Below are 57,671 nucleotides of genomic sequence, written 5' to 3' on the forward strand. Positions count from 1 at the left end.
GCGCTCCACCGCGCCACGAGAGAAGATAATTCGGCAAGATTCCGGCATTAAGCGCACATATCCTTCGAGTGGTTGGGCGGGGGAACGGCTGGCGCTATCGGGGCTGTGTTCGGTAATCGTGTAGGCAAAAGTTGAGGGAACCCATGCCGAAGCATGAAGTTTTCCTGCGACAATGGCGTGCTGAACTTCTTCCAGTGTTGCCGCCCAACGCCGTGCCGCTTGCTCCAATGTGTAATACTCCCGTTCCGGAAATGGCATACCAGCCTCCCGATTTTGCTTGCTAAATTATGCTTTTATATGCCTCTTGAATTATGTACAGTAATATACTAGGAAGCGTCAACTGCATTGACAACCTACGAGGGAATTTCGCGTGGCGAAGACAATACACGGCGGTAAACGCAAAGGTGCCGGAAGGCCAAAAGGTAAAGGACCACACGGCGAAGCAACGAAGCCGATCCGCATACCGCTCAGCCTGATGGGGGATGTGTGTAGGTTTGTGCAAAACCGTGGCTACAAGGTGCCGCTCTATTCATCGCGTGTCCCGGCTGGCATCCCGACGCCGCTGGAGGATCATCTGGATGATACGATTGATCTCAACGAGCTGATGATCAAGAACCCGGATTGTACCTACCTTGTCCGCGTGACGGGTGACTCGATGATTGATGCAGGCATCCGCGAGGATGATGTGCTGGTGGTGGATTTAGGCAAAACGCCAGAGCATCGCGATATTGTGATCGTATCGGTGGACGGGGAACTGACCGTGAAGCGGCTCTATCGCCAAAATGGTGACATCATGCTGGTGCCGGAGAATCCCGACTATGAGCCGCGCCTGATTAAAGAAGGCGAAGAACTCAAGGTGCATGGGGTGGTAACATTCATCATCCACCCGGCGTCATAAGTCCAAGCCCAGCCCTACCTCAGCCCTAAGCGACACCTAGGCAAGCCCCACGCCAGCCCACCCATCGTTCGTGCAGCTTCGTGTTTGAACAGTTCAAACAACGGAGGCACACCATGAACGATTCACGATCCCCCATCTCACGCTTTGAAGAACTCATGCACATGACGGAGCAGGCACTGCTCCGCATGGATCTGGATGAACTGATCCATTACCGAAAGCTCGCCAATAGAGAGTTTCACCTCTCCCTGACTGCGATTCGGGCACTCACCACAGCCATCACCAAAAAATTGGAAGCGCAAGGCAATGACAATGCCAGCGACGCATAGGTTCCCCATGACATCCATCGAATGGTACAGGGTGTATCACGGTATGCCGGAAGACGCCAAACTCAAGGTGATTGCCAAGCGCAGCCAACAGCTGATGACGCATGTTGTGACGGTGTGGCTATGCGTGCTGGATGCCGCCTCGCGCCACAAAACACGCGGCACGGTGGAAGTGGATTCCGAGCAGATCGCGGTGGTGCAGGACATTGACCAGAAGATCGTGGAGCGGATTCTGCAAACCTTCCGCGAAAAGGGCATGATCAACGAGCAGAACCGCGTCACCAGCTGGGAAACGCGCCAGTATCTCAGCGACAAGGAACGCGCCCAGAAATACCGCGACGGGAAAAAGCAGGACGTCACGGAGAATCACGAAGCGTCACACGGCGTCACGGAGCATCACGCCGAATCACCAAAAAACGTGAAATCCGCACCAGATACAGAGAACAGAAAGCAGATTACAGATTCAGAGGACAGAACTTCAGATTCCAGAACAGATGCAGAGAAAGACGCAGATAAAAAAACAAATTCAGATAAAAAAATCAGAGCGAGAGCAGAAAAGAGAGAGCGCGAGAGAGAAAAACAGACAACCGGTGGATTAAAAAACCAGAGTGGGCAGATCCTAGAGCAGATGCTCGACATCTGGAACGCAGAAGTGCAGAGCAAGCTCACACCGGGGCAGAATGCAAAGCTAACGCCAAAGCGCAAAGAGCAGATGACCATGCGGTGGCTGGAAGATTTCCAGCAAGACATCAGAGCATGGCGCTACTACTGCGAGATCATAGGCGCTTCAGAGTTTTGCCTCGGCAAGATTGCAGGCAAGAACTGGACGATTGATCTCAGCTGGGCAGTGGAATCCAGCGATCATGTGGCCAAGATTCTGGAAGGCGGCTTCTCCGGCGGCAAGCACCCGGCACCGCCACCGGCCTGCAATGATCCGCTGTTGCAATCAGGCTGGGATCATGTGCTGGCCTGCTTCACCGACAAATTCGGTAAGGCAGCCTGCAAAAGCTGGCTATCCAGCACCGCCGTGCGCGGCGCGGAAGTCCGGGGCGATGGCGCCTGCGTAATCATCATTTGCCCGAACCGCTTTGTGCGCGAATGGCTCACCACGCACTACCTGCCGCACCTGAAACTCTGGTGGGCGGAGCATAGCTATCAATCACACCGGATTACGGACGTGGCGCTGGTCACGCGGGAGGTGCAGCCATGAAACAGTGGACAGCGATTGACGTAGTGAAGCGTTTTGAAAGCGCGGTGTACACGCTGAAGCGCCTGCCGCCGGTGCGGGTGATGGGCTACAAAACACAGTGGCCAGCCGTCATGCTCACGGAGGCGGAGAAACTTCAGGCCGATAAGCTGCCGCTTCGCCTCGGACCACCTTCCGCGCAGGCGATTGCCGAGATGGAAGAAACCATCCAGTGGATTTTCTTCCTCGATGATGAAATCGACCGCCGCCTGATTTGGCTGCGTGCCGCCAGAGTGCCGTGGAAACCGATTGCCAAGCGTTTGGGCTACTGCCGTACCACGCTGCATTATCGCTATCGTGTGGCGGTTTATATGATCACCGTGCGCCTGAATTCAGCGCAGGGAGGGCTTCCCCGTGTTTGAACATCTTAACACTAAACACAGTGAACAATTTTCTGTATGTTACATGGAAAGATCGCGAGAGGTGCGTCGGAGCACTTCCTTTAGCAAAGCGGTCTCTTCTCCAGTGATGTGTTTACGCATGGGGGGATGAGATGATCACAGATCTCTCTCCTTATCGGCAGTACGTTGATCAGTTCGATCTCACCGAGGAGGAAAAGCTCGAATTAGTGAATGCCGTGTGGATGCTCGTGGATAATATCTACGATTATCATCTTGGTATTAACCAGCTGCTTTCATTGGATAAAAAAGGCAAAAGCACGGTTGATTGCGAAGTGCCACCTGTTATCGTTGACGATGTAACCTTTTCTAATCCCTAAGAAATGGAGGCATCGCATGAAAAAGAAGGTCACGAACAAAGCCGTCATTTACTGCCGCGTATCATCGCCCGACCAAGTGAAAAATGGCCACGGATTAACCTCGCAAGAAGGCCGCTGCCGTGAATTTGCGAAATATCGCAATCTCGAAGTGGTGGAGGTTTTTCATGAAGAAGGCATCTCCGGAAGCCTGATTGATCGACCGGCCATGAAGCGAATGTTGGCTTATTTGCGCCAACACAAAAATCAGCAAATCATAGTGCTGATCGATGATATTAGCCGCCTCGCAAGGAGTTTGAGAGCGCATATCGAACTACGCATGGAAATCCAACATGCCGGTGGTGTTCTGCAGTCGCCCTCCATCGAATTCGGGGAGGATTCCGACAGTCAGTTGGTGGAGAACCTGCTGGCCAGCGTATCGCAACACCACCGCCAGAAAAATGCGGAACAGGTTTATAACCGGATGCGTGCGCGGATGCTCGCCGGTTATTGGATTATGCGGGTGCCAAAAGGTTATAAAATGGAAAAGCGCTCCGATGGAAAGGTCATGGTGCGCGATGAACCAGTAGCCTCGCTGATCCAGAATGGGCTGGAAGGGTTCGCGTATGATCGGTTTAGCTCTGTGGTAGAACTTCAGGCTTTTTTTGAAAGCCAGCCAGAGTTCCCGAAAGACCGCAAAGGCGGAGTACATATACAGCGCGTGATCGATATGCTGAATCAGCAGTTGTATTCGGGCTATTATGAATATGCGCGGTGGAATATCGGATTGTTGAGAGGGCGGCACGATCCAATCATCAGCTTTGATATTTACAATCGCATACAGGATAAGCTGCAAGGCCGCATGAAAGCGCCAGCGCGAAGGGACATTAACGAGGATTTCCCATTGCGCGGATTCGTACTATGCGATTGCTGCAATACGCCACTGAAGGGCTGCTGGTCGATTGGTCGCGGAGGAAGGTATCCTTACTATCTCTGCCACACCAAAGGCTGCGAACTCTATGGCAAGTCCATCAAACGGGATGATCTCGAAGGAGACTTTGAGGCATTGCTCAAAGATATTACGCCTTCACCCGTCATGGTGAAGCTGGTCGAGGATGTAGTAGAACACGCCAAGGACATTAAGCTCGGCAGCTATGAAGAGATCCGCGCAGGCCTTATGAAAGATCGAAAGCTGGTGGATCACAAGATTCAGCAATTCTTGGATCGCATCGTGACAACTGATAGCGCTATTCTGGTTGCCACCTACGAGAAACAGGTCAAGCAACTGGAGAATCAGAAGGCCGTAATCGACGAGCGTTTGGAAAATTGTGGGGTGGTGGATGAGAGCTTCGAGAAGGTGAATAGAACCGCTCTCGAATTTTTAGCAAACCCGCACAGATTCTGGCGTATGGCCGATTTGACGGGCAAAAGAATCGTTCTCAAGGCCGCTTTTGCCAAACAGATCGCCTACAATAAGGGAGAGGGATATAGAACCGCCGCTCTCTCGCTCCCATTCTCGGTTTTACGGGATTTTGCTGACCCTAAGTCAGGTTTGGTGGAGCCAAGGGGAATCGAACCCCTGACCTCTTGCATGCCATGCAAGCGCTCTACCAACTGAGCTATGGCCCCTAAAACTTATTTTTGGTGGCATAACGGTAGCATAAAATTTCTAATAGGCAAGAGCCTTTAGGCTTTAGCCAAAAAATAAGAGGCAGCAACCCGAAGATCACTGCCCCTATGAAGAAATGGAAAATGCATTTATCATATTAATGACATTTTTATGACATGTCAAGGGCAATGTCATATAATCGTCAAATAATCTGATTTTACGTTGTTTTATAAAGGAAATAAGGCGCAAGGAATAAGCTATTAAGTCGGTCGCTTAATTCCTGATCCTCTTGAAAAATGTCTAAAATCCTACACGAATACATCCCCCTCCTCATCATCGGCCTGTTATAAATCGCAAACATCATTATGACCTTTGCCTGGTATAGGCTTCAGCCTGATTGCCTCAGGCGCGTTTTTTATTGTTTATAAAGGATAGATGAGAGAAACCATAGATAAGAGAGAAGCGCCTACCACTTAATTAAAACAGCACCCCAGGTTATCCCCCCACCCAAAGCGGTGAATACTACGATATCGCCTGGTTTGATGGTATTTTGTTTAAGGGCACTATCCAGTGCCAGCGGAATAGAAGCGGCTGACGTGTTTGCGTGCTTATCTACCGTAATGATGACCTGCTCAGCCTTAAGACCAAGCTTTCTACCTATGCCATCAATAATCCGCACATTGGCTTGATGGGGAACTAGGTAATCAATATCAGCGACCGTCAACTGATTGGCTTGAAGTAAAGACTCAATCGCTGAAGACATTTTTTCGACCGCATGTTTAAAAACTTCCTTACCCGACATAGAGATAGTACCCATGTTGCCTTTAGCGATACCACCATCGGTAAACAAGATATCTTTAAGGGAACCATCAGAGTAAAGTTTCGTTGCTAGAATACCGCGCTCTTCGTTGGTTTCCGCTGCCAGCACAACCGCCCCAGCACCATCACCAAATAACACGCAGGTAGACCGGTCATTCCAATCTAAAATTTTAGACATCGACTCCGCGCCGATCACCAGGATCTTTTCAGCCTGTTGCAAACGGATAAAATTATCAGCGACCGCCAGCGCATACACAAAACCACTGCACACGGCCTGCACATCAAAGGCAGCACCTTTGGTCATGCCAAGCATCGCCTGCACCTGGGTTGCAACCGAAGGGAAGATATTATCAGGGGTCGTGGTTGCCAGCACAATCATATCAATATCGTTGGCCGACAGATTCGCAGCCTCCAGTGCCCTAAGCGCTGCCTGGTAAGCCATCGTCGTCGTGGTTTCACCTTCGCCTGCGACATAACGCTGTTTAATACCGGTGCGAGTGACAATCCATTCGTCATTGGTATCAATACGCTTGGCCAGATCGTCATTGGTAACAAGATTAGGCGGCACATAAGCACCTGAACCTATGATGCGTGATAGACGTTTTGACATATCATTCTTCCTAAGCTATTCGCCCGTAGCTGTTGTTTTTTGGGTAATCATTTCCACAATACGCTCATTAATTTGATTGGCCACTAATTCGATAGCCACCATAATCGCATTGGCAAATGAGATTTCATCAGCACCACCGTGACTCTTCACGGAAATTCCATTAATCCCCAGGAACATCGCGCCGTTATAACGGCGCGGATCGATTTTCCGATACATTTTTTTAAGGGATGGATAAGCCAGCAATCCACCGATACGTGAAACCATATTACGCCTGAAGGCTTCTTTTACAAACCCTCCGACCACATTGGCAGTCCCTTCTGCCGTTTTAAGGGCAACATTGCCTGTAAACCCATCGGTAACAATCACATCGACCGTTCCTTTGGCAATGGCATCGCCTTCGATGTAGCCATAAAAATTAATGGGGATATCGGTTTCTTTTAACATCCGATAGGCTGATTTAACTTCCTCATTGCCCTTTAGCTCTTCCGAACCAATATTGAGGAGACCAACAGTGGGGTCTTTTTTACCTAAGACTACCTGGGCAAAGGCTTCACCCATAATGGCAAACTGAAATAAATTCTCAGCGCTGCATTCCGCATTCGCACCCAAATCAAGGATCACCGAACTGCCTCTAAAATTAGGCATAAGAGCGGCAATCGCCGGACGATCAATTCCGTGCAGGGTATGAAACACAAATTTCGACATCGCCATAAGGCTTCCGGTGTTACCGGCAGAAACCACACAAGCAGCTTCTCCAGCTTTCACCGCATCAATAGCGAGGCGCATACTGGAATTTCGTCCTGAACGCAACGCAACAGACGGCTTTTCGCCGGCAGAAACCACGTCGTCAGTATGATGGATTTTAGAAAGAGGCTCCAGAGCGGGGAACTGTTCTAGAACAGGCTTTATCTCATGCTCTTTCCCAAAGAAGATATAACGCACATTGGGAAAATGGCAACGAACCTCGTTTGCCCCGGCAATGATAGAATACGGCGCATGATCACCGCCCATGGCATCCAGGGCGATTGTCATACTGATATCGTTGAAATGCGGCTCCATGGAGAACCTTAAATCTACGCGGCTTGACCGCCTGTGTCAGCTGAATCATCTTCAACTTTAGCAGCTTTAGGCTCAACAATACGGCGGCCTTTATAGAAACCATCAACAGACATACGATGTGGAAGCTGAAATTCACCTGTTTCTTTGTTTTCAACAACGGTGACGCCTTTCAGTGCATGGTGCGAACGACGATTATTACGACGGGATGTTGAGGTCTTCTTCTTGGGGACTGCCATGGTAACTACCTATCTTTTAACTTAATAAACTATAACTTAAACAAATACGATGAGACGCTTTGACAATTATGGTTACACACGGTAACATAGGGGCACAAAAGCCGTTCTCTCGGGGTTGTCCCGTGTTATAACGGAAAAACTCGGATAAATCCAGCTAAATTTGTTATCATTATGTTCAACTGCCGTTCTTTTCTTCTGATAGTGCTCCTTTTTACTGCATCCAGTCTATGTGGATGCCTCACCACCACGACCAATCGTGGTTATACCCTCGATGAAGAAGCCTTAAAACAGCTGAGCATCGGCACAACCACCAAGGAAGAAGTCCTTAAAACCATGGGTTCCCCTTCTACCTATAACGATTATGGCGATGAGACCTGGTATTATGTCAGCAAAGAGCAACAATCCGTTGCCTTCTTAAAACCTAAAATTACCAAAGAATCGGTCATTGCTATCCACTTCAATAACGATGGCACCCTGACAGACGTCAAGCATTATTCCGAAAAAGACATGAAGGACATTGTCGCGGTGCAGGAGCATACGCCCACCTATGGTAAGGATCTTTCGATTATCCAACAATTCCTGGGTAATATCGGGCGCTATAACTCAAGAGCCATTGATTATTCTAAAGAATAACCACCTATCACGTTGCTAACAATAAGAGCCTTATGAAGAATGAGGATGATGTTCAAATCCATCGCGGCTAAGCGCCATGTTTTTCCCGTCACGATCGATGAGACTAACGTGGGAACCAGCGGTTATTTCACCAATACAGGTAAGGGCGATTTTTAAGTGGCTACTGAGCGAGTCAAGACGGTTGGCCATATCCGGCGGTATCGTAAACAGCAATTCATAATCATCGCCAAACGTCATAAGTGACAAACGCTCGGTTCCTGGAATCTCGATTACAGGGATTTTTTCATGATGAACCATAGCCCCAACGTTTGAGGCCTTACATAAACGCTTCAAATCCAGAATCACCCCATCAGAAATATCCATAGAGGCCGAGGCCAAACCCAATAAAGACTGGCCTAACTTCAACCGAGGTTCCGGTTGTTGAAAACGGTTAAGCGCCTGCTCCTTTATTGTTTTATCAAGGGAAAGATTGTCCCCTTTTAAAAGCATAAGCCCCAGAGAAGCCACACCCAATTCGCCTGAAACATAAATCAAATCGCCAGGCCTTGCTGTTAAACGCGTTAGCGCCATCCCTTCTGCTACCTCACCCAGAGCAGTTAGGCTGAGTACTAATGAGCCCGAATGGATCACCGTATCACCGCCAATCAATCCTATTTTAAAATAAGAACAATCTTCTGCAAACCCGTGGGTAAATGTTGAAACCCATGATTCATCACAGCCGGGTGATAAAATCATCGATAATAAAACAGATTTAGGCACAGCACCTTTGGCCGCTAAATCCGATAAATTGGTTCGTATCAGCCGTTTGGCAATCAGGGCCGGCTCCATATCTGGCAAGAAATGCACCCCTTCTACCATCGCGTCTTGGGTTATGACGAGCTCTTTACCATGATGCGGATGATAATACGCCGCATCATCCTGTAAAGACAAACTACCGGGCATAAACACAGATAACGGCTTTAGAAACCGCTCGATAATATCATTTTCGCGCATAAAACGCGCTCACTGGTTGCTAAATTTTATCCCGAGCACCCGATTTATACATGGCATCCAGCACTGCATTCACCAGACGGCACTCAACCTCACTAAAATAATGATGAGTAACTTCAACGTATTCGTCAATAACAACCTTAGGGGGAACCTCAGTATAATACATTTCGTAGGTACCAACCCTTAATATAGAAAGGATAACAGGATCGAGTGTATCCACATCCCATTCCTTAGCAAGATGGTTCGTAATCAGTTTATCAAGAGTTTCCAGATGCTCAATCGTACCTGCCAGCGTTTTTTTAAGAAACCGGCGATCGGGGATAAGATGCAGTTGCGACTTATCCTTTTGTGCATCCGCTTCAATTTGATAGTGACTCAATAATAATTCAGTCAATGACGCCGCATCATGCAGCTCTTCCCCAAAAGGCAACGAAAACACCCCCTGTGCAGCGGCCAAGCGTGCTAAATGACGACGATAAAGCGACACTTTTTGTGATGTCATCCCGTGAGTATTATCTGGTTGCTGCATATTAAATAGCGCTCCAATGAGCTTTAAGCTTCATCATTTCAATGCATGCCCTGGCTGCTTTACCGCCATAATTCCGTAAGGAAGGATCAGCCCTGTTGGCTGCCTGTTCCATATTTTCAGCCGTAATCACACCAAAACCAAGTGGCAATTTATGGGTTAAAACCAAGTGGTTGATACCAGCAGTGACACTCTGGCACACCACATCATAATGGCTGGTCTCGCCACGAATGACACAACCCAAGGCTATATAGCCATCATACGATTCATGTTGAAGGGAAAAACTAATGGCGGCTGGAATTTCAAGGGTTCCAGGAACATTGACTGTGTCATAATCCATGCCCAGGTTATGCAGCTCATGACAAGCTCCTTGAACCAATTGTGAGGCTAGATCTTCATAAAACTGCGCTACTACCAGTAATACTCGTGCCATATCGTTTACCATTGAAAAGAGCTTAAAACCGGGCGTATTGTAATAGAATTTATGTGTTAAGGAAAGTGTTATTTCCTTTTTTTCACCTTCCCAGGTTTATGCAAAGAGGTTGAACGTTAGGCAGTCACGGTGCAGGAGCTCTGCATTTTTTCAATAGCTCTTGCCTCAATCTGGCGTACCCGCTCGCGGGAAATACCAAAATGCTGGCTTAAATCTTCCAGCGTTGCTGGATTTTCCTTGAGCCACCGCTGCTTAATCACATGCTGCTCACGCTCATTGAGTTTGCCAAAAGCATTGGCTAAAAGCCCCTTTTTAATACGAAGATCTTGCTTTTCAGCCACCACCTGTTCATGGGAATCTTCACCAGATGCCAGGTAATCAATGGCTTCGCCGCCCTCTTCACCATCAGCCCCATAAATAGGGTCATTGAGGGATTCATCGGCATAGGTCAGACGTAGATTCATCTCTTTAACATCTTGTTCGGATACCGATAAATTATGGGCAATCTCTTTGATGTGCTCATCCGATAACGCTTTGTTATCCAGCAATTTGAGCTGATTCTTCATTTTACGCAGGTTAAAGAACAATTTTTTTTGGGCTGATGCGCTGCTTATTTTAACGAGCGACCATGAACGTAAAACATATTCCTGGATGGAAGCTTTAATCCACCACATGGCATACGTAGCCAAACGAAACCCTTTTTCCGGGTCAAACCGCTTCACCGCTTGCATCAGGCCGATATTGCCTTCGGAGATCATCTCCATAACGGGCAAACCATATCCCCTGAAACCAAAGGCAATTTTTACAACAAGCTTAAGATGGCTGGTCACCAACTGGTGAGCTGCATTAACATCGCCTGAATCTGAAAAGCGCTTTGCCAACATGTATTCTTCTTCTGCGCTAAGTACAGGAAAACGTTTTACCTCATCCAGGTAAAGTGATAAACCATCCGACTGAATAACAGGCAATGACAACTGGGCCATACGGACAACTCCTTTTCCACCTCATGTTTAGATATTATACTACGTTTTAAAGGTGGATCTTAAGATTACTTAATATCATAAAAAGCGCCAGAAGTCAAGATTTTGAACTGAGCATTGGCTTATTTGCGACCCCAGGTTGCAACAGCCCCTAAAACAGCCGCCTAAGGATTCATTCCCTTCTAATTACTTACTAATAGCTTCCCCCCCCCCCTGCGGTGTTGATCGTAAAACCAAAAGCAGTTATAAGAAACTCAGGACTCTACTTCTAACGGGTACAACAATGGGAAGCACGTCAATGTCAGAAAAATATGTTGTTATCTTAGATAGATCGTTTGATCAGAAAGAAGATTTTGAAATAGAGGATAAAAATCTAATTCAAGTCGAGGTACAGCTTCCTACTCAGGAAATTATTAAAAATAAGGCATATAAGGTAATTCTTAAATTATCTAATGAGGCCAAATTGGGATTAGGAAAAGAATTAATTCGTTCCGCACTTGTAGAAAAAAGAAAAGAAGAATTTATTCATGTCAGATCAATTGAATCAGGTCTAGCAACCGAATATCTAGGCATCTATCTTCACTCACAAAGCTGTGAACTGCTATTCACAACTACTGACTTAGGAACTGTTCAAGACGTTATCGATAACTTAGACGAGGATGAAAATAAATTCAAATAATTAAGGAAATAATACGATAAAAAAATTCGCAGAGATTTTCATAACGCCCACAGGAAAAATCCATTTATACGCAACCAAAGAAAAAAGGAAATCCATGACCACATTATCCAAACTATATACCATTAGCACGCTCTGTGCTTTTACCGTGTTTATCAGTACCAACGAATCATATGCCTCACTTGTGCAAAGTGAAGCTGAGGATATTCAGCTTGCCAGCAGCATGAATGCTTCTATTCCATTGGATGGATTTAAAAATATTATAGATATGGTGCAAGATATCCGTAAACGTACCAGTAAACAGGAGGCCCCTCCAGGATCAGCGCTGCATATTCATTATTTGCCAAGGCTGTAACGGCAGACTCACCATCTTGAAACCAGTCAATGCCATAAGCATGCTTCTCCAGGGCTTTTTTAAGCGACGAACCTAAAATCTGATCATCTTCTACGAGTAAGATACGCATCGTGTTCACGCCCTTCCAAAAGGCTCCCCTCGCCAAAGGAACCCTATCACGTTAAGTGGGTTTAACTGGGTATAGTATGTATTAAATTCTGGATGTCTACGGGTAACTGGCTGTCAAAGGTTAGTTTTTCCTGTGTAACAGGATGGATAAACTCTATTTGTTTAGCATGCAGCGCCTGACGGGGGAATTCTTTTACCGCCATCTGTGCAGCAGGCGAAAGATTACGCAACGATTTTAACAGGGGCTTTTCATAGAGATGATCTCCCACCAGACTATGGCCTCGATAGCTAAGATGTACCCTGATTTGATGGGTACGCCCTGTGGATAATCGGCATTCAACAATCGAAAAATTGCCTCCAGCCAGGCTCTCAAGTACGCGGTAATTGGTAATGGCTTCTTTGCCCCCTTGCGATACCACCCTCATTTTAGTGCGATGCTGAGGGTGCATCGTAATCTGCGTATTAATAGTGGCAAAAGGAGGGTTAGGTACTCCCCAACAAACCGCTACATACACCCTACTTAACGAGCGATCTGCCAATTGTTCCGATAAAAATTGGTGAGCATGGTCGTTCTTGGCAACCAGCATCAAGCCAGTGGTATCTTTATCCAGGCGATGGACAATCCCAGGCCGGATAACCCCGCCTACGCCTGACAAATTGTCACCGCAATGGGATATCAACGCATTCACCAAGGTATGATGATCGTGCATGTTAACCGGATGAACCGATAAGCCAGCCTGTTTATTAACCACAATCAGATCATCATCTTCATAAACGATATCAAGGGGAATCGTGGGGTTGGCGACCAGATCAGTCGGCTGGGGCGCGGGAATACCCATGCAGATTTTATCACCTTCTTTAACCCGGTAAGAATCATCTTTGCAGATCGCATCATTGACCGCAATATGCCCTTCTTCCAGCAATCGCTGCACCCTGGTGCGCGACAGAGTGGGTGAAACTGAGGCCAGATATTTATCCAGCCTTGTTGAAACCCATTCGGCTTCAACTGTGAATGCTTCCATGGAAGCACTCAATTGTTCTTGGTCTTGCAATGATTTATCTAACTGTGATACCATACCCAAAACCTTTTATTATACAGATTTATGACACAACAGCCACACGAACAACAACCGGTAGACCGCTTCTTTAAAGGGCTGATCTATACCATGGGTATAGTGTTGATTATGGGATCTATTTTCCTATGCGCGGTAGTATACCAGCAGATCAACAAAAAACCAAGCATTTCAAAATCTTATTTAAACGAGGCCACCGGAGTAACCGACTGGGAACATTGCAGCGCAAACCAGATAGATCTGCCCATTGAGGGTCAAATTGAAAGGGTAGACATAATCCCCCCCTTACATGATATTATCCGTTAAACAGGGTGGGAAAAGGTCCTTGGTGGTTGTTGATTATTGCAAAAACCATGTTTTAAAGACAATGCACATTGTCCAAAAACATTAATTTTAAGTTGAGTGGGTGTTGATATGGCACAAAATGAACGTTTGTTTTCAGATGAATTTAACGACACGATGGTGGTTGATCAACCGCAATCAACAAGGATCAAAAATCCTCTGGATAAAGTAGTAGAGAAACGTCGTGAGAGCTCTAAATCTAAAGCTGCAACTCCTATTATTGCGGCTCATGATGATGAACTCAGCAAATACGACCAGGAATTCTTTAATGGAGCAAGCCCCTCTGTTTTAACGCTTGAACAAAAAATTGGCCGCTTACTTTCGCAAACGCGCCAGCAAAAAGGCTCTACCCTTGAGGAGGTCTCCGAGGCTCTTAAAATTCGTAGCCGCTATCTGCAAGCCATGGAAGAAGGCCGTATTGCCGATATTCCTGCTGATGTCTATGTGAAGGGCTATCTAAAGAGTTATTCCAAACATCTGGGCATTAACAATAATCCGCTTTTTGAAAATTTCAAACTTGGCAAACATAATGTGCCTACCGAAGATTGGCAAACGCCGGTGTCGCAACCTGGTAACCATTTTAAAGCTAAATGGTGGGTTATTTTAATTTCGGTTGCGCTGGCATTGATCATTTATGGTTTCTGGCATAAATCCAGAGCCGATCAAAGCTTACAAGTAAAACCGTCTATCGTAAGCAATTCACGCATGTCATCCCTTGGCGCCTTCATTAAAGGCCCAACCGATAAAGGCAGCAAAATCGTGGTTTTGGCCACCTCTTCCACCATCTTAAAAATCACCCCGGCCGATCAAGCCTATCCCAGCATTCACCAACTTAAAGAAGGCGATGCGCTTTTTGTGCCGGGCAATAAAGACGGAATTTTTATTTCTGCCAACAACCCAGGCTCCGTAGAAGTTTTTCTGGATGGGAAAACCTACCGTTTTCTAGGAACACTGGAAGAAATCCGTTCGGACAAGCCGATTGTTGTTCGGTAGCAGATGAGCGATTGCTCTTGCAAACCGATCAGAATGATCCTGTATTGATGCCCAGTTTTTAGACAACACCCTCCTTCGCTCGTACGACTTAAAACGGCCTAAAAATTGAAAATGGTAGTATTTTTCGACAAATAGTTCGCCACGCACTCCGTCATACTCAGCTTTTTTTGGAGTATGAGACGTAAGCTAGAGGCAATGGCTATTCATTGCACTACCCACGCAATATCTCATCCAAACCTACCCCAATATCGTCACATGCCCCATTTTACGCCCTGCTTTTGCTTCGGTCTTTCCATAGATATGGATTTTGGCGCGGGGGTTGAGCATATAATATTGCCAATCATCAATCCCCTTCCCAATGAGATTAATCATTTTCGCCGGTGTATGAAGTGCGGCATCGCCCAACGGTAACCCGCAGATAGCACGAACATGCTGCTCAAATTGAGATGTAATACACGCATCAATGGTAAAATGGCCCGAATTATGTGGACGTGGTGCCAGTTCATTAACCAAAAGCTGGTGGTTAAGATCCACAAATAACTCAACAGCCAGAGTTCCCACCAGATCAAGGGACTCGGCCAACTTAATGGCAATCTGTTGTGCGTTTTTCTCTATCTCTGTTTCTATGCTGGCAGGAACCGATGTTTCTACTAGAATACCATTCTCATGACGGTTTTCTGCTATAGGAAAATAACGGATTTCTTTATGCACGTTACGGCAAACAATCACCGATACTTCCTTGATAAAAGGCACCCATGCTTCAACGATGCCATGATAATGCTGGTAGGTTGCCCATACCGACTCAAGCGAAGTCTCCTGGGTAATCCGTACCTGTCCTTTGCCATCATAACCAAACTCGGCCGTTTTATAGATACAAGGAAAACCCAATTCACCTACAGCCGCGACTAAATCATCAAAAGAATTCACTTCCCTGAAATCTGCCGTTTGAATACCTTGTTTTCGAATGAATTGTTTTCGCGCACACGATTCTGCGTCACATACAACACCTGGCTCGAAGGATGGATAGCACGATAACCGGACATCATATCAAGAATTTGAACCGGGATATTTTCAAATTCAAACGTCACCACATCAACACTTTGAACATAGTGTTGAATGGCTTCACTATCGGTATATTCCGCAACGGTGGTTTTAACACTGACATGGGATGCTGGGGAATCTTTTTGATCCGTCAAAATATGCACCCTATATCCTAATTCGGCAGCAGCAAGGCCCATCATTCGGCCTAACTGACCACCACCAACAATACCAATAATTGAACCAGGAACTAACGACATAGATGCTTATTCATGTTAAATGTAATCATATTGCTGCTGCTTAAGAAAGTGGTGACTCAGGAACTGATTCGGTTTGCTCACGGCGAAATTTTTCAACTGATTCCGCAATGCCGGTATTTGATAAACCCAAAATAGAAGCGGCTAACAAACCAGCATTGGTTGCACCAGCTTTGCCAATAGCAAGTGTTCCCACTGGAACCCCACCAGGCATCTGCACAATCGATAATAAACTGTCCAACCCTTTCAAATGTTTGCTTTCCACTGGCACGCCAAGCACAGGGAGTGATGTCATCGACGCCACCATCCCAGGAAGATGCGCCGCACCTCCTGCTCCAGCAATAATCACTTTTATGCCTCTTGCTTTGGCACCTTTGGCAAATTCAATCAATCGATCGGGTGTACGATGGGCTGAGACTACTTTTACCTCATGAGGGATCGCTAATTTCTTTAACATGTCGTGAGCCGATTCCATTACGTCCCAGTCGCTCTTGCTTCCCATGACGATACTAACCAATGGTTGTTCTGAAGTAGCCATTTAAACCTCTTTTATATAAAGGACATTTTATACTCTAAAATCCTTAACGTTTCAAGATTCCAATAACCTTTCGATTCATAGCGTATATGGGTTGATTGATTTGGGGAAAACACGTTTTATGGTTGACTCGGCCGTTATCCTTGTGTTTACTTTTAGTACTTATGATGCTAAAATGCTTCCCCGCGATAGATATAGGTCGTTTGCCGGGGGTTGGGTGATTTAATTATTAGGTTGTTATGGCTATTGGGAAACACATCATACGGTTACTCCTATTAATCACCGCTTTCAGCCTTCCGCTCCATTTATTTGCTGGAACTGCTTGTGCCGATGAACGCAAAGCTGAGCTTATCGTGGATGCAACTAATGGAAAAATCCTTTACCAAAAATACGCAGGCGAAACCAGATATCCCGCCTCCTTGACCAAAATGATGACCCTCTACTTAGTGTTTGATGCACTTAAAACCGGAAAACTCGCGATGGGACAAATGCTTGCTGTTTCCGAAAAAGCAGCGGAGATATCGCCCCTTAAATTAGGTCTGAAAGCCGGCTCCAGAGTGTCGGTAGAAGATGTTGTCTTAGGCATGATTGTATTATCCGCCAATGATGCAGCCGTTGTGGCTGCTGAAGCGCTTGGTGGCAGCGAATGGCAATTTGCAAAACAGATGACCTTGACTGCGCGCAAACTCGGCATGAACAATACCGTTTTCAAAAATGCCTCAGGCCTTCCTGATGATGAACAAATTACCACCGCCTATGACCTTGCCATTCTGGCAATGGCCATTCAACGCAATCATCCCGAATATTATCCTCTGTTTTCGCGCACTGGGTTTATTTTTAAAGGTCGGCGAATCAAGGGGCATAATCGCGTTCTGCAACATTATCGGGGAGCCGAGGGATTAAAAACAGGGTTTATCCGCGCCTCAGGTTATAACTTGGTTACCACCGCCAGACGTAATGGTTTTTCATTGATTGGCGTAGTCATGGGTGGCGACAGCATCCAAAGCCGTGATGATAAAATGATTGTTTTGATGAACCAGGGGTTTAATACCTTATACGCGAACAAACATTCCGATAATCCCACCTATTCAGCACATAATTTTGGTGCCCCCCAGCCCATCGATAGAAACAACGTTACCCTACAAACTGGCAAAGATGCGGTTCCTTCAGATGATAAATCTGATGCAGACGCCAATTCAGCCGATCCAGAAAAAAAAAGCAAGATAGCCTCCCAGAGCAAAATTGAAAAAACAAGTTATAAAAAGAAAACCACCATTCACAAAAAAAAATCGGTGAAGAAAAAACATAAAAAACGCAAAGCAACCAAACAGACCAAACCTGCAGCAGCAAAACAAAAATCAGTTTCCAACAGTAAAGCACCAAAAACCACGCCAGATAGCCATTAATAGGCATAAACAATGACACACAAATCGCTCATTATTGGGATTACCAGTGCCTCAGGTAGCCTTTACGGAATAAGGCTTCTTGAAGTTCTTAAACAATGTGGGATAGAAACACATTTGGTCATGAGCAAAGCTTCAGTGATTACGCTTGCAACCGAAACAGACTTCACCCCTGCCGATATCCAACAACTTGCCACCCATTCATACCAGGCCCATGACATTGGGGCAGCCATTGCCAGCGGTTCTTTTCCTTGCTCAGGGATGATTATTGCTCCTTGCTCTATTCGTACCATGTCCGAGATAGCAACGGGGGTGACTTCCTCACTTTTAACCAGAGCAGCGGATGTAACGCTTAAAGAGGCCCGTAAATTAGTCTTAATGGTGAGGGAGACTCCTCTTCATGTTGGTCATTTAAGGACCATGACTCATTTAGCAGAAATAGGGGCTATTATTGCTCCTTCAGTGCCTGCTTTTTATAATCGTCCACAAACGCTTGATGATATTATTAATCACTCCGTTGGCCGCATTTTAGATTTATTTAATATCGACTCCCAGATGGTGAAACGCTGGGGCGGAAAGTGAATTTCATTAAAAGCCAAAACTAGGGTTGTAGAAATGTAAATTATAGGTTATAATGCCACCTCGGTGAGGTAACCTATGGAAGAAGATAAGCTGTTGAAAGAGCTAGACGAACTTAAACGCGAACATCGCGAGCTGGATCAATTAATCCAAACGCTGGATAAAGACCCACAGCGTTGCCTTTTCACCATTCAGCGTCACAAAAAACGTAAATTGACACTCAAAGATCAAATCGCCTATCTTGAATGTTTCCTGTATCCTGATTTAATCGCCTGAAGTGCCCCTCTCTTTTCCGCTTGTTTTTGCCTTTACAGCACTTGCAGTTTTCTGTTAATTAACATACTCTAGCCCCTGTTCTTTTTTAGATGTTTGGGGTTTTATAGACATGTCCGTCCTTACTAAAAGGTTTCCTGCCGATTTACTTACCTGTTTGTTCCTTACCGGCTTATGTTCTGGTGCGTTAATCCTTACTGGGTGTGCCAGCCAAGAGCCAGCCGAAGTAGTCTATGGCCAGAATAGTTATTCTAAGCCAACGGTTAAAAAAGCCAAAACCACCCCGTCTTCATCTTCCAGACGCTCATCAGTTCATGCTGCCAATATTGCCGCTGATGCAAATGAATCCACCCACATTGTCCAAGCGGGTGAAACCCTGGCATCCATTGCCCGTAATTATAACGTAAACTGGCATGAGCTTGCTAAATTCAACCACATGACGGAACCTTATACCGTTTTTGCAGGACAAAAAATTGCCCTTACTCCGTCATCCCTGCAAGCCAATACGGAGCCTACCTCTTTTACTATCCCGTCTGAACAAAAAACAGAGAAAGTGGATGTATCAGCACCTTTTTCACCGACGGAAGATGAACCATTATTACCCAGTTCTGATCGATTTACTGATAACGATAAAGTCACCACCCTTCCCATACCACCGGTAACGATTCCATCTACGGCTCAACACCCTAGCCAACCAGCAACCCCATCCGTTGATAATTTACCGGCTGATCTACCAGCCAAAGCAACACCGAATCTTCCCCTCAACAATGTAGAGTCTGAACCGACTACGTTGCCTAACAGTCCATCATCCAAACCAACACCAATCCCTGCTTTAAAACCTCAAGCCAAAATCACCAAACCCGAATCAAAGCAAGACGCCAAGGTTGAGCTTGCTTCCAGCTCGGTATCCCCCGATGACGTAGAGAAGTCTTCAGAGAAGCGAAATGCGCATAGTGGCTGGTTTGGTGCCGGCACGCCTAGCTTTTCGTGGCCCCTAAAAGGTAAAGTCCTTTCCCATTTTGGCGTTAAAGAGTCGGGTGAAAAAATGGATGGCATCACCATTAGCGCTAAAGAAGGAACCGATATCCTGGCCTCAGCCCCTGGTAAAGTTATTTATGTTGGCAATGGCATTAAAGGTTACGGCAACTTGTTGATGATTAAGCACAAAAGCGACTACATCACCACTTATGCCCACGCTGACCAGATTTTTGTCAGCGAAGGAGAGAAAGTGAGTGAAGGACAGGCCGTTGCTAATGTCGGCACCACGGGCAATATCAGCAAACCACAACTCTACTTCGCCATCCGCAAAGAAACAAAGGCCGTTGATCCAGAAGCTTTGTTGCCGTAAGCCGATAAAAAGCATCACCTTTAGCGAAGATACTACGATTAAACATTTAATGCTATTTCGCTTTCCCAGTAGACTTAACCTCAACACGCGGGGTTTGTGGATGGGATTGCCCTCCAGCTTGCTGCGATTCACTCATTTTTGCATCTCTTAAGGTCTTTATTTGTTTTCTTACTTCTGGTTTTTCTAATTGTTTTCTGATGTCTTTTACATCTTTATCCATCATCTTAAGTATGGTCTCGTCACCAACTTTAAATTCTACAGAAACACTTCCTTTCATGCCCTTCAGATTTTTTCTAAGATCCTTAAGTCCCTTGCCTACTTCTTTTCCATTTTCTTCAATGCTAAACTTCTTTGCCGTCTTAGCCTCTTTTTCTTCATTCTTTTTTTCAATCGCCTCGACTCCCTTAACTATCGCCGTTGAAAGTGCTTTCACGACAAGGTTAGTCCCGGCTTCTTTTGCTGTATGTTTAACGTCTTTAAAGGTTTGGCTATCGCTTATCTTGCCGCCCGTTTTATAGGCCGTGTATGCAGCTGTTGCTATAACGCCAGCGGCGAGCACACCAATCGCTACAGGCCCCAATAAGACGCCAGCTGCTACCGTTGCCACAACCGTTAACGCCATTCCCTTACCCATGGCACCGAGCGCTGTCTTTCCTGCGCTTGCCGTATCTTTTACACCTTGTGCAAGCTTCTCTTCGTGATTGCCTAATAATTCCCCAACTTTTTCACTGGCTTTTGGTTTAGCTGGCTCTTGTTCCTTTTGCTTATCTTTATCTATTAATTCTTGCTTTTTATCTGCCAATTCTGTCTTCGCAAAATCAGACCATTTGGCGTTCTTATTGCCCCCCTCCTTCTCCCTTTCAGTTTTAGCCGCATCAAGGAATCGCTTAACATCTTTTTCTTTAAAGTGTTCCTGTAATTCCTTGGCAGACAAACTATTCATCTTTTCATTCGACATCTTCTTTAATGCTGCATCAACAGCCTTGTTTTGCAAACCTACGTCTGATGGCCCTTCTACATAGTTGATTAATTGTTGTTTTCTAGCGTCCTCTGGTTGAATTTTGTCATTGCCAACGGCATTCTTACCTGCATCAGCAACAATGTTAGCATTTAGGATCTCTCTCTTACTTTGCTTTTTTTCTGTGTCAGGCAACAGCAATGAATCTAATTCCTGCGGTGTATAGTTTTTGATTTTTTGTTGCCGGTCAGGGTCATTTTTAAGTTCATCCACTTTCTGTTTGGCTTCGTCACCGTTAAATCCTAAGGCTTTTGCTTTGGTGTCGTTTTGTTTCAATTCGTCTCGTTTAGCTTTTAACATGTCATTTTTAGATTCTGCCGACTCTTTTTCAAGTGGCTTATTATCTAAGAAAAACTTTTTAACCGCGGATTCATCCAGATTTTTTATATCCTCGTCACTTAATTCTTTAACCTTTCTATCTGCACTTTTATTTTTTAAACCAACGGAAGATTTGTGGTTACCTTCTAAGGCACTGGTTAATGTCGCTTCTAGATCGGTATTTCCTACGATAGGAGTTCCATTTCTTTCTCTATTTTCTGCACCATTCTTCACATCATACGCTTTAACCTTTTCTTCTCCAGCCTGCTTGGACCCATTGTTATTTTCTAATTTTGCCGACTGTTCTGCAACCTTCTCAGCAGAAAAATAAACATCTTTATCCTTACCTTTTTCCTGAACGGTAATCTTCATGCCACCATCTTTATAAAATTCCGCGGATTGAATCGTTATATCTTTCTCTTTACACACGTCTTCGAGATGACCATAAACCTTTGCCTGGCGGTCATTACGGTCTTCTTCAAATCTATCTCCAATTCTTTTCTCAACATCCCTTATAAAATTAGAATAACCCACCGGCTTTGCATCCGATCTTTTCAAATTTTCTAAATCTTTCTTAAGATATTCTTCGATCTCTTTGTCAGACATCCCTTTATCCGCTAAAGAAGGAATAGATTTTTCTATCGTATTACGACTAACCTCGGGTAGCTGTTCTTTACTAGAACTATTGTCTTGATTAGTATATTCTTTTCTAGAAGTAGTGTATTCATTAGAAGTAAAGTATTCCAAAGTCTCTTTTAAATAACTATCAATATCAATTGTTTTTTTGGACATAACACATCTTTTTCTATCAGCATCATGAACAATGATAATAAATCATATTTAATTTTAAATTAAACAAAACAACAAAAAAAGAGAATAAGTGTTTCTATTATTTACATTGTATAGGCCATTATGACTTCGCAGCCCCCAACAAATCAACCATTCTCTTCTCGTTAATATATCCCAAAAGAAACGTTATCTATTTTATCGACAACATAGTAAATATTAAACAAATACATACATCAAATTATATATTAACATATAAATATGTGAATTTTCGCTTCTAAATCACATACAAGGTCATATAGTTCATGAAAAAACAGAAATATTAACAACAAGTTGTTGACAAAATAAATATATTTTATATTTTCAAAATAGTATAAAACTATAAATGGTAGATAACTATGTCAAAAAAAACGCCTACATCATATTGACCTTGTAGAACAAGATAAAGACAATGCATTTAAATGGAAAACAAAAAAAGGTAAAGAAAAGCTGCCTTTAAAAACAGGTAATGCCCGTTTATTAGCTAAATACACCACCAGCTTTTCATTTCTTGGTGAGGAATCCTACGGTGATTACAAGCGCGAACATAAGAATAAAATTCGTTCAAATCTTTACTTAAGAATGAATCACGTTGTCAGACACCCACTTGATACTTATGATAATTGGAAAAATGTTGGAAGCGCAACCCTTGCTCCCCTTTTCTATGCTTTAAAATCAACCAGCCATCTAATAGCGGGCACAGGGGAAGTCCTGGTGGGAAGCATTATGATTGTCGGAGGACTAGCTATTCCCGTTGTTAGCATTCCTTCTACACTTGTAGCACCTCTTTTTTCAGAAGATGGATTAGGTACTGTTAAAGTCGGCTTAACGGCGACGGTTGCAGGCCCGCTTATTCTAGGTGGAGCTGGAAGCATTGTTGTTGGCAGGGGATTGATTTATAATGGAGGCCTCTTGCTACGCGATGCAACGAAGACCGGTGCCGCATTAGTGTTGACCTTACCAAGCGTTCCCTTAGCCGCCACTAAAATGATATTAATTGGAGAGAAAAACACCCCTGAGAAAAAAGGGCGCCGTGGATTATTTCAAGTAACGCGCGATCTTGTACGAGGAAATCATACTCCAAACGTGAACAATCCGGCTGAAACACATCCTGATGAGCCATTTTATTATTTTCTTCCCCCACAAACCAACCCTGGTTTGAATCAGAACGATCGTAGACACGTTCATAATCCAGCACCTGTAGTTTTTCCTGCAAACATTCGTACCCCAGTTCATAATCCAGCACCAGTAGCTGTTCCTGCATACAATCACTCCTCCAATGAAAATCAAATACCAGGAGTCAATGTGTCCGCGAATAACCAGCCTGGTTACCGTGAAAGAATACAGCCTTCAAAGAAGGAATCTCCTCGTAATACTCGTAATAATGCTATTGTTCAAGCACTTTTTAAGGCTAAGGAAGCAGGAGTAACGGAAGATGATATTATCGATTTTGTTGGAAGAAATAGCATAGTGAGCGAGATAACTATTGAAGATCCAATAACCAGTGAAATTATGAAAGACCCCGTTGTAGCCCCAGATAATCAGATGTTTGACAGAGAAAGTTTAAGGGATTACGTGAAACAAAACAACGGAGTATATAGAGGAATTTCGGATAGAACTATGCGGCAAGTATTGGATGTGGATAACCTTCCTAAAGCTTACGAAATGGCTAAGATTATTGAAGGCGCCACTAAGGCAGCAACAAAAGAACTTGGAAATCCATCTCATACACAGAACCTGGTTTCATTATCTTAAGCATTTTCATTTTGAGTTCAGAATTTTGTACTGAGATTAGAATAGCATTATATTAGATTATGACAGACTTGGTGGACATTCGTCCACCAAGTCTGTCAATATTATCCCGCCCGCAATCGCCTCAACACTCTCACCGATAACAGCGCCAGATAAAGCGCCATGAATGCAATACCCATCGTAAACAAAGGCTTTAGGAAGGCGGTATCGATGGCTATGCCACCTTTACGGATAACGCTGGCAGGCTGGTGTAATGTGTTCCAGAATTCCACCGAAAATTTAATGACGGGAATATTCACAAAACCGATTAATACCAGCATGGCCGTAAGGCGCTCATAGGCTTCTTTACTGCGCAGCGCACTCACCAGGAATAAATAGCCAATATACAAAAAGAACAACACCAAAACCGAGGTAAGCCTGGCATCCCACACCCACCAGGTCCCCCACATAGGTTTGCCCCATAATGAACCAGTCACCAGGCACATAAAGGTGAAGGCTGCCCCAAGTGGTGCTGATTCTTCGGCAATAAGAGGCATCACCGGATTGCGCCATACTAAATAAGCGCCACTTGCACCTGCCATAATCGAATAAATCATCATGGCCATCCAGGCCGCCGGAACATGGATATACATAATCCTAACCGTATCGCCTTGTTGATAATCGGCAGGGGATGCTAATAGCGACCAATAAAGCCCCAAACCTAACGTGATCACACAGACACAGATCGATAGTTTCATCATCCATGGCATCCATGTACGCAATGATTTAGGTTTTAACCAACGATGTAACATTTCATTTAGTCCTTATCGAATATCACGCCGTCATGCAGGAGTGACTGCGGGTCAAACAGTTGTTTAATACCTTTCATGGCTTGAATATGCACCTGCGGAACCCATGATGACAACATGCGCTTTTTATGGCGACCAATGCCATGTTCTGCACTCAGGCTGGCCCCGAGTTTTTTTTCTTTCATCGATGTTAAAATAGCAAACACCAGATCTTCCAGCTGTTGCTTCTCTAAAGCAGATAAATCCTGCTTGGATGACATATTACGCGCATGGACGTGCAGGTTATAATCACCTGCATGACCAAAAATAACAGGCACCAGCTGGGAATGAATCGCCGTGATCTTCGTTGAAAATTCTTTGACAAACCCATCGATATCTTCCACTGAAATATCAAAAGTAATGCCAGGATAGTGCTTGGCTGCATCCGAAATACGATGTCGGCACGACCACAACGCTTCTGCTTTTTCTAAATTCTCCGCCAGCAATACCTGTTCAAGGTTGATAAAAGAATGATCCGCCTCTAAGGTTAGTATCAGCATTTCCTGAAGATTCATATACGGGCTGGACGTAGAACATTCAAAGAGAAGATACCAGGGATAGCTTTGATCAAACAAGGCCAGATCGCCGTGATCTTTGATATAAGACTCAAAACCCAATTGAAATGCCTGCCGATTAATCAATTCGAAGGCCGTTAAACTATCACCCATGCCCGATTTTAATTGCTTGAATATCTGTGGTAAAGGCTCAATCTCCGTTAAACCTACCAAGCTGGTATAGGTTTGTGCGCGCGGATTAAATAACCTAAACGTCACTTCGGTAATAACACCTAAAGTTCCTTCACTTCCGACAAAAAGATCCTTGATATCATAGCCGCAATTATCTTTAGGAACCGTATTCCCTAGTTCAAGGATAGTACCATCCATTAAAACCACTTTCAGCTTTAAGAGTAATTGCCTTGCCCCTCCGTAATGCAAAAAATTAATTCCACCTGCATTGGTCGCAACAGCACCTCCAAGTTGTGCACTTTGTTCCGATCCATAGGAAAGGGGGAAATAACGCCCTTTTCTTGCTACTTCATCTTTAAAAGTTGATAACACCATCCCTGCCTGTGCAGTGGCATACCCGTCTTTCAGTTGAATCATTTGATTTAAACGCGAGAGGTTTAACACAATTTGCGTATCACTGGCCGTGGGGATAGAACCACCAGCAAGCCCTGTCAATCCGCCCTGGGGCATTATCTCCAGTTGGTGCTGATGGCAATAAGATAGAATTGCTGAAACGGCTTCCGTCGTAGAGGGCATTAACACTAAGGGCGTCTTGCCTATTTCATTTCCACGCTCAGGGATGCAAAATTTTTTGATATCGTCGTGTGCCGCAATAGTCCGACAATGATCAATCTCGGATAATGCTTGAATATGATCGATCGCTAACATGTTAATCACGTTCTAAAAATGATTGAAATGAAACAGAAAATAGGTGGCAAAACCTAAAAATCCTGCAAACCCCACACAGTCTGTTACGGTTGTTAAAAACACGCCCGAAGCAATAGCAGGATCAAGACCCAATTTTACCAGGGAAATAGGAATCAATACGCCAGAAAATCCAGCAAAAATTAAATTCAGCGTGATGGCCAAACCAAAGACAAGGCTATACGTCCAGTTGTGGAACCATAATCCCACCAACACACCACTCACTAACGCAAATAATATTCCATTGATAAACCCCACCATAAATTCTTTGAAAAGAACGCGCATAGCATTGGCAGAGGTTATATCTTTAGTCGCAATGGCCCTTACAACAACCGTAAGGGTTTGTGTTCCTGCATTACCGCCCATGGAGGCAATAATAGGCATCAGCACCGCCAGGGCAACCACTTTTTCAATCGATCCCTGGAATAAACTAATCACATAAGAAGCCAGAATGGCCGTGAGAAAATTAACGAACAGCCATAAAAAACGCTTACGCGATGTTTCTAATAAACTCGCATGGATGTCGTCCTGGCCAACCCCTCCGAGTAAGAAAATATCCTCTTCAGCTTCTTCCTCAATAACGGACACGACATCTTCAAGGGAAATGATACCCTTTAAATGCCCTTGTTCATCGACTACCGGCGCTGATACCAACCCGTATTGACGAAAAATATAAGCCACTTCCTCCTGATCCATTTCCGGGCGGATCAATTTAAGATCGATATCCATGATATCTTTGATCACAGTTGCCCGCTGTTTTCGAATCAATCTGCTGACCAGGATTGACCCTACCGGCCGATGCTGCGGATCCACCAAAAAGACATGATGAAAATCATTCGGCAGCTTCTTTTTAGAACGCAGATAATCAATGGTTTGCCCTACTGTCCAATATTCAGGAACAGAAACCAGGTTTTTCTGCAAAAGACGGCCGGCACTATCGTCTGGATATTCAAGCGCCTCTTCAATCGCTGCGCGGGTTTTTTCTGGAAGTTCTGGTAAGATTGCATGCCGATGCTCTTCATCGATATCTTCAATAAAATCAAAAGCATCTTCTATGCTTAATTGTTTTATAATTCTAGCTGCTCGCTCAATACCCAGCATCTCGATGACTTCATCGCGAACACCACTTTCTAACTCAACGAGGATTAGCGGTGAAAAATTATCACCAAGCAACTCCACAAACGAGGCTCGCTTGTCGTAACTCATTAAGTTGATACTGTCAGCAATATCGGCAGGATGGACAGGTTCTAATAATTCGAGAAGTTTTTTTTCATCATGCTGGTCAATAGCATCAACAACGGCACGCATACGTCCACGGTCAAGACCATACTCATGGTCTTCAGGAATGGCAGTTTCCTGCTCCTTTAATATGTACTCGTTTTCGGCCATAACAAGGGCCCTCATCTAGCATATTTTTTGACCTTAGTCGTTGATCATACGAGTTTAACGAGTAATACACCAAGAAGCAACGCAAAAAGGCCTCATCATAAAAAAACCCGCATGCGTAACATGCGGGTTTTTTAGATATTTTCAACACTTCATTATTATTTTCTGTTTCCAAATAAACGAAGCAGTTGGATAAATAAATTAAGGAAATCCAGATAAAGGCTAAAAGCTCCGGCAATAGATGCTCTGGCAACCATCGTCCGGTCTCCAGAGACCTGGTAGTGAATCTGTTTTAATTTTTGCGTATCATAAGCCGTTAAGCCAATGACCAGAAATACCACCACATACGAAACAGCATACGAAATAGCAGGGCTTTTAAGGAAGATATTCACAACGCTCACTAAGATGGCAGCAAACATTCCCATGACCAAAAAGCTACCCCATGAGGTAAGATCTTTTTTGGTAGTATAACCGTATAAACTCATACCTCCAAAAATAGACGCCGTCATAAAAAACGTACTGGCAATACTGACCGCCGTATACACCATAAAGATATAAGCCGTCGAGATCCCCATAAGCGCAGCAAAACTATACAGTCCAATAGCGGCAGCTTTAGGCGACATCGTATAGACTTTTGCACCGAACACCATCGCCAAGACAACAGGCGCAAACATAATCACATAAATAACCGGAGTTCCATAAAACATTTGGAAAATCTGGGTGTTAGTACCAACGAAATAAGCAATCAATCCAGTAATAGCCAACGCAGTCGCCATGTGATTATAGACACTCATCATAAACGCACGCAAGCTATCATTATAACTCACCGGCTTGGCGTTAATACCACTGGAAACGCGGGTAAAATCATTCATAAAACCTCTCTTAATGTTTAAAACAGGGCGTATTCTTTTCAAGTATATTCCAATCCCAAAAACGACACAATGAAAATCGTTTCATCTTTAGGTTCATGCGCCTTAATTAACGGCTTCAACAGCTGTAATTTCGGGGACATAGTATTTTAGCATATTTTCAATCCCTTGCTTCAACGTGGCCGTAGAGCTTGGGCATCCAGAGCATGCTCCATGAAGTTCAAGATAGACAATACCTGTTTCTTCATTAAAGCGCTTAAAGGTAATATCCCCGCCATCCTGGGCAACCGCTGGACGCACACGGGTTTCAAGTAATTCTTTGATTTGTTTGGTAAGTTCGGTATCTTCAAATTCATCACCATCATCAGCAAGCCCACCACAACACCCACCGCCATGATGGTGATGATGAGTCGAACGTGCAGGTGATGCGTCTGCATGACTAAGTACAGGTTTGCCCGCTAAAAAATGGTCCATAATCGTAGTCAGTATTTCAACTTTCAACGTGCTCCAATCTGCATCTTGAATTTTTGTCACCGATACAAAATCAGATCCCAGGAAGACCGACTTGACTCGACCAATTTCAAATAAAGATGCAGCCAGCGGCGAGCGCGATTTAGCTTCCTCTTCCGAACTGATGCTAACAGGCCCCTGGTCGCCCATGACCTCAACGCCGGGCATAAATTTTAATGTTTCTGGATTCGGTGTGGATTCGGTTTGGATAAACATAAACGTACCTTGATTATATCTCTCTAAAGTATGCCATATTCCCGACTAAATTACTAGGTTTATTCATCCTTTTCGTTAAAAATTAACGTCTACTCACCACCACCAGGATTGAAAAAAGCCTGCGACCTGTTTCAAAGTCGATGTCAAGGGTTGAAGAAAGGATTTTAACTAACATTTCAGCGCCTTCATTATGAAGGCTTCTGCGCCCCATATCAATGGCCTGCACCTTTGAAGGATCGGCCGTCGCCACCGCCTGTTGATAATTTTCACAGATAATGCTGTAATCCTTAATCATCTTACGCAAACTAGATACCGGTATTTTAACATCAGCAACCGATGCACCGCCAAGATGCTCTCTAATATTCAGGATCCACTTATTATCCTGCAACGATAAGTACCCTTCGAAGGGGCCAACCGAAGCGCTCAGATCGATTTGGTTATGCAACATAAAATCTGCGATTGCTTTTTCCTGATCATGTTGCTGCAATGGGCTTGCGGCTTTAAGCTCAGGCGAAAGGTAAAAGGCAATAATATGATTGCTTCCCTCCACAATGACTCCTTAAGATGAAGCCAAATGTTGGCATGATGGGTGCAATTTGCCCGCATCAAATTCAATCATCTCAAACGTTGCTACCCCTGCTTTATGATATGGGTCTTCCAACACCATGGTTTCAAGAAACTCGCGCGATGCAGCCCGAGCAACAAAGGCCCCTCCCACTGGTGGAATCTGCCTACCGGCCATTAATATCGTTCCTGCCTGTATTTGCTTATCAATATACTCCCTGTGCGCATCACGGTGAATATCTACTTCTGCCAGAGGCTTGATATAATGAATAAGAACAATAAACATACGGGTCTCCTGATTAAAATTTGATCTTAACATATACCCAAATAGGATGCTCTGCCTACATTTTTTTTTAGATTGACGATCAATGACGATCGCTTACGTCATCACTAACCCCCATTTCAAACACAGAATTTATTACACAACGCCTTGAATAACAAAATAATTTCTGATAACTTACTTACAATATTTCATATAATTATCAAAAACAATCTATTATGAAGCTTCGTGATTCCTCTTCCGATAGTGATGGCATTTTTGAATTTGAACCAGATGTTGATTTCATTGAATATAATAAACCTGATTTTGACTATTTCTCCATTAAAAAATCGATTCTTTTAAACGATATTCCTAGCCTAAAAGAGCTACTTTCAAGAATTGACGTTGCCACGTCAACCAACCAAATTTTAGAATTTGCCCTTGATCAAACACAAAATCTAGACTTATTTAGGATCATGATTGACCATGGGGCCGATATTAATCAGGGCTTCGCTTATGCTATTGTCCATAAGTGTAATGAATCTGTCCTAACATTTTTTGTTGATCAGGGAGCCGACATCAACGGCACGATCGGAATCTCTGGAGAGACACCACTTCACAAAGCCATTCAACATGACACCTCACCTAACGTTATCCGCTACCTTTTACGAAAAGGTGCCGATCCATTATTAAAAAGCATCCATAACTGCTCTCCAGTTGATCTTATTTTTTTAGGTCTCAACATTGATAAAGAAATCATATGTGCCTTACTGGAGCACCCAGACGTCTTTTTAAATCATTATCTTAATTATTCAATTCAGCTCAACAACACGCAGATCTCGCTTGAAGCCTGGGTAGAATTAGAAGGAGGACCATTATTAAAAGCAAAATTTCGCTATGCACAGCGCAAAAGCAATCAAATCCAGTGCTATGATCGCAATCGCAATATTGTTGCTTTACTACCTCCCTCACGCACATTTCCTCATTGGCTAGAAACCTATATTCGGAATTTTCAACTTATCTTTTCGCGGCGTTTTGCTATGGCACGCCTTAGAGAAATAGAATTACTTCCTACCCCATCATCACCGAGTCAATTTGTTTTTAATGAAAGCGACTTTGCCCCCACTCTCTCTCCTTTCATCAAACGTCTATTGGCACACATAGCCACTGCCCCCTATTACATGAAGCACGCAACTCTTGATCCTGTTGGTTATAATAAAATGATGCGCTCGGGTGCATTACGCCCCTTTCATCGTCTTCAAAATGCCTATGACACCACACCATACGGGCTTATAGGCGATCTAGCCATTTGCCACAACTCACATTATTTTGTCTTTGGTGGCCTCGGAATAAATCCCGACACGATTCTGGCACACAGCTATTTTAACGACAGTGAAGCTGGCTCCGTTCTTTTTTCTCTTGATAACATGGATGAGATTACCCGTGAATTTTTGGTTGTCAAAAGTACAGGTTGGGGATCTGCACGGGGAGAGGACAGGATGATTCCATTAAGTAAGGAAGCATCGGTGCATGTTACCTATGATAATCAATTCCATCCCCAAAAAGGGCATCATACCAAAGAAAGTAAACAGACCTATACTTACTTTGAAAAGGAATCACACCCCCACCTTACTTATACATTATCTATCAAGGATGAAGTAACCACAGGCCTCCGCTATAAGGATTTTCTTGCCAGTCTCTATCGAAAACATCTTAAAATGTTGCCTTTGGAGCAACAAAAATATTTGCTCTCACCGTTCATTAACGCAGGTGATAACCTCCCAGAAATAAGGAAAACCATCGAATCCTTCATTCAGCACTATCACATACTTGAGGCCTCTATCGCCAGTACGTTACCGCTTGATGTGGCGTATGTAGACCAAATTAAAATGCCTGGAAAAACTCAACCAGTTATTTCACTTGTAGCGTTAAGGCAAGCCATTATCGCCGGCGATACCCATCGTGTTCACCGTTTCTTTGAAATCTATCCAGAGATAAAAAGTTACCCGTGGGTTGTTGAGGGAGTCATACGATTAGCAACCCGCTATAACCATGTTGAAATGTTGGATTATGCCAATCACTTAATGATGCCGCCCCCCTCGGTGAATATCCTTTCCAAAAAGGAGATTGCTATTATTGAAGATATCATTCATTTTCAAGCTCTCATCCTTGAAACAGAACCCACATCAAACCTATTGTCGGTTCATTACAAAGATCATTTGCTAACACTTGAATTTAACATGTCACATCATGGTTCCAGCCGTGGTCGGCATGTCCATGCGGCAGCTACCCTCCAACTTTTTAGAGCATTGGGAAACCAAAGCATTGTCAATTCAACCGATTACAGACATCTAAACTCACTCCCCGATCCTTTCTATATTACCCTCAACGGCAAAGCCAACGAGAGCAATATCTATCAACATCACCCTGCCTATTCGAATCTTACTTCCGTACTCAATGCACTCATAAAATATGAACTTATCACCTTGCTTACTTCGGCACACAATCTTGAATATTATCTCAAGTACGGACAATTGAATAATCCTACGGGATATGGAGCCAGTTCGGTCAAAGTTGGTTTACTCAATCATCGTCTTGAAACCATGGATATAAGCGTTTGTTGTGAGGATTCTTCCTCTTGCATTTTAGTTCAAGCCATTGTGCAGGATAAGGATGACTCATCCCCTGCTTTGTTCCCGCACTTAGTATGGATTAAACACCACATTCAGTCCGTATTAGCCATACACGATCATCCGTCCTGGAGCATCGACGAAACAAATGGCATATTAACCATCCCTCTGTCTGCAAGCGCATTAGCTAACCAACTAAGAAGTCGAAAAATTAATTATCAAGGTGTCATACCGACCGATGCCAAAGGGAATATTTTATTCGCCGAAAGGATGAACCAAGGGCTCAAAACAGCAGGCGGCCATAATTCAAATAATTACCATCCGGAACTGGGTGCACTGATTGAGCTTAAAAGTGAATTTTCACTCATCCTTAAAAACCCGGATAATCTTTGTAAATTTCAACGAATCGCCACCGTCGGCCCCTTTTCCCACAAAGATATTGCGGTATTTCATATTAGCACGCGCTGGTTACAGCCGATTGGAGCCGCGAAACGATCTCCGGTTGGTTTTAAAGTTGATCCCGATGAATTTGTCCCATTTTCAGAAAGATGCCTCTCGCATGTTGCGATGATTGGACGGGAGTTTTCACATGAAATGACACTAGAGGCCTTTATTCGCTACGAACAAAGGTTATTACAGGCAAGCTTGGATAAGCATGAAAACTTACGCGGCATCACAGTCGATATCGAAAGCAAATGCAGTACTGGTCAACATTCTGCCTATGGAACGCCTGTCAAGATTCCGGGTAGCCACTTTGGAAACATCACATTTCATCTCCCTAAAGAGCGTACCCATGCAACCCGCGTAACACTCCAAGAGCTATTTTCCAAACACGTTTATACCATTATAAACGCAGGACAAATGGTGAAGATTCATCACGTTAACCCTCTTTTGATTGTCGATATCCTCGAAACCCATTTACACCGCAATGTTGTTAGTTCCAGCGCATTAACAACACATTCTGTACCCAAATCCAATAAAGATACCAATCAAAACCACGTGATTTAGCTTACATCTCCTACTCGAATGACTATCGAATCCCCATGGTCAGGTTGCAGTACAGCCGTACCATCAGCATAAAAATCGACCACCCGGCCTTCAATAGCCGTATTTCCTCTATTCACCCGCCTCATCTGCCCCTTTCCTTCCATATAAGGCAACCATACCTCTTGAAGGGTCGTTTCTGTATTTTCACACCATCTATGATAATCCCTATCCCATGCCCTAAGCAGACTTTCTAATACCACTTCCCTCGTGGTTTTATCGTTTAGATGGTCATTGATTGATGTTGCTGGATAAAGCGTTTGCTGAGGAGAATGATCAATATTTATACCAATCCCCACAATAACAGCGGGCTTAGCCGATCTTGCATTCAGTAGTGACTCTGCCAGGATACCCGCAACTTTTCGGCCATAAAGGAGCACATCATTAGGCCATTTGATAGTGATCGCTTGCGTATCATCTATAATCTCTAAAAGGCTCTTGCGAATTATCCCCGCAGCAAATGCGTTTAAACTCGAAAGGTCTTTGAGATGATCAGGAGGTTCTATCAACAGCGATGCAAACAAATTTCCTGCTGCTGACTGCCACTGGCGATTAAGTCGACCACGACCCTGGGTTTGGGTTTTGGCCATTAGTACCGTGCCATGTCCGACTTTGTGTGCTAAAAATAAACGCCTTAACTCAAGGTTCGTACTATCGATGGTTTCAAGATCAATAATGCGAAATCCTATCAACCCATTACCTTCTAAGAATTATGAAAATAATGTATGGATAGCATGCCGAGCCACCACAACTAACGGCATAGGCAGCACAAAGTAAAACAGATTAATCAGCGCACTTGCCATCACAACGCCATTGAGGATATAAGGTGCCGTTTTGGCCATACGCCCCTCACCTTCATCAAAATACATCACCTTAATAACACGAATATAATAGAAAGCTCCAATAACGCTTGATAGGGCACCGATAAGAACCAGAGGATAAAGCCCGGCATCAACCGCCGCACGGAAAATATAAAATTTTGCAAAGAAACCTGCTAAGGGTGGTATCCCAGCCATCGACAATAAGAAAATGGTAATTAAGGCCGCTCTCAACGGATGCGATTTACCCAGCCCTGTCCATTCGGTAAAATCTTCTGAATATCCATAATCATCGGTGCCATGGATCTCCTTTTTGCGCATCATGAGGACACAACCAAAGATTCCTAGCGTCATCACAACGTAAAGGGTGAGATACACCAACACCGCTTGTGCACCTTTATCCGAAGAGGAAGCCACGCCCATCAAAGCATACCCCACGTGACCGACCGAACTAAACGCAAGCAGTCGTTTAATATTGGTTTGGCGTATGGCAGCAAGGGCTCCTACCAACATAGATGCCGCACTCACAAATACGATAATCTGCTGCCACTGATCTGTCATGCTGCCAAATGGGCCTAATATAAACCGCAACAAAAAACCGAACATAGCGACTTTAGGCACGGCGGCAAAGAACAAGGTAACAATGGTCGGAGAACCTTGATACACATCAGGTGTCCACATATGGAAAGGCACTGCGGATATTTTGAAGAAAATGGCGATCAATACCAGGATAATACCAACCATCACGCCAAGCGGCCTCAACGCTGCCGGCGAAGAATAAAGCGCCTCCAACTCTGTAAAGCTGGTCGTACCAGAAAATCCATAAATCATCGAAATGCCAAAAAGCAACAATCCAGAAGCCAGGGCTCCAAGAACAAAATATTTTAAACCTGCTTCCGTTGAATTGATGGTATCTTTACGTATCGCTGCCATGATATACAAGCATAAGCTCTGCAACTCAAGCCCTACATAAAACATCAGCATGTCATTTGCTGAAACCATAATCATCATGCCAGCTACCGACAACACCATCAATACCGGAAGTTCAGCTCGATATTCCGGTAAGCGCCGATCATGGCCAAGCGACATCACTAAAACAAATGCAGCCGCCCCTATTACCAATAACTTAATAAATTTGGTATAATGATCATTAAAGATCATGCCATGAAATGTCTGCGAAAGCGTATCAGGCATTTGGAAAAGCACAAAGGATGCAACTAACAATAACCCAATAGAACACTGGGTCACAAAACTAAAACTGTTTTTGTTAGAAAAAAGGCTGAATAATAACGTAACGATGGCACCGACGATTAATACCAATTCGGGAAAGACAGAAACAATCTGGCTAAACACATGCTGCATCATACTAATTCCTCTTCAAGGATGGTTGACCAGGCGCTGCTGGAACAGATGCTTGCGCAGTCTGTGGGGCTTCAACGGCATCGTGGACTTGCTGGATAACATAATTAACCGATGCATGCAATGGCTCAAGGATCGGTTTTGGATAAATACCAAAAACAATGGCCATGGCAGCTAAGGTAACCAGGTAACCATATTCACGACAATCAAGATCAGAAATATCTTTAAGATCATCATGCTTCATTTTGCCAAATACCACGCGAGCATATAACCATAACATATAAGCCGCTCCCAGAATCACTCCCGTACCGATCAAAAATGTATTGATCGGGCTGACTTTAAACACACCAGCCATCACCAGCACTTCACCAACAAATCCGCTAGTAGAAGGCAATCCAATCGATGCCATCGTAAATACCATAAACATCAGTGCATAGGCAGGCATACGCTCTACTAACCCACCGAAGCGAGCGATCTCACGTGTGTGCATACGGTCATACACAACACCAACAATCAAGAACAGTGCGGCAGAAACGATACCGTGGCTTAACATTTGGAATACAGCACCCTCAATCGCCTGCTGGGTCAGGGCAAAAATACCAATCGTCACAAATCCCATATGCGCAATCGACGAATAGGCAATAAGCTTTTTCATATCCGTCTGCATCAGCGCAACTAAGGATGTATAAATCACCGCAATAATACTTAAGCCATTAATGTACGGAGCTAAGGCCACACTGGCTGCCGGCAACAACGGTAACGACAACCGGATAAATCCGTAACCACCGAGCTTCAAAAGAACACCAGCTAAGATTACCGATCCAGCCGTAGGAGCTTGAACGTGCGCATCAGGTAACCAGGTATGGAATGGCACCATCGGCACTTTAACCGCAAAGGAAGCAAAGAATGCCAGCCATAGCCATATCTGTACATCTTTAGAAAATTGAGGAACCAGCCCCATCAATTCAACGATATCCGTTGTTCCCGTTTTCAAATAAATATAAACAAGAGCCACTAATAATAATAAAGATCCGGCGAGGGTATAAAGGAAAAACTTATAGGCCGCATAAACACGATTTTTACTCCCCCAAATACCGATGATAAAATACATCGGTATAAGGACCGCTTCGAAAAACACATAGAATAGTACAAAATCAAGTGAAACGAACACACCAATCACGAAGGTTTCCATCACCAGGAACGCAATCATAAACTCGCGGACACGATAGGTAATCGACTTCCAACTGGCGAGAATACATACGGGGATAAGCAAGGTGGTCAACAGCACAAAATAAATAGAAATTCCATCGATCCCTAAATAATAATGGATGTTAGCATCCTTAAACCATTCAAAACGCTCTTCATACTGAAACGCAGCCGTGTGCATGTTAAAATGCGTCAGAAGCAATAACGAAACCACAAACGTAATCGTTGAAACCGCCAGCGCTATCGACTTGGAAGAAAGGCCAGCCACATGAGAGCAACCATGACCATGGCCCGCATGCTCATGAGCTACCTGTGTGCCATTGCGGCAAAACAACAATAATACCAGCGCTCCCACGAAGGGTAACGCAAGCAACATACTTAAAATCGGGAAACTTGCCATATTAAGCCTCTACCTACTAATCCCTTATTATTTTTACCCTGTTATCCTGTACAGATACCAGAAGATAATACCAACGGTACCAAGCAACATCACAAACGCGTAATGGTACACATAACCACTTTGAACACGGCTTAAAACGACAGCCCAATAGTGTGAAACCCTGGCACTCCCGTTAGGTCCGAATCCATCAATAACGATGGTATCGATAATACGCCAACAAAATGTACCCAGTTTTTTAACGCCGCGGACAAAAACCAGACCATACAGCTCATCAAAATACCATTTGTTAAAAGAGATCAAATAAAGCGGACGCAGTTTCTTTGCCACTTTGGTTGGAATCGACGGTACCCATAAATAGAAAACATAGGCCATAACAATACCAGCTAATCCCACTGCCAACGGAGCCATTTTTACCCATTCAGGAACATGGTGTGCGTGAGCGAGGATATTTTCGCCCGGTGTACCCGCAACGGAATGATTCCAAAATGCCAGTGATGGATCGACCATACCAAGCAGATGTGCACCAATATAACCGGCAACCACAGCACCAACGGCTAATAATGCAAGCGGTATGGACATCGTTAAAGGCGACTCATGTGCATGGTCATACGTATGATGATCGGCACGGGTTTTACCGTTAAAGGTCAAAATGAGCAATCGCCATGAATAAAAGGCCGTGAGGAAAGCTGCGCATATCCCCATCCAAAACGCAAAATGTCCAGACAAAGACCCTGAAGCATAAGCACTCTCGAGGATGACATCTTTAGAAAAGAAACCAGCAAAAGGAGGAATTCCCGCTAGTGACAATGAACCAATCAGCATCACAGAAAAGCTAAATGGCAATTTTTTCATCAAGCCGCCCATTTTCTGGATATCTTGCTCATCAGACATGGCATGGATAACACTTCCACAACCGAGGAATAACAGGGCTTTGAAAAATGCGTGCGTCATTAAATGGAAAACACCAGCTGAATAGGCAGAAACGCCACAAGCAAAAAACATATAACCCAACTGGCTACACGTTGAATAAGCAACAACCCGCTTAATATCATTTTGCGTTATCGCAACGGTGGCCGCAAAAATGGCCGTTGTCGCTCCCACTACAGTAACCACGGCTAAGATGGCAGGTGCCAATTCGAATAAAGGTGAACAGCGTGCAACTAAGAAAACACCAGCCGTCACCATCGTAGCAGCATGGATTAATGCTGAAACCGGTGTTGGGCCTTCCATCGCATCTGGCAACCATGTATGTAAACCAATCTGAGCAGATTTACCCATGCAGCCAATAAATAACAACATACAGATAGCATTCATCAACGGGATTTGTGCTCCAAACAAGGTGATCGTCTGCGCCGCCACGCCCGGTGCTTTAGCAAAAATCTCATCAAAATAAATAGAACCCATCGTGGTATAGATTAAAAACACGCCCAAGATAAATCCAAGATCGCCGACACGGTTGACGATAAACGCTTTCATGGCCGCTGCGTAAGCAGACGGACGTTGGTACCAAAATCCAATCAGCAAATAGGAGCATAAGCCTACGCCTTCCCAACCTAAGAATAATTGCAAAAGGTTATCCGATGTCACCAACATCAACATAAAGAAGGTAAACAATGACAGATACGACATAAAACGCTGAATATGAGGATCATGCGACATATAGCCGATGGAATAAAGATGCACCAGCGATGATACCGATGTTACGACCACCAACATTACAGCCGTCAGTACATCAACACGTAAAACCCATTTAGCATTAAAGTCACCCGAGCTCACCCAATCCAAGAGGGTCACATGATAAGCCAAATGGTGTTGTGTTACTTGATAAAATAAAATACCAGCCATCACAGCTGATGCCACGAGCAAAGCCGTGGTTCCCCACTGGGCTATTTTAACCGGTATGCAGCGACATAATAATCCGCTGATTAAGGCTCCCAGTAATGGTAAGAATACGATAGCGCTTATCATCCGTTACCCTTTCATCTGATTAATATCATCAACAGCAATTGATCCGCGGTTTCTAAAATAGACAACCAGGATCGCCAAACCAATTGCTGCTTCTGCCGCAGCAACAGTCAGGATAAACATCACGAAAATCTGTCCAACTAAATCCTGCAAATACGCAGAAAATGCCACAAACTGGATATTCACAGCTAACAGCATAAGTTCGATTGACATCAATAATGTAATCACATTTTTACGATTCAAGAATATGCCGCATACGCCTATGGTAAAGAGCAGGGTACTTACGGTTAAAAACTGCATTAAACCTATTTGCATAAGATCACCTATTTAATCCCTTGGCCAAATTGGACTTTCACCAGTTCAACACCATCTTTAGCACGACGTGCAACCTGTTTTGAGATATTCTGTTTACGCACACCTGTACGTTGGCGGTGGGTTAACACAATTGCGCCAACCATCGCCACAAATAAAATAACGCCAGCCACTTCAAAAGGCGCGAGGTAGTCGGTATAAAGAACATTCCCTATCGCCCGAGTATTGCTGATATTCGTGGGGATTTGCTGAGCTAATGGCGCTGGTATCTTGGGAGCAGCATCGGTTGCACGCATCACCACGAATAATTCCGTAAACATAACCAACGCTACACACGCACCAATAGGAAGATATTTAATGAACCCCTGTTTAAGCACTGCGTAATTGACATTCATCATCATAATGACAAACAGGAACAAAACCGCTACCGCCCCTACATAGACGATAACCAGAATCATCGCCACAAACTCAGCCCCCATCAAAATGAATAGGCCAGAAGCATTGAAAAAGGCAAAGATCAAAAACAGTACCGAATGGACTGGATTTTTCATGGTGATCACGCACACGCCCGAAAGGAGTGTTAGTGCAGACAGAACATAAAACATCAGCATCATAAACATAAATGTACCATTATTCCTCAGACTGTGACCTGACCATTAACCGCTCTGCAAGCGCAGGTTCCCAACGATCGCCGTTGGCTAGTAATTTTTCTTTGTCGTAAAAGAGCTCTGCACGGGTCTCCGTTGCATATTCAAAATTGGGCCCTTCCACGATTGCATCCACCGGACAGGCTTCTTCACAAAACCCACAATAGATACATTTGGTCATATCGATATCGTAACGAGTCGTACGACGGCTACCATCCTCACGAACATCGGCTTCAATCGTAATAGCCTGTGCCGGACAAATGGCTTCACACAATTTACAGGCAATGCAGCGCTCTTCGCCATTAGGGTAACGGCGTAACGCATGTTCGCCACGAAAACGCGGACTCAGCGGACCTTTTTCATAAGGATAGTTAATGGTCACTGGACGTTTAAACATATACTTAAATGTTAAATACATCCCGGAAACTAACTCCGTCAAAAACAACGCCCTCGCTGTACGATCAAGAACTGCCATAATGCTCTACTTCATCCATTACATTAATTTATCAATTTAGGTGGTTGGAAGATATCCGCCATAGACTAAAACAGCAGACATAATAACAACCCAAATCAACGTCAACGGTAAGAAAATTTTCCAACCTAATCTCATTAACTGATCATAACGATAACGCGGGAAAGTTGCCCTTACCCACAAAAACGTAAACAACAGCACAGCCACTTTCCCGGCAAACCAGACTATCCCTGGAACCGCAGCTAAAATCGGCAAATCAAGCGGTGGCAACCAGCCTCCCATGAACAAAATGGTCATGATACCGCTCATCAAAATCATGTTGGCATATTCGCCCAGGAAAAACAGGGCAAATGCCATGGATGAATATTCTACGTTAAAGCCGGCCACTAATTCTGCTTCAGCCTCTGGTAAGTCAAACGGATGACGGTTGGTTTCAGCCAACATACAAATAAAGAACACCACCATCATCGGAAACAGCAATAATTTAATTTCAAGTGGCATTGTCTTTCTGGCTTCCACGATATCGGTTAGATTCAGTGAACCAACGGTCATCAATACCGTTACCATCACAAACCCAATAGCCACCTCATACGAGATCATTTGCGCCGATGAACGGATAGCACCTAAAAATGCATATTTGGAGTTACTCGCCCAACCCGACATAATAATGCCATAAACCCCCAGCGATGAAATAGCCAGCAGGTAAAGTACGCCGACATTCACATCAGCAATCACCACGCCAGCACTTACAGGAATCACAGCCCAACCGATAAACGCCAGGATAAAGGTAATCATCGGTGCAAGAATAAACACCACCTTATTCGCCCCCGTTGGGATAATCATCTCTTTTGAAATCAGTTTAACTGCATCGGCAATCGGCTGTAGCAAACCAAAAGGCCCAACCACGTTAGGTCCCTTACGCAACTGCATAAAGGCAATTACGCGACGTTCTGCATAGGTCAAATACGCAACCGACACAATCAGTGGCACGATGTAGCAGATAATTTTCAGTACGATTGGTAAAACAGGTAAGAGATATTGCTGAATAAATGTTTCCATAACCTACGCCGCACAACAAGAGTTAACTGGACTTTTACGGGCGGCACCTCTTAATTGTTCCGAGCACAGCGCCATCGTCTTAGACGAGCGGCTGATAGGGTCGGTCATATAATAATTAAGAAGTGTCAGCTCAAACGGTACGGATGCTTTAACTGAAGCTACACCGCCTGATGCTTTTTTCCATACAGACTTCGCGATCGTATCTGGCACATCAAAGGACGGATAATCTTTGATCAATTGCTTACGAACCTGACTAAGTTTGGTATGCCCAAGAGGCTTGGACAGGATGTCAGATAGCTGAACAATAATTTCCCAATCTTCTTTAGCTTCGCCTGGAGCAAACACAGCACGATTGCCATATTGCACCCGACCCTCGGTATTCACATAGATCCCGTCTTTTTCAGTATAAGCGGCTCCTGGAAGAATCACATCGGCGCGATGCGCACCTGCATCACCATGATGTCCCTGGTAGATCACAAAAGCGCTATCTAATTTTTTAAATTCTATTTCATCGGCTCCCAGCAGGAATACCACTTCTATATCGCCACGGGATGTTGCATCCAATAACGCATCTACCGAATCAAAACGTGATGAAACAAAACCAAGATCCAGAGCCCCCACGCGCGACGCGGCCTTGTGCAGCACGTTAAAGCCATTCCAGCTGTCACTAACCAAGCCAAATGTATCGGCTATCTGTTTGCATAATTGCAAAATCGCAGCGCCATCTTCACGGGCTAATGCATCCTGACCAATAATGAGCATGGGCTTCTCAGCTTTTTCAAGACGTGCGGCAAATTCATGTGTGCCATCTAAAATAGCCTGTAACGCAGCAGGATCACTACCACAATGGGTGTAGCGGTAAGTCAATTCATCGTTAGACCCCACAACACCGATTGGGAAATTGCCACGCAAATAACGTTTACGCAGACGCGCATTGATAATAGGGGCTTCTACTTTAGGATTGGTTCCAACCAACAAGCAGGCATCGGCTTGCTCAATCCCTGCGATGGTGGTATTGAACACATATGAAGCACGATCCGAGGCATCCAATGCAGCACCATCTTGCCGGCATTCCAGATTGTCCGAACCTAAGGAGGCCAGTAACCGCTTTAACAGATACATGGACTCAACATCGGCCATATCACCTGCAATCGCAGCAATCTTAGTGCCAGAAACCTGTTTCAATTTATCGGCAATGGTCGCCAAAGCCTCATTCCAGCTGCACGCCTCTAATTTACCATGACGTCGAACATACGGACGATCCAGGCGTTGGAGTTTCAAACCATCATACGCAAAACGGGTTTTGTCTGAAATCCATTCTTCATTGACCTCTTCGTTGATACGTGGCAATACACGCATGACTTCACGACCACGTGAATCAATACGGATAGCAGAGCCAACCGCATCGAGTACATCGATAGATTCGGTTTTTTCCAATTCCCACGAACGCACTTTAAACGCATAAGGTTTAGACGTTAATGCACCAACCGGACAAAGGTCAATAATGTTACCGGATAATTCCGAACTGATATATTGTTCAATATAGGTACCCACTTCCATATCTTCGCCACGAAATACCGCGCCCATTTCTTCGGCACCGGCAACATCCTGTCCAAAACGGATGCAACGCGTACAGTGGATACAGCGCGTCATGAAGGTTTTAACCAATGGCCCTAAATCTTTTTCTTTAACTGAACGTTTTGTCTCTTTATAGCGGCTGGCGCCTGAACCATAGGCCATAGCCTGATCTTGCAGGTCACATTCTCCGCCTTGATCGCAAATTGGGCAATCCAGCGGGTGGTTAATAAGCAAAAACTCCATCACCCCTTCGCGTGCTTTTTTAACTTTTGGGGTATCGGTATGGATCACCATACCCTCACCCACTGGCATTGCACACGACGCTACTGGTTTGGGCGATTTTTCTATATCCACCAGACACATCCGGCAATTGCCGGCGATGGATAATCGTTCATGATAACAGAAACGAGGGATCTCAGCTCCCGCCATTTCACAAGCTTGAAGCACGGTTATTCCGTCTTCCACGGTTAACTGCTTGCCATTTACTGTCAGTGTTGCCATACGTTTATACTCTTCTATTCGTCTACCTGTTATAGCCTTCTTATTAGCCAAAAACAACCACTTTTGAATTTATCCCATCATAAAAAATGAGATTAGCCGCCGAAATTTAAAAAACGTGCCGCATCAGAAAACTGACATTATAAACCCCTACCCGTATTGCTAGACAATGTCATGACAAAAATAAACAACCTATCCACCCCTAAAAAAAATGGTGCCTAACCTGGCGATATTTCCAACCAATCTTTAGAAATGATTCACTCTATTTCAACAAGATAATTGGTTTTGAACGGAAGACTATCGATATCTATGCGCTTTCAGACATTCTGACCTGTTGGTTTTCACGCATCGAATGTAAGAAATCTTTTTGTTCACACAGCATTAGCTTGAACATCACATTTTTAAATTCCTGCGATTCTCCATTATCGATCGATTTTCCAGCAATTAATAATTGCTCAACCTCCCATAACACATCAGCACGTGTTGGGTTGCCCACTTCCTGGTATTGAGCCAAGATATCCTGGTATTCTTCATTAAGTTCGGCAGGCGAACGACCTGGATAAGCAACGTCCGAAACTAATAATAACGTTTCTTTTTGTAACGCACCTTGCTGCAGCAACGACAGTACGATATCTAACCGTGAAGCATCAATAGCAACTTCCAGCGGCGTATCACCGATACCATCCATATCAATGGCATTGATCTTAGCTCCCTGCTGAACAAGGGCCTGAACCAAAGACATATGGCCAAACTGCACGGCATAATGTAGCGGTATTTTATCATGGTTATCGCAGGCATTGACATAGGCACCATGGGATAAAAGAAGATTCAGGGTTTTCAGTAAACCGCGTGAGCTGGCCATGTGTAAAGGCATACGGCCTTTAGCATCGGCTACATTAACATTTGCGCCAAAATTCAGCAGTGTTTCTACTGCATCTTCCCGCTCCAGCATGACGGCGTAATGCAGCGGTGTTTGTTCTTCGGCATTAGCCGCATCAATATAACAATCGCAATGTTTAAGCAGCAATTCCAGAATACCCGTTTTACTGTTACAGGCTACATGCAGCAATGTTTCACCATACTGGTTACGCACTTCTGGATCAGCTCCCGCTTTCAGTAATGCCTCAACCGCCGCAACTTTATCCTGAACCACCGCAACAAATAAAGGAGTTTCACCGTTTTTATTATATGAATTCAGCTCCACGTCTTGTTGCACTAACAACTCTATCAAGGACGTACGTCCATGAAACGCCGTGTGATGGAGCATGGTTCTTCGATCCTGATCGATAAAGAGTACAATAGATTTATTCACGCACAGAATATTTTCCCATTGCTGGCGAGAGATCCCATTACGCTTGATTGCATCAATCAAATCCTGAAATTGAGGAGCTGCCGACACTTTTTTGTCCATGTAATCCCCTATTAACCCCTTATGCCGCCGTTAATTTTTTTTGATAAGACCGGATCCGCTCTTCCATAACCGGACGGAAATGGCGGATTAATCCTTGTACAGGCCAGGCAGCTGCATCACCCAAGGCACAAATAGTATGGCCTTCAATCTGTTTTGTTAGATCGAGCAAGGAATCAATTTCATCAATCGTGGCATTGCCATCCACCATACGTTTCATCATGCGCCATAACCAGCCCGTACCTTCACGGCAAGGCGTACACTGACCACATGATTCATGCATGTAGAATTTAGACAAACGCATAATGGCCGCAATCACATCGGTTGACTTATCCATCACAATAATCGCTGCTGTGCCAAGACCCGATTGAACCGCACGTAAACTATCAAAATCCATGAGAACCGTGTCACAAATCGATTTAGGCAAGAGTGGAACCGATGATCCACCAGGAATAATCGCCAATAAATTATCCCAACCACCTCTTACACCGCCCGCATGGCGTTCTATAAGTTCTTTGAGGGGAATGCTCATTTCTTCTTCTACGTTGCAAGGCTTGTTCACATGTCCGGATATACAGAACACTTTGGTTCCCGTATTATTTTCCCTGCCAATGCCCGCAAACCACGCCGGACCTCTGCGCAAAATAGTTGGCACTACCGCAATGGTTTCGACGTTATTAACGGTTGTTGGGCAACCATATAAACCTGCACCTGCGGGAAATGGTGGCTTTAAACGAGGTTGCCCCTTTTTACCCTCCAAGCTTTCAATAAGCGCCGTTTCTTCACCGCAAATATAGGCTCCTGCCCCACGATGGAGAATGACATCAAAATCATACCCTGAACCACTGGCATTTTTACCGATTAATCCGGCAGCGTACGCTTCATCAATCGCCTTTTGCAACACTACCGCTTCATTATAATATTCACCACGGATATAAATATAGGCAGCCACCGCATTAATAGCAAAACCGGCGATCAAAGCCCCTTCAATTAATTTATGGGGATCATGACGGATAATATCACGGTCTTTGCATGTGCCCGGTTCTGATTCATCCGCATTAATTACCAGATAAGAAGGGCGTCCATCTTTGGATTCTTTTGGCATAAACGACCATTTCATCCCGGCAGAAAATCCTGCACCTCCACGGCCGCGAAGCCCCGAATCTTTTATTTCTTTAATGATGCCTTCGCGTCCTTTACCCAGCAAAGACCTGGTGCCATCCCAATCGCCACGTTTTTTGGCAGCGTCTAAGCGCCAATCTTCCATGCCATATAAATTCGTAAAAATACGATCCCTTGCGTGCAATGCCATTTACGCACCCTCCTTTTGTGAAGGCGACCAACCTTCGGGAGCCGAACATTGACGGCCTTTAACTGAACCTACTTTAGGATGGCGACCTGAGGCCAGTTCATCCAAGACACGTTCCATGCTCTGGCGATCAAGATCTTCATAATAATCATCATTGATTTGAACCACCGGCGCATTCACGCAGGCTCCCAGGCATTCCACTTCCACCAGACTGAACTTGCCATCCTCGGTGGTTTCACCTATGCCGATACCTAATTTGCTTTTACAGGCGCTGGTTACATCATCCGATCCACGCAGCCAACACGGTGTCGTTCTACATATCTGGATAAAGTGTTTACCAACAGGGGCTAAATTGAACATGCTATAAAACGTTGCTACTTCATAAACGCGGATATAGGGCATTTGCAACATTTGCGCAATAACATCCATCGCCGCCAGCGAAACCCAATTTTGATTTTGGCGCTGTGCCAAATCTAACAAAGGCAATACCGCACTTTGCTGCCGCCCTTTAGGATATGTCGCGATAAACTCCTCTGCCTTTTTTAGATTTTCAGGCGTAAACTCAAATGATTCTGGCTGAATCTTAGCAACAGGTCTTTGACTCATCGATCAATTTCTCCAAATACGATATCCATAGTCCCGATAATCGCCACAACGTCTGCAACCAAATGTCCTTTGGACATAAATTCAAGAGCTTGCAAATGGGCAAAACCAGGGGCACGCAAATAGCAGCGATACGGACGATTAGTACCATCAGTAACCAAATAAACGCCAAACTCGCCTTTAGGCGCTTCAACCGCCGTATAGGTTTCGCCTTCAGGAACGTGATATCCTTCTGTGTATAACTTAAAGTGATGGATCAGCGCTTCCATCGAACGCTTCATCTCGGCACGACTCGGCGGAGATACTTTAGGATTAGTCGCTTTATAGGGCCCTTTAGGCATTTGCTCAACGCATTGTTTAATGATCTTGATCGACTAGCGCATCTCTTCTACGCGCACCAGATACCGGTCATAACAATCACCATTTTTACCAATAGGAATATCGAATTCCATCTTATCATAAACATCATAGGGCTGGCTCTTACGCAAATCCCAGGCAACACCAGAACCACGCAACATCGGTCCGGTAAAGCCCCAATCCATAGCCTGATCCGCACTAACCGTGCCAATGTCAACAAGACGTTGCTTGAAAATACGATTTTCGGTCAAGAGACTTTCTACATCATCAATGTATTTCGGGAATTTATCAGCAAAGGCGGCAATATCTTCCAAGATCCCTACAGGAAGATCCTTGGCAACACCACCGGGGCGAAAATAGGCCGAGTGTAGGCGTGCTCCAGAGACCCGCTCATAAAACGCCATCATCTTTTCGCGCTCTTCAAACAACCAAAGCAACGGGGTGGTTGCACCAATATCAAGAGCCTGGGTAGTGATATTCAAAATATGGTTAAGAAGACGGGTAATCTCACTGAAAAGCACCCTTATATACTGCGCACGTTGTGGCACTTCAAGTTTTAATAATTTTTCAACTGCCAGTGCAAATGCATGCTCCTGACACATGGGCGAAACATAATCGAGACGGTCAAAATAAGGGACAGCCTGCAAAAATGTTTTATATTCGATCAATTTTTCAGTTCCACGATGCAACAGGCCGATATGCGGATCGGCACGCTCAACCACCTCGCCATCGAGCTCAAGCACCAGACGCAACACACCGTGTGCTGCCGGATGTTGTGGACCAAAATTAAGGGTCATATTCTTAATGGTCACTTGGTCTTGAATCGTCATAGGAAAACCTTATCTCTTTCGCTTTATGCCTTGGCCTTTTCGTCCCCAGGTAATACATACTGGGTTCCTTCCCACGGACTTAAATTATCAAAATATCTAAACTCCTGATCCAACTTCACAGGCTCGTACACCACACGTTTCTTTTCGTGATCGTAACGTACTTCAACATGGCCGGTTAGTGGAAAATCTTTTCGTAATGGATGCCCTACAAAACCGTAATCGGTTAGGATACGACGCAAATCTTCGTGGTTCCCAAAAATCACTCCATACATATCCCATACTTCACGCTCAAACCATCCGGCAGCACTAAATACACAGGACACAGAAGGAATAACGGTGTCTTCATTGGCATCAACATGAACTCTCACTCGCACATTATGACGCAGCGACAACAACAGATACACCACATCAAAGCGGTTGCGGCGCTGCGGATAATCTGCCCCACAAATGCCTATGAGCATTTTAAACTGGCAAGCGCCATCATCCTTTAAAAACTCGAGCATTCCGATCAGGTTTTCAGAATTAACGTTAATACGTAATTCGCCATTGGTTTCAACAGCTGTCACTTCACCGCCTGGAAAAGCCTGAAGGACGCGGTCAGCAATAATAGGAAGAGATGAGATCATACCTAACCATTCCTCCGCAATATTTTTTGGCGTTTAATTTTACGCTGCAACTGCAAAATACCGTAAAGCAAGGCTTCTGCAGTTGGCGGACATCCCGGCACGTAAACATCAACCGGCACAATCCGGTCACATCCACGCACGACCGAATAGGAATAATGGTAATAACCGCCGCCATTGGCACAGCTTCCCATCGAAATAACCCAGCGCGGCTCAGCCATCTGGTCATATACTTTACGTAACGCTGGAGCCATTTTATTGGTTAGGGTTCCGGCCACAATCATCACATCCGATTGGCGTGGGCTGGGCCTAAACAACAAACCAAAACGATCCATATCATAACGGCTAGCTGCCGTTTGCATCATTTCAACCGCACAACAGGCCAGACCGAAAGTCATTGGCCATAAAGACCCTTTATGTGCCCATGTCAGCAGATTATCCAGGCTGGCCGTCACAAATCCACGGTTGCTGATTTCATCAAACACATTATTCAGCATCTGGTCTTGCGTTGCCCCAGGAGCAATCGGCTGATTTAAACTAAACATAGAATCAAGAGGTTTTAAGGACGTATCAGACATCAATCATTTCCAATTAAATCATTCCCAATCCAGGGCACCGCGTTTCCACTCATAGATAAACCCAGCCGTCAATACGCCGAGAAAGCCCATCATGGCCCAAAAACCGACAAGCCCAATATGGCCAAGTGATACGGCCCATGGAAACAGGAACGCTACTTCAAGATCGAAAATAATGAATAAAATAGCCACTAGATAAAAGCGGACATCAAATTTACTGCGCGCATCCCCTAGAGCATCAAAGCCGCATTCGTACGAATCGAGCTTTGCTGCATCAGGCTTTTGCTTACCCACAATATAAGGAAGCACAATCATCACCATAGCCAAAGCAACCGCAATGGCTAAAAAAATCACTATAGGAAGATACGAAGCCAAAAATTCCGGCTGTATGGTAATCACACCATTCATAAATCAAACTTTTGCCTGGTTAATACACGAACCAACGATGAAAACCGATCATAGCGCAGGGGCTTTGCAGGCACAAGTGAAATTTTTATTGAATCCATCTTTCTCTTTTTCATAGCAGCTTATATTGAACCAAAGAACCCTCAAAAACAAAACAGTGACGCGCCAAAGCTCGATTCCATCAAGGTCTAGCTGCCACTGATTTCCTGCCACACACGATCGCACACCATAGGCTTATGAGTCATGAGCAAACCGATTCCAAAGGCTTTGATTACTGCCACCCCTTGCTTGTCTGATTGCTCATCACCGTTTATTGGTCGCTTTCTTTTCTTGGCCTAATTTTATGCTTCTTCTTGGTATCCTTGAAAATATCTTGATCTGGGTTTGGAGCTTCATCTTTAATGGCGTCGTTTATGTCATCTTTTTTAGATGAACTCCCTTTATCCTTGGCATCCTTATCTTTTTCCTTATCCTTATCTTTCCCCTTAGCCGATTTATCAATCGCACACATATCTTTCATACGATCATAGGCTTTGCCAAATCCCGATAATGAATACGTATCATCCGATGTCGTTTCACGCTGCGAAGTGCCTTTAACGACCAACTTAGATGCTTTTTTCATAGCGGTTACCATTTTAGCATCCTGCTCGGCATCATAGGCCCAGGCGAGCTCACCCTTAGAAAACATCGTGTATTTATCCGCACCGATATCCACAGCCACTTCGGTTCCTGATTTATACGAATAGCCCGACGACACACTGACTTCATCAACATCGTTGCGTACATGGGTGACCATCGTGTATGGCTGACCACGTTTGGTAAAAGTGCCGCCTTCATTTTTAGGCATACTCACAATGTAACAGGTTTTCTTACCACCCAGCTGATAGGTATAGACATTCCATTCACCAAATGTTTGATCAAGTGAAGGCTCGTTATTCGCTGAAGCTGCATGAGCGATTGATGTAACGATACTGAGGATCATCACAACGGGTAACGATACGTGCTTTAGTGATTTCATATAATTAGACTCCAAAAAATTCAGCCAAGCTCTTCTCCTATCGTAATATACAGTTTATCGATAGAAAAGTATTTTCTTACTTATCGCTTCCAAGGCCACCTAATTTATAACCAGTTGCATCTGTGACCAGAAAATCACTGACATTCAAAAACTGATTAATTTTTTGACGAAGACGATAAATATGGGTCTCCACCGTATGTGTTTCCATACCTGTGTGTATCCCCCAAAGGGATTTGAGCAGCTGTTCTTTGCTAACGCCAGTCGTACCATGCTGGGCAAGGAAGGTGATGATTTCCACTTCTTTGGTAGTTAAATTCACCATGACCCGTTGTTCCATATCCATGAGATATTTGCCGCGCGGGTAAAGGCTATAGTTCCCAATATGAATAACTGGGTCTTTTTCTTCTTGCTGCATTTCATTTTCAGTAATCGATTGCTGCAACTGTTTGGCAGAAACAGGTTTGGCCCATGTCGTGATGTGTTTCCACTCTCCAGGAGATACAGGCTTTAGAATATCAATCGCCTTTTGCTGATCAATGATCATCAACGTTAGCCCTTTCCACAAGGCATCCTCAGCCTCAGGTATCTGAGTGACAGGATGAATTTTTGTCCCCGGCACTAGTAATTGGGGAATCAGGTAACTTAAATACACGGAGGGACTAACGATTAGAATGGACATCAGACATACTTTTTTCTATCCTTTATAGCCTATCCTAACTTAAGAGGCGATAGCTAGTATGAAATTATTTAGTCCATCCCATCCGTGTGAACGTGCTATCTGCGATATGCGACGGGGCGATTTAGTGTCCTTCAATACCGTCCACCATCATGTCATTATTGCTTCGGGCGAAACTCTGGACTTAACGCGATTAAAAGAGCTTATCCAACACTTCAATACGCAGCCAGTCCTGGTAATTCCTGGTAAACGGCTATCCTTTCTTTATCCAGATAGCTCATTTCCAGAAACCGTTGCCATCCGTTTTACCTCACCAGATGAACTTATCCCCTTTTTAACATATTGCGTGAGTGGACTGGATAGTGACCGCCCTTCCCTGCCTTCATCGTATCATAATCAGGCAAACCCAAGTGAAACGCTGGCTTTAAAGCTTTGCCATTATGCCGAACTTTTGCCTTTAGCCCTGCTTTGGAATGCTCCGGCTTCTGTTTCGCATACACTGACATCCATCACTGAACATGATATCCAGCATTATCCACAGGCTATCGGTGCCTCACTTAAACAAGTCTGCATTGCCCCGATGACCCTCTATCAAACTCAGGATAAGCCCTGCTCCATTATTGCTTATCGCTCGCAGGCAGGGGGTCACGAACATTATGCCCTCATGATCGGCAGTCCACTCACACAAACCTCACCTCTGGTACGCATCCATTCATCCTGTTATACAGGCGATTTACTGGACAGTATCAAATGTGACTGCCGCGACCAGCTGCATTCAGCTATTGAACATATGTCTGACCATGATGGCGGGATCGTGGTTTACCTCATGCAGGAAGGTCGAGGCATTGGCCTTATCAATAAACTTCGCACCTATGCGCTCCAGGCCAATGGGCTGGACACCGTTGCCGCCAACGAAGCATTAGGATTTGAGGATGACGAACGCCAATTTTTGCCAGCTGCCACTATTTTAAAAGATTTAGGATTATCATCAATTCAATTACTGACCAACAATCCGCGTAAATCAGCAGGCCTCGAATCTCACGGCATCAAAGTCAGCGCTTGTATTCCCCATGTCATGGTATCGCACGAACATAACAGAGATTACCTTTCAACGAAAAAAGACAGACTTGGTCATACGTTTTAGTGCATCGACTAACATGCATCCCAGTCTCCACTTGGGCAATCACAGGTATGATCGCCATCATTATACGTGGCACCATTAGGCGGTGTTGCTGCTGCACCAGGACAACTTTTTACCAATGGCGGAGTGGTTGGGGCGACGCCAATATCGCCGTAGAGATGGTAACATTCGTCTTGCAATGCCCACATGATCGTCAGGGCAACTCTGCTTCCTGTATAATTGGGATCATACGCACCAAATCCAGTAGTAGATGTTGGGTAAAGGCTGGTGTCAATGGTTTGTGCCAGCGTTTTATTAATCTTAGAAAGTTCAGCGGTATTGCCAGCACAATCAGCTTCTGAAACCATCAGATGCACCACATCGGTTGCCGTGCTGTTAACATAATCCTTGGTCCGATACATCACAATATCATCCCCTTCAGCATTAGTGGCAACAATGTTATAGGTCTTGTTAATGGCATCCACTCCTAATGCTGTTTTGTTGGCATTCTCCAATTCCTGAGTCGTAGCTGCCGTAACAGGGAGTCGGTTACCACTGGCCAAATAAGCCCCTAAACCATTTCTACCATGGCTCACAATGACATAGCCTCCATTTGCAGTCAACGTAGTGCCATCTTCACTAACAATGAGGTCTCCTACATTTTTATTATAAGAATAGGGTGTACAGCCATCATTGCCTGCGCTGGTTCCTATCGCACATAGCTGGCTGCTCACGTGGTAAGTAAATTTTCGTCCCCATCCATCATACATCATTTCTGGTTTAATACCCAGATTTCTGAATGGAACAGAGCCAAGGTTATTCGTACATTTCATACCGCTACTGTAATCAAGTCCTTCACCGCCATAAATCTTATTGACTGGTGTTGAGCCATCAACGGTTGTGCTGTCGGAACGAACTTTAGGTTCAGCCGGACATGGCAAACGCTTATATTTCACGCGGAATGCCTCGATTGAATCCATCACTGCCCGCATTCTTTCCATCGTAGTAAAGGTCGCATTGGCTTTGAGTTCAGACTCTGGTTGCACTAAACTTAAATAGCCCACCATCAATGTAGCCGCCACCGCAATAATGATACTCAGCTCGATTAAGCTAAAGCCCCTTTGCCCGCTTCCAAGCTCCCGATGCCGCAACGATAACCAACCACGCATCATAAAAATTCCCTTTTTTGTTGCCCGCAAGCAATTTCTGGGCTATAGTGACAGCCCCGCCGGTTGGTGTAGAACCCCCACACCTACTAGCATTATACCTCTTAAACTATTAAGCTTACGTTAACTATTAAGTGATTTACATAAAACGCCGTTAACTCTAATCACGCTAGTATGACGCTTGTTTAACATTTTCATTATGTAAATAGACGGATAGGATCCTTATGACGGAATTAAGAAATATAGCTATTATTGCCCACGTAGACCATGGTAAGACAACCTTAGTCGATGCGATGCTTAAACAAAGCGGAACATTCCGTGAAAATCAGCAAGTCCAAGAACGTGCCATGGATTCTAACGAACTTGAAAAAGAACGTGGTATTACCATTTTGGCTAAATGCACGTCCATTATCCTCGATAATAATCGTATCAACATCGTTGATACCCCAGGACACGCCGACTTTGGTGGAGAAGTAGAACGGATTCTGTCAATGGTTGATGGCGTTGTTATCCTCGTTGATGCAGCTGAAGGCCCTATGCCACAGACAAAATTCGTGTTGGGTAAAGCCTTAAAAATTGGTCTTCGACCGATTGTGGTTATCAATAAGGTAGACCGGCCTGATGCGCGTGTTGATGAAGTACTCAATGAAATATTCGATCTGTTTTCGCTTATGGGCGCTACCGATGAACAACTTGATTTCCCTGCCCTTTTTGCTTCTGGACGTAGCGGCTGGTGTACGAAAGCTCTGGATGATCCACGCGAAAATTTGAAGCCATTATTCGAAACCATTATCCGTCACGTCCCAACACCTGACTCTGATCCAACTCAACCATTCAGCATGTTGGTCTCGCTCCTTGAGTCCGATCCTTACCTTGGACGTATTCTGACTGGACGCGTTCACAGTGGTGTTGCCCGTCCCAACGCACAAGTTAAAGCCATCAACCTGGATGGTACATCACATGATAAAGGTCGTATCACTAAGGTATTGGCTTTTCGAGGCCTTCAACGTGTACCGGTTGATGAAGCGGTCGCAGGAGACATCATTCAGATTGCAGGGCTTTCCATTGCAACTGTTGCCGACACCATTTGCGACCCATCGGTAGAAACCCCTATTAAAGCACTGCCGATTGATCCACCAACCATGGCGATTTCCATCAGCGTTAACGATTCACCATTATGTGGCCAGGAAGGCAATAAATTAACCTCAACCCTCATTCGTGAACGCTTGATGTCGGAAGCCGAAGGTAACGTTGCTATTCGTGTTAAAGAATCAGCGAATCGTGATGCGTTTGAAGTAGGTGGACGTGGGGAACTTCAATTAGGGGTATTAATTGAAACCATGCGCCGCGAAGGATTCGAACTTACCGTATCTCGTCCACGTGTGTTGTTCAAACGTGACGAAGCGTCTGGTGAAATATTAGAGCCGTATGAAGAAGTAACCATCGACGTAGATGAAGAATTCAGCGGTGTCGTAGTAGAAAAAATTTCCATCCGTAAAGGTGAGTTGCAGGACATGCGTCCATCAGGTGGTGGTAAATTACGTTTGGTATTCCATGTTCCAGCCCGTGGCCTTATCGGTTACCAGGGTGAGTTTATGACTGACACTAAAGGCAGTGGTATTATGAACCGTATGTTCCATAGTTATGGTACATTTAAAGGCGAAATCGTTGGACGTCGTAATGGGGTTCTGATTTCAAATGGCCAGGGTGAAGCCGTTGCATACGCACTGTGGAATCTCGAAGAACGTGGTATTATGTTTGTTTCTCACCAGGACCGTGTTTATGAAGGTATGATCGTTGGCGAAAACTCACGTGATAATGATCTCGAGGTAAACGTGCTGAAAGGTAAACAGCTCACAAACATCCGTACCACCAGTAAGGATGAAGCCGTGCGCTTAACCCCTCCTAAACTCATGACACTTGAAGAAGCTATGTCTTATATCAATGACGATGAACTGGTGGAAGTAACGCCAAAGAGCATTCGTCTCCGCAAAGCCATGCTCGATCCAAATGAGCGTAAACGCGCATCACGGATGGGGGCAGAGAAACGTTTGGTTGAATAAGCCTAATAACGTACCTCCCCGCACTCAACCTCCGGCTTAGGCCGCTGGTAAGCCTCAGATTCTTGTGAATAAAAGCAATGAATCTGAGGCTTTTCCTCAGATAGCTAGGCAGAATATCGAAGTTTTATTTTGACCTTGTAACCGCCTTCTTGTAGAATCATAGGTGGCGTGGTGTTCGTTGGGATCGAATGTATAAAATTTTGAGAAATTACCTCCTTAATCTGTCGTTTAAGACAAAGCAAATGATTGCGGTGATGTCGATTGCCATCATGACGGCATTAATGATTGCGGCTGCGTTTATTACGTATGATATCAGCTCTACCAAACGTTCGACTATTGAAGAACTTAACCTTATTAGCAATATCATTGGCAAGCGTACAGCACCAGCTATGCAGTTTTCCAGTCTTACCAATAAAGATAAGGCTTCGGAAAATTTAGCTGATGTCAGCAATAAACAATCCATTGTCCTGGCTTGTGTTTACAAGAAGGATGGAGAAATATTTGCCAGTTATCACCGGCAAGGTTCATCCGATCAGTGTCCCGTTCAATTACCGAAAATTGGCCATAGCATCACCTCCAACAGTGTGAATGTCTTTCAGGAAATCGTTAGTATCAGTAATCAACCGGTTGGTTTTATCCTCGTCAGTTCCGACTTAAAAGAAGTTCACCAGCATGTTTTGTGGTTTGTTACAGGCGTTTCTGGCTTTTTAATGATCGTACTGGTCCTTGCCTACGCTTTAGCCAATAAAATGCAGAAAATAATTTCTTTGCCCATTCTTGAACTTACCAAAATTGCCTCACGTATTACAGAAGATAAAGATTATTCGCTACGCGCTCCCCTCTTTTACCGTGATGAATTAGGAATTCTGGTAGAAAGCATCAATGTCATGCTTTCGGAAATTCAAAAACGTGACCAAGAATTACTGAATGCCAATATGCATCTTGAAGATAAAGTAAAGGAAAGAACCCGCCAGCTTGAAGACTTACTTGAAGAATTGAGAGCAGCTTTACAAGTCAAATCAGATTTCCTGGCGAATATGAACCACGAAATCCGCACACCTATTCATGGCGTGAGAAATTTCATCCGCTTCCTGGTAGAAGATTGGGATACCCTCGATGATATGGGAAGAAAGAGTCTGGCTATTAAGACGCAAACAGCGAGTGAACGTCTCCTGCTGCTCATCAACAACCTGCTGGATTTAGCAAAGCTGGGTGAGAAAAAAATGGAGTTTGATAAGCAGCTTGGCTTGTTATCCCCACTGGTTGAACAAATTTTGCTTGAAAGCGAAGGTCTGGCAAGAGCCAAACACATTACCATCATATTTGAAAAGCCCATCGGCGAACAAGAATTTTATTTTGATCAAGGGCGTGTTGGTCAGGTTATCACCAATCTAGTTGGAAATGCGGTTAAATATTCAAATAATGGCACGATAACCCTTCGTATTATCCAAGCCTCGATAGAATCCGATGACAAACAAGCTATTGATGGCATTGGCCTAAGTATTTCGGATCAAGGAATC

Annotated in this window: 55 protein-coding genes, 1 tRNA gene and 3 pseudogenes (2 of these 59 only partly in view); 20 read left to right on the forward strand and 39 right to left on the reverse strand. The window is 44.4% G+C overall.

Annotation, left to right across the window (positions count from 1 at the left end):
- A protein-coding gene (locus tag IPP74_02585; protein MBL0318182.1) for a hypothetical protein crosses the window boundary here: on the reverse strand, window positions 1-258 show its 5' portion. The gene continues 534 nt to the left of window position 1, outside the view; only the first 258 of its 792 coding nucleotides appear in the window; it begins with the start codon at window positions 256-258; its stop codon lies beyond the left edge, outside the window.
- A 217-nt stretch (window positions 259-475) separates the two neighbouring features.
- Here IPP74_02585 and umuD point away from each other — a divergent pair, with 217 nt between their 5' ends.
- From umuD to IPP74_02615, 6 genes and pseudogenes are all read left to right on the forward strand, one after another.
- Window positions 476-898: a translesion error-prone DNA polymerase V autoproteolytic subunit gene (gene umuD / locus IPP74_02590; GenBank protein ID MBL0318183.1), complete on the forward strand. Its 423-nt coding sequence runs from the start codon at window positions 476-478 to the stop codon at window positions 896-898.
- Window positions 899-1,011: 113 nt separating this feature from the next.
- Window positions 1,012-1,224, forward strand: a complete 213-nt coding sequence (locus IPP74_02595; protein MBL0318184.1) for a hypothetical protein — start codon at window positions 1,012-1,014, stop codon at window positions 1,222-1,224.
- Window positions 1,225-1,231: 7 nt separating this feature from the next.
- Window positions 1,232-2,431 carry a phage replisome organizer N-terminal domain-containing protein gene (locus IPP74_02600; protein MBL0318185.1) on the forward strand — a complete coding sequence of 400 codons (1,200 nt, stop codon included), beginning with the start codon at window positions 1,232-1,234 and terminating at the stop codon, window positions 2,429-2,431.
- Window positions 2,428-2,829, forward strand: coding sequence for an AsnC family protein (locus IPP74_02605; GenBank protein MBL0318186.1), 402 nt, complete (start codon window positions 2,428-2,430; stop codon window positions 2,827-2,829). The genes IPP74_02600 and IPP74_02605 overlap by 4 nt, the downstream gene beginning before the upstream one ends.
- Before the next feature lie 131 nt (window positions 2,830-2,960).
- Window positions 2,961-3,185 carry a hypothetical protein gene (locus IPP74_02610; protein ID MBL0318187.1) on the forward strand — a complete coding sequence of 75 codons (225 nt, stop codon included), beginning with the start codon at window positions 2,961-2,963 and terminating at the stop codon, window positions 3,183-3,185.
- Between the two features lie 16 nt (window positions 3,186-3,201).
- Window positions 3,202-4,746: pseudogene (locus tag IPP74_02615) on the forward strand (recombinase family protein).
- On the opposite strand, the gene IPP74_02620 reads toward IPP74_02615, so the two are convergent.
- The 4 genes from IPP74_02620 to rpmF all read right to left on the reverse strand — a co-directional run bounded on the left by IPP74_02620 (window position 4,715) and on the right by rpmF (window position 7,494).
- Window positions 4,715-4,790 (reverse strand) — tRNA-Ala (locus IPP74_02620). The pseudogene IPP74_02615 and the gene IPP74_02620 overlap by 32 nt on opposite strands.
- Before the next feature lie 446 nt (window positions 4,791-5,236).
- Entirely contained in the window at window positions 5,237-6,199 is a 963-nt protein-coding gene (locus IPP74_02625) for a ketoacyl-ACP synthase III (GenBank protein ID MBL0318188.1), read from the reverse strand.
- Window positions 6,200-6,214: 15 nt separating this feature from the next.
- Complete coding sequence (gene plsX, locus IPP74_02630) at window positions 6,215-7,231, reverse strand: phosphate acyltransferase PlsX (GenBank protein MBL0318189.1); 1,017 nt, start codon at window positions 7,229-7,231, stop codon at window positions 6,215-6,217.
- Between the two features lie 41 nt (window positions 7,232-7,272).
- Window positions 7,273-7,494, reverse strand: a complete 222-nt coding sequence (gene rpmF, locus IPP74_02635) for a 50S ribosomal protein L32 (protein MBL0318190.1) — start codon at window positions 7,492-7,494, stop codon at window positions 7,273-7,275.
- Window positions 7,495-7,665: 171 nt separating this feature from the next.
- Here rpmF and IPP74_02640 point away from each other — a divergent pair, with 171 nt between their 5' ends.
- The gene (locus tag IPP74_02640; protein ID MBL0318191.1) at window positions 7,666-8,127 is read left to right on the forward strand and encodes an outer membrane protein assembly factor BamE; all 462 of its coding nucleotides are present in this window, start codon (window positions 7,666-7,668) and stop codon (window positions 8,125-8,127) included.
- Between the two features lie 30 nt (window positions 8,128-8,157).
- Here the strand turns inward: IPP74_02640 and thiL are convergent, their stop codons facing one another.
- The 4 genes from thiL to rpoH all read right to left on the reverse strand — a co-directional run bounded on the left by thiL (window position 8,158) and on the right by rpoH (window position 11,059).
- Window positions 8,158-9,120 (reverse strand): thiamine-phosphate kinase, encoded by a 963-nt coding sequence (gene thiL, locus IPP74_02645; GenBank protein MBL0318192.1) that lies wholly within the window; start codon window positions 9,118-9,120, stop codon window positions 8,158-8,160.
- Window positions 9,121-9,139: 19 nt separating this feature from the next.
- A complete protein-coding gene (nusB, locus tag IPP74_02650; GenBank protein ID MBL0318193.1) occupies window positions 9,140-9,646 on the reverse strand; it encodes a transcription antitermination factor NusB in 507 nt (168 codons plus the stop codon).
- Between the two features lies 1 nt (window position 9,647).
- Entirely contained in the window at window positions 9,648-10,076 is a 429-nt protein-coding gene (locus tag IPP74_02655; GenBank protein ID MBL0318194.1) for a 6,7-dimethyl-8-ribityllumazine synthase, read from the reverse strand.
- 116 nt (window positions 10,077-10,192) lie between these two features.
- Window positions 10,193-11,059: an RNA polymerase sigma factor RpoH gene (rpoH, locus tag IPP74_02660; protein ID MBL0318195.1), complete on the reverse strand. Its 867-nt coding sequence runs from the start codon at window positions 11,057-11,059 to the stop codon at window positions 10,193-10,195.
- Between the two features lie 295 nt (window positions 11,060-11,354).
- Here rpoH and IPP74_02665 point away from each other — a divergent pair, with 295 nt between their 5' ends.
- Together IPP74_02665 and IPP74_02670 are read left to right on the forward strand one after the other, a co-directional pair.
- The gene (locus IPP74_02665; protein ID MBL0318196.1) at window positions 11,355-11,735 is read left to right on the forward strand and encodes a hypothetical protein; all 381 of its coding nucleotides are present in this window, start codon (window positions 11,355-11,357) and stop codon (window positions 11,733-11,735) included.
- A 94-nt stretch (window positions 11,736-11,829) separates the two neighbouring features.
- The gene (locus IPP74_02670) at window positions 11,830-12,087 is read left to right on the forward strand and encodes a hypothetical protein (GenBank protein ID MBL0318197.1); all 258 of its coding nucleotides are present in this window, start codon (window positions 11,830-11,832) and stop codon (window positions 12,085-12,087) included.
- 170 nt (window positions 12,088-12,257) lie between these two features.
- Here the strand turns inward: IPP74_02670 and IPP74_02675 are convergent, their stop codons facing one another.
- Window positions 12,258-13,217 (reverse strand): RluA family pseudouridine synthase, encoded by a 960-nt coding sequence (locus tag IPP74_02675; protein MBL0318198.1) that lies wholly within the window; start codon window positions 13,215-13,217, stop codon window positions 12,258-12,260.
- Between the two features lie 81 nt (window positions 13,218-13,298).
- Between IPP74_02675 and IPP74_02680 the strand changes: the two genes are divergently transcribed.
- Window positions 13,299-13,574: a hypothetical protein gene (locus IPP74_02680; GenBank protein ID MBL0318199.1), complete on the forward strand. Its 276-nt coding sequence runs from the start codon at window positions 13,299-13,301 to the stop codon at window positions 13,572-13,574.
- Between the two features lie 108 nt (window positions 13,575-13,682).
- A complete protein-coding gene (locus IPP74_02685; GenBank protein MBL0318200.1) occupies window positions 13,683-14,603 on the forward strand; it encodes a helix-turn-helix domain-containing protein in 921 nt (306 codons plus the stop codon).
- A gap of 237 nt (window positions 14,604-14,840) precedes the next feature.
- Here the strand turns inward: IPP74_02685 and IPP74_02690 are convergent.
- Both IPP74_02690 and purE read right to left on the reverse strand, forming a co-directional pair.
- Window positions 14,841-15,901: pseudogene (locus IPP74_02690) on the reverse strand (5-(carboxyamino)imidazole ribonucleotide synthase).
- Window positions 15,902-15,941: 40 nt separating this feature from the next.
- Window positions 15,942-16,436: a 5-(carboxyamino)imidazole ribonucleotide mutase gene (gene purE, locus IPP74_02695; GenBank protein ID MBL0318201.1), complete on the reverse strand. Its 495-nt coding sequence runs from the start codon at window positions 16,434-16,436 to the stop codon at window positions 15,942-15,944.
- A 236-nt stretch (window positions 16,437-16,672) separates the two neighbouring features.
- Here purE and IPP74_02700 point away from each other — a divergent pair, with 236 nt between their 5' ends.
- From IPP74_02700 to IPP74_02715, 4 genes are all read left to right on the forward strand, one after another.
- Window positions 16,673-17,839 carry a D-alanyl-D-alanine carboxypeptidase gene (locus IPP74_02700; GenBank protein ID MBL0318202.1) on the forward strand — a complete coding sequence of 389 codons (1,167 nt, stop codon included), beginning with the start codon at window positions 16,673-16,675 and terminating at the stop codon, window positions 17,837-17,839.
- A gap of 12 nt (window positions 17,840-17,851) precedes the next feature.
- Window positions 17,852-18,418, forward strand: a complete 567-nt coding sequence (locus IPP74_02705) for a UbiX family flavin prenyltransferase (GenBank protein ID MBL0318203.1) — start codon at window positions 17,852-17,854, stop codon at window positions 18,416-18,418.
- 75 nt (window positions 18,419-18,493) lie between these two features.
- Window positions 18,494-18,691, forward strand: coding sequence for a YdcH family protein (locus IPP74_02710; GenBank protein ID MBL0318204.1), 198 nt, complete (start codon window positions 18,494-18,496; stop codon window positions 18,689-18,691).
- 109 nt (window positions 18,692-18,800) lie between these two features.
- Window positions 18,801-20,036, forward strand: coding sequence for a M23 family metallopeptidase (locus IPP74_02715; protein MBL0318205.1), 1,236 nt, complete (start codon window positions 18,801-18,803; stop codon window positions 20,034-20,036).
- A gap of 52 nt (window positions 20,037-20,088) precedes the next feature.
- Here the strand turns inward: IPP74_02715 and IPP74_02720 are convergent, their stop codons facing one another.
- A complete protein-coding gene (locus tag IPP74_02720; protein MBL0318206.1) occupies window positions 20,089-22,164 on the reverse strand; it encodes a hypothetical protein in 2,076 nt (691 codons plus the stop codon).
- 615 nt (window positions 22,165-22,779) lie between these two features.
- Here IPP74_02720 and IPP74_02725 point away from each other — a divergent pair.
- Window positions 22,780-23,952 carry a hypothetical protein gene (locus IPP74_02725; protein ID MBL0318207.1) on the forward strand — a complete coding sequence of 391 codons (1,173 nt, stop codon included), beginning with the start codon at window positions 22,780-22,782 and terminating at the stop codon, window positions 23,950-23,952.
- 101 nt (window positions 23,953-24,053) lie between these two features.
- Here the strand turns inward: IPP74_02725 and IPP74_02730 are convergent, their stop codons facing one another.
- From IPP74_02730 to IPP74_02760, 7 genes are all read right to left on the reverse strand, one after another.
- Complete coding sequence (locus IPP74_02730) at window positions 24,054-24,740, reverse strand: heme ABC transporter permease (protein ID MBL0318208.1); 687 nt, start codon at window positions 24,738-24,740, stop codon at window positions 24,054-24,056.
- A gap of 5 nt (window positions 24,741-24,745) precedes the next feature.
- A complete protein-coding gene (locus tag IPP74_02735) occupies window positions 24,746-26,170 on the reverse strand; it encodes an FAD-binding oxidoreductase (protein MBL0318209.1) in 1,425 nt (474 codons plus the stop codon).
- Between the two features lie 12 nt (window positions 26,171-26,182).
- Entirely contained in the window at window positions 26,183-27,595 is a 1,413-nt protein-coding gene (gene mgtE, locus IPP74_02740; GenBank protein MBL0318210.1) for a magnesium transporter, read from the reverse strand.
- Window positions 27,596-27,750: 155 nt separating this feature from the next.
- Window positions 27,751-28,464 (reverse strand): Bax inhibitor-1/YccA family protein, encoded by a 714-nt coding sequence (locus IPP74_02745; protein MBL0318211.1) that lies wholly within the window; start codon window positions 28,462-28,464, stop codon window positions 27,751-27,753.
- 102 nt (window positions 28,465-28,566) lie between these two features.
- Window positions 28,567-29,187, reverse strand: a complete 621-nt coding sequence (locus IPP74_02750) for a NifU family protein (protein MBL0318212.1) — start codon at window positions 29,185-29,187, stop codon at window positions 28,567-28,569.
- An 82-nt stretch (window positions 29,188-29,269) separates the two neighbouring features.
- Window positions 29,270-29,737: a UPF0262 family protein gene (locus tag IPP74_02755; protein MBL0318213.1), complete on the reverse strand. Its 468-nt coding sequence runs from the start codon at window positions 29,735-29,737 to the stop codon at window positions 29,270-29,272.
- A 9-nt stretch (window positions 29,738-29,746) separates the two neighbouring features.
- Window positions 29,747-30,037 (reverse strand): hypothetical protein, encoded by a 291-nt coding sequence (locus IPP74_02760; GenBank protein ID MBL0318214.1) that lies wholly within the window; start codon window positions 30,035-30,037, stop codon window positions 29,747-29,749.
- 212 nt (window positions 30,038-30,249) lie between these two features.
- Between IPP74_02760 and IPP74_02765 the strand changes: the two genes are divergently transcribed.
- On the forward strand, window positions 30,250-33,648 hold the full coding sequence (locus IPP74_02765) for an ankyrin repeat domain-containing protein (protein ID MBL0318215.1): 3,399 nt from the start codon (window positions 30,250-30,252) through the stop codon (window positions 33,646-33,648).
- On the opposite strand, the gene IPP74_02770 is transcribed toward IPP74_02765, so the two are convergent.
- The 18 genes and pseudogenes from IPP74_02770 to IPP74_02855 form a co-directional block, all read right to left on the reverse strand.
- The gene (locus IPP74_02770; protein MBL0318216.1) at window positions 33,645-34,376 is read right to left on the reverse strand and encodes a biotin--[acetyl-CoA-carboxylase] ligase; all 732 of its coding nucleotides are present in this window, start codon (window positions 34,374-34,376) and stop codon (window positions 33,645-33,647) included. The genes IPP74_02765 and IPP74_02770 overlap by 4 nt on opposite strands.
- Window positions 34,377-34,394: 18 nt before the next feature.
- Window positions 34,395-35,867 carry an NADH-quinone oxidoreductase subunit NuoN gene (gene nuoN, locus IPP74_02775; GenBank protein MBL0318217.1) on the reverse strand — a complete coding sequence of 491 codons (1,473 nt, stop codon included), beginning with the start codon at window positions 35,865-35,867 and terminating at the stop codon, window positions 34,395-34,397.
- Between the two features lies 1 nt (window position 35,868).
- A complete protein-coding gene (locus IPP74_02780; protein ID MBL0318218.1) occupies window positions 35,869-37,467 on the reverse strand; it encodes an NADH-quinone oxidoreductase subunit M in 1,599 nt (532 codons plus the stop codon).
- 33 nt (window positions 37,468-37,500) lie between these two features.
- A complete protein-coding gene (gene nuoL, locus IPP74_02785) occupies window positions 37,501-39,435 on the reverse strand; it encodes an NADH-quinone oxidoreductase subunit L (GenBank protein ID MBL0318219.1) in 1,935 nt (644 codons plus the stop codon).
- Between the two features lie 3 nt (window positions 39,436-39,438).
- A complete protein-coding gene (gene nuoK, locus IPP74_02790; protein MBL0318220.1) occupies window positions 39,439-39,747 on the reverse strand; it encodes an NADH-quinone oxidoreductase subunit NuoK in 309 nt (102 codons plus the stop codon).
- 8 nt (window positions 39,748-39,755) lie between these two features.
- Window positions 39,756-40,364: an NADH-quinone oxidoreductase subunit J gene (locus tag IPP74_02795; GenBank protein ID MBL0318221.1), complete on the reverse strand. Its 609-nt coding sequence runs from the start codon at window positions 40,362-40,364 to the stop codon at window positions 39,756-39,758.
- 10 nt (window positions 40,365-40,374) lie between these two features.
- Entirely contained in the window at window positions 40,375-40,866 is a 492-nt protein-coding gene (nuoI, locus tag IPP74_02800; protein ID MBL0318222.1) for an NADH-quinone oxidoreductase subunit NuoI, read from the reverse strand.
- Window positions 40,867-40,902: 36 nt separating this feature from the next.
- On the reverse strand, window positions 40,903-41,922 hold the full coding sequence (gene nuoH, locus IPP74_02805) for an NADH-quinone oxidoreductase subunit NuoH (protein MBL0318223.1): 1,020 nt from the start codon (window positions 41,920-41,922) through the stop codon (window positions 40,903-40,905).
- A 3-nt stretch (window positions 41,923-41,925) separates the two neighbouring features.
- Window positions 41,926-44,001, reverse strand: coding sequence for an NADH-quinone oxidoreductase subunit G (locus tag IPP74_02810; GenBank protein ID MBL0318224.1), 2,076 nt, complete (start codon window positions 43,999-44,001; stop codon window positions 41,926-41,928).
- Window positions 44,002-44,305: 304 nt separating this feature from the next.
- Window positions 44,306-45,409 carry an ankyrin repeat domain-containing protein gene (locus IPP74_02815; GenBank protein ID MBL0318225.1) on the reverse strand — a complete coding sequence of 368 codons (1,104 nt, stop codon included), beginning with the start codon at window positions 45,407-45,409 and terminating at the stop codon, window positions 44,306-44,308.
- A 19-nt stretch (window positions 45,410-45,428) separates the two neighbouring features.
- Window positions 45,429-46,718 (reverse strand): NADH-quinone oxidoreductase subunit NuoF, encoded by a 1,290-nt coding sequence (nuoF, locus tag IPP74_02820; GenBank protein MBL0318226.1) that lies wholly within the window; start codon window positions 46,716-46,718, stop codon window positions 45,429-45,431.
- A complete protein-coding gene (nuoE, locus tag IPP74_02825) occupies window positions 46,719-47,321 on the reverse strand; it encodes an NADH-quinone oxidoreductase subunit NuoE (GenBank protein MBL0318227.1) in 603 nt (200 codons plus the stop codon).
- A pseudogene (locus IPP74_02830) lies at window positions 47,318-48,505 on the reverse strand (NADH-quinone oxidoreductase subunit D). Before IPP74_02830 ends, nuoE begins: the two are co-directional and overlap by 4 nt.
- Before the next feature lie 23 nt (window positions 48,506-48,528).
- On the reverse strand, window positions 48,529-49,131 hold the full coding sequence (locus IPP74_02835) for an NADH-quinone oxidoreductase subunit C (GenBank protein MBL0318228.1): 603 nt from the start codon (window positions 49,129-49,131) through the stop codon (window positions 48,529-48,531).
- 2 nt (window positions 49,132-49,133) lie between these two features.
- On the reverse strand, window positions 49,134-49,673 hold the full coding sequence (locus IPP74_02840) for an NADH-quinone oxidoreductase subunit B (protein ID MBL0318229.1): 540 nt from the start codon (window positions 49,671-49,673) through the stop codon (window positions 49,134-49,136).
- Between the two features lie 51 nt (window positions 49,674-49,724).
- On the reverse strand, window positions 49,725-50,111 hold the full coding sequence (locus IPP74_02845) for an NADH-quinone oxidoreductase subunit A (GenBank protein MBL0318230.1): 387 nt from the start codon (window positions 50,109-50,111) through the stop codon (window positions 49,725-49,727).
- A gap of 307 nt (window positions 50,112-50,418) precedes the next feature.
- Window positions 50,419-51,126 (reverse strand): hypothetical protein, encoded by a 708-nt coding sequence (locus IPP74_02850; protein ID MBL0318231.1) that lies wholly within the window; start codon window positions 51,124-51,126, stop codon window positions 50,419-50,421.
- Window positions 51,127-51,202: 76 nt separating this feature from the next.
- Window positions 51,203-51,805 carry a winged helix-turn-helix domain-containing protein gene (locus tag IPP74_02855; GenBank protein ID MBL0318232.1) on the reverse strand — a complete coding sequence of 201 codons (603 nt, stop codon included), beginning with the start codon at window positions 51,803-51,805 and terminating at the stop codon, window positions 51,203-51,205.
- A gap of 58 nt (window positions 51,806-51,863) precedes the next feature.
- Between IPP74_02855 and ribA the strand changes: the two genes are divergently transcribed.
- Complete coding sequence (gene ribA, locus IPP74_02860) at window positions 51,864-52,946, forward strand: GTP cyclohydrolase II RibA (protein MBL0318233.1); 1,083 nt, start codon at window positions 51,864-51,866, stop codon at window positions 52,944-52,946.
- 8 nt (window positions 52,947-52,954) lie between these two features.
- Here ribA and IPP74_02865 read toward each other — a convergent pair whose 3' ends face one another.
- Complete coding sequence (locus tag IPP74_02865) at window positions 52,955-54,094, reverse strand: prepilin-type N-terminal cleavage/methylation domain-containing protein (GenBank protein MBL0318234.1); 1,140 nt, start codon at window positions 54,092-54,094, stop codon at window positions 52,955-52,957.
- A 218-nt stretch (window positions 54,095-54,312) separates the two neighbouring features.
- Here IPP74_02865 and typA point away from each other — a divergent pair, with 218 nt between their 5' ends.
- Window positions 54,313-56,151, forward strand: coding sequence for a translational GTPase TypA (typA, locus tag IPP74_02870; GenBank protein MBL0318235.1), 1,839 nt, complete (start codon window positions 54,313-54,315; stop codon window positions 56,149-56,151).
- 188 nt (window positions 56,152-56,339) lie between these two features.
- Window positions 56,340-57,671, forward strand: partial view of a HAMP domain-containing protein gene (locus IPP74_02875; GenBank protein MBL0318236.1) — the 5' portion only. It continues 231 nt past the right edge of the window; only the first 1,332 of its 1,563 coding nucleotides appear in the window; its start codon is at window positions 56,340-56,342; the stop codon falls past the right edge of the window.

The organism is Alphaproteobacteria bacterium (assembly GCA_016722515.1).
In the GTDB taxonomy this organism is placed as follows: domain Bacteria; phylum Pseudomonadota; class Alphaproteobacteria; order Rickettsiales; family JADKJE01; genus JADKJE01.

What these genes read in the sequence shown, in the direction of transcription:
- IPP74_02815 (MBL0318225.1), bottom strand. Translation starts at nt 45,409, where the DNA reads ATGGACAAAAAAGTGTCGGCAGCTCCTCAATTTCAGGATTTGATTGAT.
- nuoE (MBL0318227.1), bottom strand. Translation starts at nt 47,321, where the DNA reads ATGAGTCAAAGACCTGTTGCTAAGATTCAGCCAGAATCATTTGAGTTT.
- IPP74_02730 (MBL0318208.1), bottom strand. Translation starts at nt 24,740, where the DNA reads ATGTTACATCGTTGGTTAAAACCTAAATCATTGCGTACATGGATGCCA.
- typA (MBL0318235.1), top strand. Translation starts at nt 54,313, where the DNA reads ATGACGGAATTAAGAAATATAGCTATTATTGCCCACGTAGACCATGGT.
- IPP74_02670 (MBL0318197.1), top strand. Translation starts at nt 11,830, where the DNA reads ATGACCACATTATCCAAACTATATACCATTAGCACGCTCTGTGCTTTT.
- IPP74_02655 (MBL0318194.1), bottom strand. Translation starts at nt 10,076, where the DNA reads ATGGCACGAGTATTACTGGTAGTAGCGCAGTTTTATGAAGATCTAGCC.
- purE (MBL0318201.1), bottom strand. Translation starts at nt 16,436, where the DNA reads ATGGCTACTTCAGAACAACCATTGGTTAGTATCGTCATGGGAAGCAAG.
- IPP74_02720 (MBL0318206.1), bottom strand. Translation starts at nt 22,164, where the DNA reads ATGTCCAAAAAAACAATTGATATTGATAGTTATTTAAAAGAGACTTTG.
- IPP74_02600 (MBL0318185.1), top strand. Translation starts at nt 1,232, where the DNA reads ATGACATCCATCGAATGGTACAGGGTGTATCACGGTATGCCGGAAGAC.
- nusB (MBL0318193.1), bottom strand. Translation starts at nt 9,646, where the DNA reads ATGCAGCAACCAGATAATACTCACGGGATGACATCACAAAAAGTGTCG.
- IPP74_02835 (MBL0318228.1), bottom strand. Translation starts at nt 49,131, where the DNA reads ATGATCTCATCTCTTCCTATTATTGCTGACCGCGTCCTTCAGGCTTTT.
- plsX (MBL0318189.1), bottom strand. Translation starts at nt 7,231, where the DNA reads ATGACAATCGCCCTGGATGCCATGGGCGGTGATCATGCGCCGTATTCT.
- IPP74_02845 (MBL0318230.1), bottom strand. Translation starts at nt 50,111, where the DNA reads ATGAATGGTGTGATTACCATACAGCCGGAATTTTTGGCTTCGTATCTT.
- IPP74_02840 (MBL0318229.1), bottom strand. Translation starts at nt 49,673, where the DNA reads ATGTTTAGTTTAAATCAGCCGATTGCTCCTGGGGCAACGCAAGACCAG.
- IPP74_02760 (MBL0318214.1), bottom strand. Translation starts at nt 30,037, where the DNA reads ATGTTTATTGTTCTTATTCATTATATCAAGCCTCTGGCAGAAGTAGAT.
- IPP74_02850 (MBL0318231.1), bottom strand. Translation starts at nt 51,126, where the DNA reads ATGAAATCACTAAAGCACGTATCGTTACCCGTTGTGATGATCCTCAGT.
- umuD (MBL0318183.1), top strand. Translation starts at nt 476, where the DNA reads ATGGGGGATGTGTGTAGGTTTGTGCAAAACCGTGGCTACAAGGTGCCG.
- IPP74_02710 (MBL0318204.1), top strand. Translation starts at nt 18,494, where the DNA reads ATGGAAGAAGATAAGCTGTTGAAAGAGCTAGACGAACTTAAACGCGAA.
- IPP74_02705 (MBL0318203.1), top strand. Translation starts at nt 17,852, where the DNA reads ATGACACACAAATCGCTCATTATTGGGATTACCAGTGCCTCAGGTAGC.
- IPP74_02715 (MBL0318205.1), top strand. Translation starts at nt 18,801, where the DNA reads ATGTCCGTCCTTACTAAAAGGTTTCCTGCCGATTTACTTACCTGTTTG.
- IPP74_02750 (MBL0318212.1), bottom strand. Translation starts at nt 29,187, where the DNA reads ATGTTTATCCAAACCGAATCCACACCGAATCCAGAAACATTAAAATTT.
- IPP74_02780 (MBL0318218.1), bottom strand. Translation starts at nt 37,467, where the DNA reads ATGGCAAGTTTCCCGATTTTAAGTATGTTGCTTGCGTTACCCTTCGTG.
- rpoH (MBL0318195.1), bottom strand. Translation starts at nt 11,059, where the DNA reads ATGGCCCAGTTGTCATTGCCTGTTATTCAGTCGGATGGTTTATCACTT.
- IPP74_02725 (MBL0318207.1), top strand. Translation starts at nt 22,780, where the DNA reads ATGAATCACGTTGTCAGACACCCACTTGATACTTATGATAATTGGAAA.
- IPP74_02795 (MBL0318221.1), bottom strand. Translation starts at nt 40,364, where the DNA reads ATGTTTATGATGCTGATGTTTTATGTTCTGTCTGCACTAACACTCCTT.
- nuoK (MBL0318220.1), bottom strand. Translation starts at nt 39,747, where the DNA reads ATGCAAATAGGTTTAATGCAGTTTTTAACCGTAAGTACCCTGCTCTTT.
- IPP74_02610 (MBL0318187.1), top strand. Translation starts at nt 2,961, where the DNA reads ATGATCACAGATCTCTCTCCTTATCGGCAGTACGTTGATCAGTTCGAT.
- nuoN (MBL0318217.1), bottom strand. Translation starts at nt 35,867, where the DNA reads ATGATGCAGCATGTGTTTAGCCAGATTGTTTCTGTCTTTCCCGAATTG.
- IPP74_02765 (MBL0318215.1), top strand. Translation starts at nt 30,250, where the DNA reads ATGAAGCTTCGTGATTCCTCTTCCGATAGTGATGGCATTTTTGAATTT.
- nuoH (MBL0318223.1), bottom strand. Translation starts at nt 41,922, where the DNA reads ATGGAAACATTTATTCAGCAATATCTCTTACCTGTTTTACCAATCGTA.
- IPP74_02810 (MBL0318224.1), bottom strand. Translation starts at nt 44,001, where the DNA reads ATGGCAACACTGACAGTAAATGGCAAGCAGTTAACCGTGGAAGACGGA.
- rpmF (MBL0318190.1), bottom strand. Translation starts at nt 7,494, where the DNA reads ATGGCAGTCCCCAAGAAGAAGACCTCAACATCCCGTCGTAATAATCGT.
- IPP74_02595 (MBL0318184.1), top strand. Translation starts at nt 1,012, where the DNA reads ATGAACGATTCACGATCCCCCATCTCACGCTTTGAAGAACTCATGCAC.
- IPP74_02625 (MBL0318188.1), bottom strand. Translation starts at nt 6,199, where the DNA reads ATGTCAAAACGTCTATCACGCATCATAGGTTCAGGTGCTTATGTGCCG.
- IPP74_02675 (MBL0318198.1), bottom strand. Translation starts at nt 13,217, where the DNA reads ATGGAAGCATTCACAGTTGAAGCCGAATGGGTTTCAACAAGGCTGGAT.
- IPP74_02735 (MBL0318209.1), bottom strand. Translation starts at nt 26,170, where the DNA reads ATGTTAGCGATCGATCATATTCAAGCATTATCCGAGATTGATCATTGT.
- nuoI (MBL0318222.1), bottom strand. Translation starts at nt 40,866, where the DNA reads ATGGCAGTTCTTGATCGTACAGCGAGGGCGTTGTTTTTGACGGAGTTA.
- IPP74_02700 (MBL0318202.1), top strand. Translation starts at nt 16,673, where the DNA reads ATGGCTATTGGGAAACACATCATACGGTTACTCCTATTAATCACCGCT.
- IPP74_02640 (MBL0318191.1), top strand. Translation starts at nt 7,666, where the DNA reads ATGTTCAACTGCCGTTCTTTTCTTCTGATAGTGCTCCTTTTTACTGCA.
- IPP74_02865 (MBL0318234.1), bottom strand. Translation starts at nt 54,094, where the DNA reads ATGATGCGTGGTTGGTTATCGTTGCGGCATCGGGAGCTTGGAAGCGGG.
- mgtE (MBL0318210.1), bottom strand. Translation starts at nt 27,595, where the DNA reads ATGGCCGAAAACGAGTACATATTAAAGGAGCAGGAAACTGCCATTCCT.
- IPP74_02665 (MBL0318196.1), top strand. Translation starts at nt 11,355, where the DNA reads ATGTCAGAAAAATATGTTGTTATCTTAGATAGATCGTTTGATCAGAAA.
- IPP74_02745 (MBL0318211.1), bottom strand. Translation starts at nt 28,464, where the DNA reads ATGAATGATTTTACCCGCGTTTCCAGTGGTATTAACGCCAAGCCGGTG.
- IPP74_02855 (MBL0318232.1), bottom strand. Translation starts at nt 51,805, where the DNA reads ATGTCCATTCTAATCGTTAGTCCCTCCGTGTATTTAAGTTACCTGATT.
- nuoF (MBL0318226.1), bottom strand. Translation starts at nt 46,718, where the DNA reads ATGGCATTGCACGCAAGGGATCGTATTTTTACGAATTTATATGGCATG.
- IPP74_02605 (MBL0318186.1), top strand. Translation starts at nt 2,428, where the DNA reads ATGAAACAGTGGACAGCGATTGACGTAGTGAAGCGTTTTGAAAGCGCG.
- ribA (MBL0318233.1), top strand. Translation starts at nt 51,864, where the DNA reads ATGAAATTATTTAGTCCATCCCATCCGTGTGAACGTGCTATCTGCGAT.
- thiL (MBL0318192.1), bottom strand. Translation starts at nt 9,120, where the DNA reads ATGCGCGAAAATGATATTATCGAGCGGTTTCTAAAGCCGTTATCTGTG.
- IPP74_02685 (MBL0318200.1), top strand. Translation starts at nt 13,683, where the DNA reads ATGGCACAAAATGAACGTTTGTTTTCAGATGAATTTAACGACACGATG.
- nuoL (MBL0318219.1), bottom strand. Translation starts at nt 39,435, where the DNA reads ATGATAAGCGCTATCGTATTCTTACCATTACTGGGAGCCTTAATCAGC.
- IPP74_02680 (MBL0318199.1), top strand. Translation starts at nt 13,299, where the DNA reads ATGACACAACAGCCACACGAACAACAACCGGTAGACCGCTTCTTTAAA.